Origin of the sequence: Streptomyces sp. Ru62 (assembly GCF_002920615.1) — a bacterium.
Taxonomy (GTDB): Bacteria; Actinomycetota; Actinomycetes; order Streptomycetales; family Streptomycetaceae; genus Streptomyces.
Genome location: NZ_PQSU01000018.1, coordinates 56,356 through 111,827, shown reverse-complemented (window position 1 = coordinate 111,827; position 55,472 = coordinate 56,356). Strand labels below are relative to the sequence as shown.

The 55,472-nt window shown below is 71.8% G+C and carries 54 protein-coding genes, 2 tRNA genes and 5 pseudogenes (2 of these 61 only partly in view); 27 read left to right on the top strand and 34 right to left on the bottom strand.

Going from position 1 to position 55,472, the window contains the following annotated elements; translation table 11 throughout:
* On the top strand, positions 1 to 694 hold the end of the coding sequence (locus C3492_RS24740) for a beta-galactosidase (protein ID WP_103814119.1). 1,325 nt of this gene lie to the left of the window's left edge; the window shows 694 of its 2,019 coding nt (coding positions 1,326-2,019); its start codon lies off the left edge, out of view; its stop codon occupies positions 692 to 694.
* Positions 695 to 700: 6 nt separating this feature from the next.
* Here the strand turns inward: C3492_RS24740 and C3492_RS24735 are convergent, their stop codons facing one another.
* Complete coding sequence (locus C3492_RS24735; protein WP_146075708.1) at positions 701 to 1,024, bottom strand: CU044_2847 family protein; 324 nt, start codon at positions 1,022 to 1,024, stop codon at positions 701 to 703.
* A 144-nt stretch (positions 1,025 to 1,168) separates the two neighbouring features.
* On the opposite strand from C3492_RS24735, the gene C3492_RS24730 reads away from it, so the two are divergent.
* Together C3492_RS24730 and C3492_RS24725 are read left to right on the top strand one after the other, a co-directional pair.
* Positions 1,169 to 1,876, top strand: a complete 708-nt coding sequence (locus tag C3492_RS24730) for a tetraspanin family protein (RefSeq protein ID WP_103814115.1) — start codon at positions 1,169 to 1,171, stop codon at positions 1,874 to 1,876.
* A gap of 24 nt (positions 1,877 to 1,900) precedes the next feature.
* Entirely contained in the window at positions 1,901 to 4,024 is a 2,124-nt protein-coding gene (locus C3492_RS24725; RefSeq protein WP_103814113.1) for a CHAT domain-containing protein, read from the top strand.
* 223 nt (positions 4,025 to 4,247) lie between these two features.
* On the opposite strand, the gene C3492_RS24720 is transcribed toward C3492_RS24725, so the two are convergent.
* From C3492_RS24720 to C3492_RS24705, 4 genes are read right to left on the bottom strand one after another with little or no spacing between them, the layout of a single operon-like run.
* On the bottom strand, positions 4,248 to 6,632 hold the full coding sequence (locus C3492_RS24720; RefSeq protein WP_103814111.1) for a glycoside hydrolase family 3 N-terminal domain-containing protein: 2,385 nt from the start codon (positions 6,630 to 6,632) through the stop codon (positions 4,248 to 4,250).
* The gene (locus C3492_RS24715; RefSeq protein WP_103814109.1) at positions 6,629 to 7,447 is read right to left on the bottom strand and encodes a carbohydrate ABC transporter permease; all 819 of its coding nucleotides are present in this window, start codon (positions 7,445 to 7,447) and stop codon (positions 6,629 to 6,631) included. Before C3492_RS24715 ends, C3492_RS24720 begins: the two co-directional genes overlap by 4 nt.
* Positions 7,444 to 8,400, bottom strand: coding sequence for a carbohydrate ABC transporter permease (locus C3492_RS24710; RefSeq protein WP_103814106.1), 957 nt, complete (start codon positions 8,398 to 8,400; stop codon positions 7,444 to 7,446). The genes C3492_RS24715 and C3492_RS24710 overlap by 4 nt, the downstream gene beginning before the upstream one ends.
* A 7-nt stretch (positions 8,401 to 8,407) precedes the next feature.
* A complete protein-coding gene (locus C3492_RS24705) occupies positions 8,408 to 9,712 on the bottom strand; it encodes an ABC transporter substrate-binding protein (RefSeq protein ID WP_103814104.1) in 1,305 nt (434 codons plus the stop codon).
* A gap of 133 nt (positions 9,713 to 9,845) precedes the next feature.
* Between C3492_RS24705 and C3492_RS24700 the strand changes: the two genes are divergently transcribed.
* On the top strand, positions 9,846 to 10,868 hold the full coding sequence (locus C3492_RS24700; protein ID WP_103814102.1) for a LacI family DNA-binding transcriptional regulator: 1,023 nt from the start codon (positions 9,846 to 9,848) through the stop codon (positions 10,866 to 10,868).
* A gap of 477 nt (positions 10,869 to 11,345) precedes the next feature.
* On the opposite strand, the gene C3492_RS24695 is transcribed toward C3492_RS24700, so the two are convergent.
* The 4 genes and pseudogenes from C3492_RS24695 to C3492_RS24680 all read right to left on the bottom strand — a co-directional run bounded on the left by C3492_RS24695 (position 11,346) and on the right by C3492_RS24680 (position 14,414).
* Positions 11,346 to 11,729 carry a hypothetical protein gene (locus C3492_RS24695; RefSeq protein WP_103814101.1) on the bottom strand — a complete coding sequence of 128 codons (384 nt, stop codon included), beginning with the start codon at positions 11,727 to 11,729 and terminating at the stop codon, positions 11,346 to 11,348.
* Positions 11,730 to 11,819: 90 nt separating this feature from the next.
* Positions 11,820 to 12,814: pseudogene (locus tag C3492_RS24690) on the bottom strand (IS481 family transposase).
* A complete protein-coding gene (locus C3492_RS24685; protein ID WP_103814099.1) occupies positions 12,811 to 13,320 on the bottom strand; it encodes a hypothetical protein in 510 nt (169 codons plus the stop codon). Before C3492_RS24685 ends, C3492_RS24690 begins: the two are co-directional and overlap by 4 nt.
* 20 nt (positions 13,321 to 13,340) lie before the next feature.
* Positions 13,341 to 14,414, bottom strand: a complete 1,074-nt coding sequence (locus tag C3492_RS24680; protein ID WP_103814097.1) for a MerR family transcriptional regulator — start codon at positions 14,412 to 14,414, stop codon at positions 13,341 to 13,343.
* 159 nt (positions 14,415 to 14,573) lie between these two features.
* On the opposite strand from C3492_RS24680, the gene C3492_RS24675 reads away from it, so the two are divergent.
* Positions 14,574 to 15,128: a hypothetical protein gene (locus C3492_RS24675; RefSeq protein ID WP_103814290.1), complete on the top strand. Its 555-nt coding sequence runs from the start codon at positions 14,574 to 14,576 to the stop codon at positions 15,126 to 15,128.
* Between the two features lie 455 nt (positions 15,129 to 15,583).
* On the opposite strand, the gene C3492_RS24670 is transcribed toward C3492_RS24675, so the two are convergent.
* Positions 15,584 to 16,669: an endo-1,4-beta-xylanase gene (locus tag C3492_RS24670; protein WP_103814095.1), complete on the bottom strand. Its 1,086-nt coding sequence runs from the start codon at positions 16,667 to 16,669 to the stop codon at positions 15,584 to 15,586.
* Positions 16,670 to 16,980: 311 nt separating this feature from the next.
* Between C3492_RS24670 and C3492_RS24665 the strand changes: the two genes are divergently transcribed.
* The 3 genes and pseudogenes from C3492_RS24665 (at position 16,981) to C3492_RS44735 (ending at position 18,804) form a co-directional block, all read left to right on the top strand.
* Complete coding sequence (locus tag C3492_RS24665) at positions 16,981 to 17,676, top strand: glycoside hydrolase family 11 protein (RefSeq protein WP_103814093.1); 696 nt, start codon at positions 16,981 to 16,983, stop codon at positions 17,674 to 17,676.
* A gap of 67 nt (positions 17,677 to 17,743) precedes the next feature.
* Positions 17,744 to 18,424 (top strand): annotated as a pseudogene (locus tag C3492_RS24660) (polysaccharide deacetylase family protein); the annotation flags it as partial.
* Between the two features lie 215 nt (positions 18,425 to 18,639).
* On the top strand, positions 18,640 to 18,804 hold the full coding sequence (locus C3492_RS44735) for a hypothetical protein (protein ID WP_181140532.1): 165 nt from the start codon (positions 18,640 to 18,642) through the stop codon (positions 18,802 to 18,804).
* Between the two features lie 174 nt (positions 18,805 to 18,978).
* Here the strand turns inward: C3492_RS44735 and C3492_RS46010 are convergent.
* The 3 genes and pseudogenes from C3492_RS46010 to C3492_RS24645 form a co-directional block, all read right to left on the bottom strand.
* Positions 18,979 to 19,176: pseudogene (locus C3492_RS46010) on the bottom strand (aldo/keto reductase); the annotation flags it as partial.
* A 54-nt stretch (positions 19,177 to 19,230) separates the two neighbouring features.
* Positions 19,231 to 19,401 carry a hypothetical protein gene (locus tag C3492_RS46005; RefSeq protein ID WP_258055865.1) on the bottom strand — a complete coding sequence of 57 codons (171 nt, stop codon included), beginning with the start codon at positions 19,399 to 19,401 and terminating at the stop codon, positions 19,231 to 19,233.
* 763 nt (positions 19,402 to 20,164) lie between these two features.
* Positions 20,165 to 21,181 (bottom strand): zinc-dependent alcohol dehydrogenase family protein, encoded by a 1,017-nt coding sequence (locus C3492_RS24645; RefSeq protein ID WP_103814089.1) that lies wholly within the window; start codon positions 21,179 to 21,181, stop codon positions 20,165 to 20,167.
* Positions 21,182 to 21,365: 184 nt separating this feature from the next.
* Between C3492_RS24645 and C3492_RS24640 the strand changes: the two are divergent.
* A pseudogene (locus C3492_RS24640) lies at positions 21,366 to 22,281 on the top strand (helix-turn-helix transcriptional regulator).
* Positions 22,282 to 22,291: 10 nt separating this feature from the next.
* Here C3492_RS24640 and C3492_RS24635 read toward each other — a convergent pair.
* A tRNA-Pro gene (locus tag C3492_RS24635) sits at positions 22,292 to 22,365 on the bottom strand.
* Between the two features lie 104 nt (positions 22,366 to 22,469).
* On the opposite strand from C3492_RS24635, the gene C3492_RS24630 reads away from it, so the two are divergent.
* From C3492_RS24630 to C3492_RS24620, 3 genes are all read left to right on the top strand, one after another.
* Positions 22,470 to 22,976 (top strand): DUF309 domain-containing protein, encoded by a 507-nt coding sequence (locus C3492_RS24630; RefSeq protein WP_103814087.1) that lies wholly within the window; start codon positions 22,470 to 22,472, stop codon positions 22,974 to 22,976.
* A 133-nt stretch (positions 22,977 to 23,109) separates the two neighbouring features.
* Positions 23,110 to 23,892, top strand: a complete 783-nt coding sequence (gene cobF / locus C3492_RS24625; RefSeq protein WP_181140531.1) for a precorrin-6A synthase (deacetylating) — start codon at positions 23,110 to 23,112, stop codon at positions 23,890 to 23,892.
* A 130-nt stretch (positions 23,893 to 24,022) separates the two neighbouring features.
* A complete protein-coding gene (locus tag C3492_RS24620) occupies positions 24,023 to 24,517 on the top strand; it encodes a hypothetical protein (protein WP_103814083.1) in 495 nt (164 codons plus the stop codon).
* On the opposite strand, the gene C3492_RS24615 is transcribed toward C3492_RS24620, so the two are convergent.
* Positions 24,504 to 25,250: a cobalt-precorrin-6A reductase gene (locus tag C3492_RS24615; protein WP_103814081.1), complete on the bottom strand. Its 747-nt coding sequence runs from the start codon at positions 25,248 to 25,250 to the stop codon at positions 24,504 to 24,506. The genes C3492_RS24620 and C3492_RS24615 overlap by 14 nt on opposite strands.
* A gap of 60 nt (positions 25,251 to 25,310) precedes the next feature.
* Between C3492_RS24615 and C3492_RS24610 the strand changes: the two genes are divergently transcribed.
* Entirely contained in the window at positions 25,311 to 26,099 is a 789-nt protein-coding gene (locus C3492_RS24610) for an HAD-IIA family hydrolase (RefSeq protein WP_374938368.1), read from the top strand.
* 51 nt (positions 26,100 to 26,150) lie between these two features.
* Here C3492_RS24610 and C3492_RS24605 read toward each other — a convergent pair whose 3' ends face one another.
* The 3 genes from C3492_RS24605 to C3492_RS24595 form a co-directional block, all read right to left on the bottom strand.
* Positions 26,151 to 26,924 (bottom strand): sulfite exporter TauE/SafE family protein, encoded by a 774-nt coding sequence (locus C3492_RS24605; protein ID WP_103814079.1) that lies wholly within the window; start codon positions 26,922 to 26,924, stop codon positions 26,151 to 26,153.
* A gap of 85 nt (positions 26,925 to 27,009) precedes the next feature.
* Positions 27,010 to 28,521 carry a long-chain fatty acid--CoA ligase gene (locus C3492_RS24600; RefSeq protein ID WP_103814077.1) on the bottom strand — a complete coding sequence of 504 codons (1,512 nt, stop codon included), beginning with the start codon at positions 28,519 to 28,521 and terminating at the stop codon, positions 27,010 to 27,012.
* Between the two features lie 74 nt (positions 28,522 to 28,595).
* On the bottom strand, positions 28,596 to 29,783 hold the full coding sequence (locus tag C3492_RS24595) for a thiolase family protein (RefSeq protein WP_103814075.1): 1,188 nt from the start codon (positions 29,781 to 29,783) through the stop codon (positions 28,596 to 28,598).
* A 164-nt stretch (positions 29,784 to 29,947) separates the two neighbouring features.
* Between C3492_RS24595 and C3492_RS24590 the strand changes: the two genes are divergently transcribed.
* From C3492_RS24590 to C3492_RS24570, 5 genes are all read left to right on the top strand, one after another.
* Positions 29,948 to 30,757, top strand: coding sequence for an alpha/beta hydrolase (locus C3492_RS24590; RefSeq protein WP_103814073.1), 810 nt, complete (start codon positions 29,948 to 29,950; stop codon positions 30,755 to 30,757).
* 83 nt (positions 30,758 to 30,840) lie between these two features.
* A complete protein-coding gene (locus C3492_RS24585) occupies positions 30,841 to 31,332 on the top strand; it encodes a Dps family protein (protein ID WP_103814070.1) in 492 nt (163 codons plus the stop codon).
* Positions 31,333 to 31,382: 50 nt separating this feature from the next.
* Positions 31,383 to 31,727, top strand: a complete 345-nt coding sequence (locus C3492_RS24580; protein ID WP_103814068.1) for a DUF3140 domain-containing protein — start codon at positions 31,383 to 31,385, stop codon at positions 31,725 to 31,727.
* A gap of 13 nt (positions 31,728 to 31,740) precedes the next feature.
* Positions 31,741 to 32,388 carry an endonuclease gene (locus C3492_RS24575; RefSeq protein WP_103814066.1) on the top strand — a complete coding sequence of 216 codons (648 nt, stop codon included), beginning with the start codon at positions 31,741 to 31,743 and terminating at the stop codon, positions 32,386 to 32,388.
* 67 nt (positions 32,389 to 32,455) lie between these two features.
* Entirely contained in the window at positions 32,456 to 33,253 is a 798-nt protein-coding gene (locus tag C3492_RS24570) for an SAM-dependent methyltransferase (RefSeq protein ID WP_103814286.1), read from the top strand.
* Here C3492_RS24570 and C3492_RS24565 read toward each other — a convergent pair.
* Entirely contained in the window at positions 33,243 to 34,118 is an 876-nt protein-coding gene (locus C3492_RS24565; protein WP_103814065.1) for a Cof-type HAD-IIB family hydrolase, read from the bottom strand. The two genes, C3492_RS24570 and C3492_RS24565, sit on opposite strands and share 11 nt — an antisense overlap.
* 185 nt (positions 34,119 to 34,303) lie before the next feature.
* Here C3492_RS24565 and C3492_RS24560 point away from each other — a divergent pair, with 185 nt between their 5' ends.
* The 5 genes from C3492_RS24560 (at position 34,304) to C3492_RS24540 (ending at position 39,161) form a co-directional block, all read left to right on the top strand.
* Positions 34,304 to 35,116: an SAM-dependent methyltransferase gene (locus C3492_RS24560; protein ID WP_103814064.1), complete on the top strand. Its 813-nt coding sequence runs from the start codon at positions 34,304 to 34,306 to the stop codon at positions 35,114 to 35,116.
* A gap of 39 nt (positions 35,117 to 35,155) precedes the next feature.
* A complete protein-coding gene (locus tag C3492_RS24555) occupies positions 35,156 to 36,559 on the top strand; it encodes a glutamine synthetase family protein (RefSeq protein WP_103814062.1) in 1,404 nt (467 codons plus the stop codon).
* 2 nt (positions 36,560 to 36,561) lie between these two features.
* Positions 36,562 to 37,737, top strand: coding sequence for an amidohydrolase family protein (locus C3492_RS24550; RefSeq protein ID WP_103814060.1), 1,176 nt, complete (start codon positions 36,562 to 36,564; stop codon positions 37,735 to 37,737).
* A gap of 7 nt (positions 37,738 to 37,744) precedes the next feature.
* On the top strand, positions 37,745 to 38,281 hold the full coding sequence (locus C3492_RS24545) for an NUDIX hydrolase family protein (RefSeq protein ID WP_086011601.1): 537 nt from the start codon (positions 37,745 to 37,747) through the stop codon (positions 38,279 to 38,281).
* Between the two features lie 151 nt (positions 38,282 to 38,432).
* The gene (locus C3492_RS24540; RefSeq protein WP_258055864.1) at positions 38,433 to 39,161 is read left to right on the top strand and encodes a hypothetical protein; all 729 of its coding nucleotides are present in this window, start codon (positions 38,433 to 38,435) and stop codon (positions 39,159 to 39,161) included.
* Between the two features lie 92 nt (positions 39,162 to 39,253).
* Here the strand turns inward: C3492_RS24540 and C3492_RS24535 are convergent.
* Positions 39,254 to 39,327 (bottom strand) — tRNA-Pro (locus tag C3492_RS24535).
* Between the two features lie 126 nt (positions 39,328 to 39,453).
* On the opposite strand from C3492_RS24535, the gene C3492_RS24530 reads away from it, so the two are divergent.
* The gene (locus C3492_RS24530) at positions 39,454 to 40,161 is read left to right on the top strand and encodes a transketolase (RefSeq protein ID WP_103814056.1); all 708 of its coding nucleotides are present in this window, start codon (positions 39,454 to 39,456) and stop codon (positions 40,159 to 40,161) included.
* A 22-nt stretch (positions 40,162 to 40,183) separates the two neighbouring features.
* Positions 40,184 to 41,110 carry a transketolase family protein gene (locus C3492_RS24525; protein ID WP_103814054.1) on the top strand — a complete coding sequence of 309 codons (927 nt, stop codon included), beginning with the start codon at positions 40,184 to 40,186 and terminating at the stop codon, positions 41,108 to 41,110.
* Positions 41,111 to 41,340: 230 nt separating this feature from the next.
* On the opposite strand, the gene C3492_RS24520 is transcribed toward C3492_RS24525, so the two are convergent.
* The 11 genes from C3492_RS24520 to C3492_RS24470 all read right to left on the bottom strand — a co-directional run bounded on the left by C3492_RS24520 (position 41,341) and on the right by C3492_RS24470 (position 49,820).
* The gene (locus tag C3492_RS24520) at positions 41,341 to 42,633 is read right to left on the bottom strand and encodes an MFS transporter (RefSeq protein WP_258055863.1); all 1,293 of its coding nucleotides are present in this window, start codon (positions 42,631 to 42,633) and stop codon (positions 41,341 to 41,343) included.
* Positions 42,634 to 42,771: 138 nt separating this feature from the next.
* A complete protein-coding gene (locus C3492_RS24515; protein WP_181140530.1) occupies positions 42,772 to 43,131 on the bottom strand; it encodes an MmcQ/YjbR family DNA-binding protein in 360 nt (119 codons plus the stop codon).
* Positions 43,132 to 43,219: 88 nt separating this feature from the next.
* A complete protein-coding gene (locus C3492_RS24510) occupies positions 43,220 to 43,789 on the bottom strand; it encodes a GNAT family N-acetyltransferase (RefSeq protein WP_374938367.1) in 570 nt (189 codons plus the stop codon).
* Positions 43,786 to 44,352 (bottom strand): helix-turn-helix domain-containing protein, encoded by a 567-nt coding sequence (locus C3492_RS24505; RefSeq protein ID WP_103814050.1) that lies wholly within the window; start codon positions 44,350 to 44,352, stop codon positions 43,786 to 43,788. Before C3492_RS24505 ends, C3492_RS24510 begins: the two co-directional genes overlap by 4 nt.
* Before the next feature lie 46 nt (positions 44,353 to 44,398).
* Positions 44,399 to 45,301 (bottom strand): LysR family transcriptional regulator, encoded by a 903-nt coding sequence (locus tag C3492_RS24500; RefSeq protein ID WP_103814048.1) that lies wholly within the window; start codon positions 45,299 to 45,301, stop codon positions 44,399 to 44,401.
* A gap of 30 nt (positions 45,302 to 45,331) precedes the next feature.
* The gene (locus tag C3492_RS24495) at positions 45,332 to 46,525 is read right to left on the bottom strand and encodes a glycine C-acetyltransferase (protein WP_103814046.1); all 1,194 of its coding nucleotides are present in this window, start codon (positions 46,523 to 46,525) and stop codon (positions 45,332 to 45,334) included.
* A 45-nt stretch (positions 46,526 to 46,570) separates the two neighbouring features.
* Positions 46,571 to 47,599, bottom strand: a complete 1,029-nt coding sequence (gene tdh, locus C3492_RS24490; RefSeq protein WP_103814044.1) for an L-threonine 3-dehydrogenase — start codon at positions 47,597 to 47,599, stop codon at positions 46,571 to 46,573.
* 198 nt (positions 47,600 to 47,797) lie between these two features.
* Positions 47,798 to 48,373, bottom strand: a complete 576-nt coding sequence (locus C3492_RS24485; protein WP_103814042.1) for a GAF domain-containing protein — start codon at positions 48,371 to 48,373, stop codon at positions 47,798 to 47,800.
* Positions 48,374 to 48,434: 61 nt separating this feature from the next.
* Entirely contained in the window at positions 48,435 to 49,034 is a 600-nt protein-coding gene (locus tag C3492_RS24480; RefSeq protein WP_030646846.1) for an ATP/GTP-binding protein, read from the bottom strand.
* Positions 49,012 to 49,383, bottom strand: a complete 372-nt coding sequence (locus C3492_RS24475) for a DUF742 domain-containing protein (RefSeq protein ID WP_030646844.1) — start codon at positions 49,381 to 49,383, stop codon at positions 49,012 to 49,014. Before C3492_RS24475 ends, C3492_RS24480 begins: the two co-directional genes overlap by 23 nt.
* 2 nt (positions 49,384 to 49,385) lie before the next feature.
* Positions 49,386 to 49,820, bottom strand: a complete 435-nt coding sequence (locus C3492_RS24470; RefSeq protein WP_103814280.1) for a roadblock/LC7 domain-containing protein — start codon at positions 49,818 to 49,820, stop codon at positions 49,386 to 49,388.
* Between the two features lie 345 nt (positions 49,821 to 50,165).
* On the opposite strand from C3492_RS24470, the gene C3492_RS44730 reads away from it, so the two are divergent.
* Positions 50,166 to 50,369 carry a hypothetical protein gene (locus tag C3492_RS44730; RefSeq protein WP_181140541.1) on the top strand — a complete coding sequence of 68 codons (204 nt, stop codon included), beginning with the start codon at positions 50,166 to 50,168 and terminating at the stop codon, positions 50,367 to 50,369.
* A gap of 270 nt (positions 50,370 to 50,639) precedes the next feature.
* Here C3492_RS44730 and C3492_RS24465 read toward each other — a convergent pair.
* The 3 genes and pseudogenes from C3492_RS24465 to C3492_RS24450 form a co-directional block, all read right to left on the bottom strand.
* Positions 50,640 to 52,551 (bottom strand): annotated as a pseudogene (locus C3492_RS24465) (ATP-binding protein); the annotation flags it as partial.
* 291 nt (positions 52,552 to 52,842) lie between these two features.
* Positions 52,843 to 53,514, bottom strand: a complete 672-nt coding sequence (locus C3492_RS44010) for a hypothetical protein (protein WP_107500675.1) — start codon at positions 53,512 to 53,514, stop codon at positions 52,843 to 52,845.
* Positions 53,515 to 53,732: 218 nt separating this feature from the next.
* Positions 53,733 to 54,908, bottom strand: a complete 1,176-nt coding sequence (locus C3492_RS24450) for an MBL fold metallo-hydrolase (RefSeq protein WP_181140529.1) — start codon at positions 54,906 to 54,908, stop codon at positions 53,733 to 53,735.
* Between the two features lie 195 nt (positions 54,909 to 55,103).
* Between C3492_RS24450 and C3492_RS24445 the strand changes: the two genes are divergently transcribed.
* A protein-coding gene (locus C3492_RS24445; RefSeq protein WP_103814276.1) for a Glu/Leu/Phe/Val dehydrogenase dimerization domain-containing protein crosses the window boundary here: on the top strand, positions 55,104 to 55,472 show its 5' end (the start). Its footprint extends 810 nt past the window's final position; only the first 369 of its 1,179 coding nucleotides appear in the window; its start codon is at positions 55,104 to 55,106; its stop codon lies off the right edge, out of view.

Below are 55,472 nucleotides of genomic sequence, written 5' to 3'. Positions count from 1 at the left end.
CTTCGTCCGGCCGGACGCGGACCTGACCGGCTACCGGCTGGTGCTGGCCCCGAACCTGTACCTGGTCGACGAGGCGGGCGCGGCGAACCTCACGGCGTACGCCGAGGCCGGCGGCACCCTGGCGGCCGGCTTCCACAGCGGCGCGGTGGACGAGAACTGCCATGCCCGGCTGGGTGGTTACCCCGGAGCGTTCCGGGAGGTGCTGGGCGTCCGCTCCGACGAGCCGTTCCCGCTGCTGCCCGGGGAGCCGGTCGCGCTGACCGGTGCCGTGCCGGACGGGGCCACGGGCTCCCTGTGGTCGGAGCGGCTGCGGCTCGCGGGTGCCGAGGCGGTCGCCTCCTACGCCGACGGCCCGCTGGCCGGGGTTCCGGCGGTGACCCGCCTCGCACACGGCACCGGCTCCGCCTGGTACCTGGCCACCCTGCCGGACCCCGTCACGCTGGCCACGCTGCTGGACCGCATCCGCGAGGAGGCGGGCGTGACGCCGGTGCGGACCGCTCCGCCCGGGGTGGAGGTGGTCCGCCGGCGCGGCCCGGAGGCGGACTACCTGTTCGTCATCGACCACACCGGCCAGGGCGCCGAAGTCCCGGTCGCCCCGGGCTCGTTCGAGCTGCTGACCGGCAAGGGGACGACCGGCACGGTCACCGTCGCACCCGGAGACGTGGCCGTCGTGCGGGAGCCGCGAAGTGCGTGACCCCGGTCAGGACTTGTTCCATGTCAGGCTGACTTTCAGTTGAGCCGAGGCACCAGCCGTCGTGATGACCGCTCCTGCTTGGGCGTTCAATTCGACACCGAATTCGACGAGGAGAACATCTGGGCGCTGCACGAGTCCTTCCATCTGAGCAGCCATGCCGTGGGCCACTGCGCGCACGGCGCGGCTGAGGGAATCGAAAGTGCCCTCGGCCTTTTCGATCATCACGGAGGCCGACCCTCCCCGAGTGATCACCGGGCTCTGCGCCTGCTCGTCGGAGACTCTTACGAGCACAACGCCACCGTCACGTAGCGGGAACTCCACAATCGCCATAAAATCAGAATTAGCACAAAATAGCGATGACTGCCAGGTAGTTGATGCTTCTCTAATTCCTGAGTGCGCGCGCCGAGGACAAGGACAGGGTCGGTGGGCTCTAGGCCGTAGGGGATGCGGCCACTCGGAGGAAGGAGCGGAGCCATGCCACTCGCCGTCGAGATCGTTCTCATAGCTATCGGCGTTCTCCTGCTGGCCGCCGCCCTGATCGGCAGCGGCATTTCCCGGCGCCTGATGACCATTCCCAAAATGCACCGGGCGCCCCGCATCGCACTTGCCATCTTGGGCGTACTCCTCCTGGCCGGTGGAATGTGGGGGGTAGCGACCGAGACCGAAAAGCGCGGCCCCTCGATGGCGGAACTCGAAACCCACGTTCCGTCCGACATCAAGGCTGCAATGGACTGCTCGGAAGCTGCTGAAGTCCCTAAGGGGGCGGCGGGAATAGAATGCACCAGCACTGACGAAAACACCACACCGGAAGCCGCGTGGATCACCATGTTCCCCGACGTCGACTCGATGCAACAATACTGGTTGCACAAGGCCGACCCCAGCGATCTACCGGGAGCCGAGTGCAGCTCCGTCGATGACGTCAAGAAGGGGAGTAAACAGGAGTGGATACTCGGTGACAACACCGTCACCATGGGCGATCAAGCCTGCTACATGGCCGGAAACACCGCGATTGCCATTTACACGGACCGTCGCTTCAACATAGTCGTATTTGCCCAGGACTCGAATCCTCGGCATCATGCCGACTTTCTCAAGTGGCTGAACGGCAACGGCTCCGTACCCGAAGGGGATGAGAACAAAGCCCCCGCCACACCTTCACACACCGTTGCCCGATCAGGGCAGTGACCGGCCGGAGAGAAGAAGGGCGCCATGGCGGCCGAGTTTGATTTCGTGCTTGAGGTGAGCGAGGCGCCCGGCGGCTACCGCATCGAAGTATCGTCGCCGTGCGGCGAGGATACCGCGATCGCCGGAATCGACGCGGACGCCCTGTTGAGCCGACTGCCCTCCCTGGAGGCGGCCGTACTGGGGTCCGCCGCGCGCTCACGGAGCGGAGGAACGGGCCTGGAGGCGCCCGCCCGGCAGGTCGGCGGCACGCTGTTCGACTCCGTGTTTCAGAGCGGCATCAAGGCGCTTTACCTGTCCAGCAGGCAGAAGGCTCAGGAACGCGGCCGCCGACTGCGCATGATTCTCCGGGTCCGCTCCCCGGAGCTCGCGGCCCTGCCCTGGGAGCTGCTGTACGACGCGAAGCTCGGCGGCTACCTGTGCCTGCACCACCCGATCATCCGCTACGTGGAGATGCTGGAGCCAGTCTCACCGCTGCGCGTGGAGCCGCCACTGCGAATCCTGGGCATGGTGGCCCTCCCCGGCTCGCTGGGCACTCTGGAGGCGGAGACGGAGCGGGAGGGCTTGAGCGCCGCGCTCAAGCCGCTCATGGACGAGGGGATGGTGCAGCTCGACTGGGTGGGTGGGCAGACCAAGCAGCATCTCTTCGACGCGTTGTTTCACGGCTGCCACATCTTCCACTTCATCGGGCACGGGAAGTTCGACGATCAACGTCGCCAGGGAATGATCGTCTTTGCCGATGAGCAGGGCCGGCAGGATTCGCTGCACGCCGATGCGCTCGGCTCGCTCATCAGCGTCGCCGAACCCGCACCACGTCTCGTCGTGCTCAACAGCTGCGAGACGGGAACCTCCCACGCGCGGGATCTGTTCTCCAGCACGGCAGCCAAGCTGGAGTACACGGTGCCGGCCGTGGTGGCCATGCAGTTTCCGGTGACCGACAAGGCTGCCGTGCTCTTCTCCCGGGCCTTCTACCAGGCCCTCGCGGCCAACCGACCGGTCGACGAGGCGGTACGCACGGGCCGTATCGCACTGCGGGCCGACAAGGACGACAGCCTCGAGTGCTTCACGCCCGTCCTGTACCAGCGCAGTGGTGACGCCCGGCTCTTCGACCTCACCTCTCCGCGACCGCCCACTCCCCCTCGGCAAGTGGCCGAGGACATCAAGAAGCTCGAACGTGAGACGCAGCGTGACGAAAGAACCGAGCCGTCCTTCCGGCAACTTTCGCCGCCGCCCGGTCGAAGGCCCCCGCCTCCATCGAGCACGACGTCCCTTGGCATCACACCCCTCACGGTGATCGACACCGGGCACTGGGTGGTCAGTCTGGCTCTCCACCCACAGGGGCGTCTGCTCGCCACCGGCTCCCGCAAACTCATCCGGGTTTGGGACGTGGTCGCCGGCCGATCGACGTGGGAGCGCCGGCTCGGCGGGTGGAGCACGATGGTCAACGCGATCGCCTTCAGTCCCGACGGCAGTAGACTCGCCACCGGCAGCACGGACAACTTCGCGCGCGTCTGGGACATGTCGACCGGATCCGTGGACGCCGAGCTGGCGCATCGCCACTTCGTCAACGCGGTCGACTTCGACGGCAGCGGGCGATACCTGGCCACCGGCAGCGCGGACGCGACAGTCTGCATATGGGACCTCAGCACCACGAGCCGTGTACTCGTCCTGCGCCATGCCCGCGCGGTCAAAGCTGTCAGGTTCAGCCCAGACGGGCGCCTGCTGCTTACGTCATCCGAGGACAAGAACGCATACGTCTGGGACCACACGGGTCGCCAGCAGACGCGGATCTCCCACCGCGACTTTGTGCTCGGGGTCGCCTTCTCCCCGGACGGTCGGAAGATCGCCACCTGCAGCCAGGACCGTTCCTGCGAGATCAGGGAAACGGAGACGTGGACTGCGCTCTTCCGTGTGGAGCACAACGCCGGCCTGCGGTCGGTGGCCTTCAGTCCTGACAGCACCATGCTCGCGACCGGCAGCGAGGACGGGAGCGTCTGCGTATGGTCGGCTGCCACGGGCGAGTCACTGCTCTTTGTCAGGTACGACCGCTCGGTGAACGCCGTGGCGTTCTACCCTGACGGCCGGTTCCTCGCCAGCGGGGGCGAAGACAAGGTGGTGCGCAGCCTCAGGCTTCCCGAGGACGACCGGTGACCCCATCCCACAACGTGCCGTGACATCCATCCCGTTGAGTCATATGCGTCATCATCCGTAGGTCACGGCCGACGGCGGCGCGACCGTCGTACGCCGTACGGCGGGCCGGGCCTGGGTGACGGCCGGTCCGGGCGGCCTGGTGACCGTCACCGTGGAGCGGGGCTGACCGCGCCGTGGCCCGTTCCCCGTCGGTTCGGGGAGCGGGCCACGGCGCGGGGGTGGGTCACACGGCAGGGTGCGCCGGCTCCTGCTCGAAGCGCGCGTGGAACCGGCGGGTGTGGTCCACCTGGCGTGCGGGCCCGGTCAGGGTCACCGTCGCCGTCAGCCGTGCGTCGCTGCTGGACGCCGCCAGCCGCAGCTCCAGCTCGCCCGGTTCGACCACCCGGCGCCCGTCGCGGCCGGTGAAGGAGGCCAGGTCGGCCGGCACGGTGACCCGCAGCCGGCGGGCCTCGCCCGGGGCGAGCGGGACCCGGGCGTAGCCGACGAGGCGCTGCACCGGCTGGACGACCGAGGCGACCGGGTCGTGCAGGTAGAGCTGAACGACTTCGGTGCCCTCCCGCTCCCCCGTGTTGCGCACGGTCAGGGCGAGGGCGAACGCGCCGCTCGTGTCCGCCTCCGGCCGGTCGACCGTCAGCTCGCCCCACTCGAAGGACGTGTACGACAGGCCGTGTCCGAACGCGAAGGCCGCCGTGGGATCGATGTTGGACACGTCGCTGGCCTGGGCGAGCCGGGCGCCGAGATAGCCGGCGGGCTGGCCGCCGGTACCGCGCGGCACGCTGACGGGCAGCCGTCCGGACGGGTTGGTCCGGCCGCTGAGCACGCCGGCGATGGCCGTGGTGCCCTCCACCCCGGGGAAGAAGGACTGCACGAGGGCGGCGGCCTCGTCCACGGCGCGGCCGAGGGCGTAGGGCCGGCCGGCCAGCAGGACCGTCACCACGGGTGTGCCGGTGTCGAGCAGTGCGTCGAGCAGACGCTGCTGGGCACCGGGCAGGGCCAGGGACTCGGCGTCGCAGCCCTCGCCACTGGTGCCCCGGCCGAAGAGGCCCGCGCGGTCGCCGAGCGCCGCGACGACGACGTCGGCCCGGCGCGCGGTGTCGACGGCCTCGGCGATGCCGCTGATGTCGCCGTCGTCCACGCCGGTGCCGCGTACGACGGTGAACTCCGCGTCGGGGAACTCGCGCCGGAGGGCGTCCTCCAGGGTGGGCAGGTCGATGCCGGGCGGGGTCTCCGGGTGGTGCACGCCGACGTGCTGGGGGAAGGAGTAGCAGCCCAGTACGGCCGTGGGTTCGGTCGCGTTGGGGCCGATCAGGGCGATGCGGCGCGGCCGGCCGAGGGGCAGGGTGCCGTCGTTGCGCAGCAGGACGACCGCTTCCTCGGCCACGGTGCGGGCCAGTTCGCGGTTCTCGGCGGTGTCCAGGTCGACCGTGCCGCGCAGGGCGTCGGGGTCGTCCAGGTCCGCTCCGCCGAGGGCGGCCGGGACCGGGTTCCAGTCCGCGTCGAGCAGGCCCAGCCGGGCCTTCTGGAGAAGCACCCGGCGCAGCGCGCGGTCGATCAGCGCCTCCGGCACCCGGCCGGCGGCGACGGCCTCGGCCAGGGGCGTACCGAACGTCTTGACGGTGGGCAGCTCCACGTCGACGCCCGCGCGCAGGGCCGTGCCCGCCGCGTCCGCCCAGTCGCCGGCGACACCGTGCAGGGTGCTGAGGAAGGCGATGCCGAAGTAGTCGGCGACGACCGTGCCCTCGAACCCCCAGGTGTCCCGGAGCAGACCGGTGAGCAGGTCCTCGTCGGCCGCCGAGGGCATCCCGTCGGTGTCGGTGTAGGCGTGCATGACGGAGTCGGCGGCGCCCTCGCGCACCGCCATCTCGAAGGGGGGCAGCAGGACGTCCGCCCGCTCGCGCGGGCCCATGCCGACGGGGGCGAGGTTGCGCCCGGCGCGGGAGGCGGAGTAGCCGGCGAAGTGCTTCAGGGTGGCGACGACACCGGCGGACTGCAGGCCCTGGACGTAGGCGGTGCCGATGCTGCCGACGAGGTAGGGGTCCTCTCCGATGGTCTCCTCGACGCGGCCCCAGCGGGCGTCCCGCACCACGTCCAGGACGGGCGCGAGGCCCTGGTGGACGCCGACGGACCGCATGTCGCGGCCGATGGCGGCGGCCATCCGGCGGATGAGGGCGGGGTCGAAGGTGGCGCCCCAGGACAGCGGGACGGGGTAGGCGGTGGCGCCCCAGGTGGCGAACCCGGCCAGGCACTCCTCGTGGGCCAGGGCGGGGATGCCGAAGCGGTTCGCGGCGGCGATCCGGGTCTGGGTGCGCAGCAGGGAGAGCGCGCCGAGCGCGGGGTCGACGGGCGCCGTGCCGAAGGGGCGGGTCAGCTGGCCGAGCCCGGCCGGCAGAAGCGCGTCGAGGTCGACGGCCTCCTCCATGTCGTGCTGGTGCGGGGCGACTTCGCCGCCCTCGTCGGACGCGCCGACCCACACGCCGTACAGCTGGGCGATCTTCTCCTCGACGGTCATCGCGTCGATCAGCGCGGACACGCGGGTGCCGATGTCCTGGGTCGGGTCGTTCCAGAGGGGGATCTCGGGGGTGGTCTCTACGGCCACGTTGGTGGTCACTTTCCTCCCATGCCCATCAGGCCCTGGACGAGGGCGCGGCGGGCGAACAGGTAGACGAGCAGGACGGGCACCATGGACAGCGTCACGGCTCCCAGCAGGCCGGGGATGTCGATCCCGTGCTCCGTCTGGAAGTTGTACAGACCCAGGGTGATGACCTTGGTCGAGTCGGACTGGGTCAGGACGAGCGGGAACAGGAAGCCGTTCCATGCCTGGAGCGCGGAGAACACCACGATCGTGGACAGGCCGCCGCGCGAGAGCGGCACGACGAGCTGGAAGAACATCCGCCGCGGGGTCGCTCCGTCCACCGTCATGGCCTCGAACAGCTCCGGGGAGATGTCGCGCATGGAGCCGCTGAGGATCAACGCGGACATCGGCAGGCAGAACGCGGCCGTGGGCAGGATGACACCGAGGAGGTTGTCGTAGAGACCGGCCTCGCTGATCAGGTAGAACATCGGCACGATGACGGCCTGGGCGGGGATCGCGAGGCCCAGCAGGAACAGCCGGAAGATCTGCGAGGTGACACGGCTGCGGCTGCGCACGATCGCGTAGGCCAGGGGCGGTACGAGCAGCAGCACCACGGCGACGACACAGACGGTGACGATGATGGTGTTGAGGAAGTACTGCCCGAAGCCCGAGTCGAACGCGCCGGTGTAGTTGTCGAGGGTGAAGTCGCCGGGGAAGGACAGCGGGCCCTTCTTCGCGTAGTCCTGCCGGGTGCGCAGGGTCGCGGCGAGCATCACGTACAGCGGCAGGCCCACCAGGACGAGCCAGACGATCGAGCCCGCTCCGGCGAGGTGGTTGGGGCGGCGCCTCATGACACCCCCTCCATGTCGCTGCGCATCTTGTCGTAGCCGGAGACGCGGACGACGATCAGCGAGACCACCGTGGCGGCGACGACGAGGCACAGGGCGATGGCCGAACCGGCGCCGAAGTCGAAGCCCTTGAACGCCTTCTGGTACATGTAGTAGGCGCTGATCGTGGTGTCGGTGCCCGGTCCGCCCTGGGTCAGGATGAGCACGGTCTCGAACGTGGTGAGCCCGCCGACGATCATCAGGATCATCGAGGTGACGATCGAGTTGCGCAGCTGCGGCAGGGTGATGTGGAAGAACTGGCGGTAGCGTCCCGCGCCGTCGATCTCCGCCGCCTGGTAAAGCACCGGCGGGATCGCCCGGGCGGCGCCCTGGTAGATCAGCGTGTGGAACGGCGTGAACTGCCAGGTGCTGACGAAGGCCAGCACCCCGATGGCCGAGGCCTGTTCACCGAACAGGTTGCCGTCCCCGAACAGCCAGGTCATGCGCGCGGGGATGCCGAAGTTCGGGTCGAGCAGCGCCCGCCAGAGCACCGACACCGCGGTGGAGGACAGCAGCAGCGGGATGAAGTAGATCGCCGAGAGGACGGCGCGGTTGCGCTGGTGTCCGGCGGCCCAGACGCCGAGCACGATGCTCAGCGGGGTCTGGATGACCACGCCCAGGGCGGTGAGCAGCAGGGTGAGCCAGATGCTCTTGATCATGACGGGGTCGTCGAGGATGCGCTCCCAGTTGTCCGTCCCGACGAACTGCGGTGACCCCAGGCCGTTCCAGCTCATGAAGGACAGCACCGCCACCATGATCAGCGGTGCGAGGGCGAAGAGGGCGAAGAACAGGGTGGCGGGCAGCGCCCAGCCGAAGCCGGGGCGCGTGCCGCGTGCGGTGTAGGAGTCCTCCGGCCGCCGCCGGGCCTTCTTGGAAGGCACGGCGGAGGGCGGAGCGCTCGTGAGCTGTGTGGTCATGAGCGGTTCATTCGGTCGGGAGGGCCTGCATGGCCTTGATGAAGCCGTCCGCGTCGAGCTGTCCGTTGAAGAACTGCTGGACGGCCTGGTGGATCGGCGTCATGGCCGCGGGCGGGAAGGCCTGGTCCCAGGAGAGCTGGAAGGACTTGGCCTTGGCGACGAGGTCGTACTGGAAGCGGGAGTACTCGGGGCTGGCGGAGGTGTCCAGGAACTTCTGGGTGTTGGTGGTGGTGGGCAGGTTGCCGATGGCCATCTGGGCCTTGACGAACTCGTCGGAGTACATGAGCTTCAGGAACTCGGCGACGGCCTCGGGGTGCTTGGTCTTCTTCAGCACCGAGTAGAAGTTGTTGGTGTTGCCGACGACGTCGGTCGGGTCGCCCTTGCCGCCGGGGATCGTCGGGAACGTGCTGTAGCCGAGCCCCTTGACGGCGAAGTCCTTCGCGTCCTGCTGCTGCTGCGCGTAGTACCAGGACCCCATGAGCTCGAAGCCGGCCTTGCCCTGGGCCACCAGTGCGGGCGAGGCGCCGTTGGTGTACTTCACCGAGTCGTAGTTCTTGCCGAAGGCGCCGGTGTCGACCAGCTCCTTGAGCATGCCGAGCGCCTTCTTGCTGTCCGCGCTGGCCCAGGCGTCCTTGTCGCCGCTCAGGGCCTTCTGGAACAGCTCCGGGCCGGCCACGCGGTCGTAGACGTACTCGAACCACATCAGCGTCGGCCACTGGTCGCCGCCGCCGAGGGCGATGGGGGTGACTCCCGCGGACTTGAGCTTCTTGACGGCGTCGAGCAGCTGGTCCCAGGTCTGGGGCTGCTTCACGCCCGCCTTGTCGAGGACGTTCTTGTTGCTGAACAGCAGCACCGGCTGCGTGCCGCGCATGGGGATGCCGTACGGCTTTCCGTCGACGACCGCACTGTTGTAGACGCTGGGCAGGAACTTGTCGTCGAGGTTCGGGTCCTTCTTGACGAAGTCGTCCAGCGGCATCAGCAGCCCGGCCTTGACGAACGGCTGGATGCTGCCGCCGCCCCAGTTGAAGAAGATGTCCGGCGCCTGGGGCGTGTTGATGATCGTCTGCAGCTTCTGCTGGTAGTCGGCGCCGGGGATGGTGTCGAGGACGGCCTTGACCTTCGACGTCTTGTTGAAGGTCTCGACGATCTGCTTCTCGACCTTGTTGCTGGCGTCCCCGTACACCAGCACATGGATCTTGCCGTCGTTCGAGGAACCCCCGCCGCTGCCGTTCCCGCAAGCGGCGAGACTCGCCGCCAGCGCGAGCGTCGCACCGCAGGCGAGCACCCGGGGCATCCGTGTACGCATGATCATCCGCCTTCCGAAAGTTTCGGCTCTAGACCCGAAAGTCATGCGCTGGACAGTAGGAGCGGAGGGAAGAAATGGTCAACGGTCGTGCACCTACGCGGCCAAACCGTTATCCGGCCGAGTGGCCTATGCTGCCGCCATGCCCGAAGAAGCCCAGGTCGGTCGGAGAGTCACCTTGGCAGCCGTGGCGCGAGAGGCCGGCGTCTCGCTGCCGACAGTTTCGAAGGTCCTCAACGGTCGTTCGGATGTGTCCCCCGCGACCCGCGCCAAGGTCGAACGGCTGCTGGAGGCCCACGGCTACCGCCGGCGGACCCCCGGACAGCCACAGGCCCCGCTCATCGAGATCGTCTTCCACGAGCTGGAGAGCGTCTGGGCGATGGAACTCATCCGCGGGGTGGAGAACGTCGCCAAGCAGAACGACGCGACCGTCGCGCTCACCGAGAGCGGCACCCGGCAGGCTCCCGGCCCCGAGTGGATCGGGGGCGTGCTGCGGCGTCGGCCCCTCGGCGTGCTGCTGGTCTTCTCCACCGTGCCGGAGGACGTGAAGCGGCAACTGCGGTCCCGGGCCATTCCGTTCGTCATCGTGGACCCGGCGGGCGACCCCGACCCCGACGTCCCGTCCGTGGGCTCGGCCAACTGGGCCGGTGGAGTCGCCGCCACCCGTCATCTCACCGACCAGGGGCACGAACGCGTCGCCATCATCACCGGCCCCGAGGACCTGATGTGCTCACTCGCCCGGCTCGACGGATACCGCTCCGCGATGGCGATGGCCGGTCACGAAGCGGACCCCGGGCTGATCCGGTTCGGCGACTTCCACGTCCAGGGCGGCTTCGAACACGCCATGGACCTGCTGCGGCGCCCCGACCGCCCTACGGCGATCTTCGCCGGGAGCGACCTCCAGGCGCTGGGCGTCCTGGAGGCGGCCCGGGTCCTCGGCCTGAGCGTCCCCGGGGACCTGTCAGTGGTCGGCTACGACGACGTACCACCGGCCCGCTGGTCGAGCCCCCCGCTGACCACCGTGCAACAGCCCCTCCAGCGCATGGCCGAGGAGGCGGCGCGGATGCTGCTGCGGCCGAAGCACACCAAGAAGGCGGCCCTGCGCATCGAACTGGCCACACACCTGGTGATCCGCCAGAGCACGGCACCGCCCGGGGGTGGCTGAGGGGGGCCGGGTACGGCGGGGCGCCGGTTCCGGGCACCATGACCGGAGGCGAATGGCAGATCCCGGGGGAACCCCGGGGGGAAGCCTGCCGCGCCGCTCCGGGGAGCGATGGCCGACTCGGCCCGGGTGCGGGTGGAGCCCCGGACAGCCCCGTGGCCTCATCGCCGTGTCCTTCGGCCCCTGCACGCTCACCTCGGCGGCTCGGTGCCGGCCAGTTGCCCCCGTGCTCGCCCGCGCGATGCGGAAGGCGCGCGAACACCGCCGGACGCTACGGGACTTGCGCCGCGTCCCGCACCGTGCCGGGCGGCCGGCGCCCACGCCCGGGTCCCGGGTCCCGGACGGATCGACGCCCGTGCCCGGTTCCGCGCGGTAGGCCAGGACACTCGCGGAGGGAGTGGGGTGGGCGGCGGCCGAACCCACGGCGAGACGGTCAGGCGGCGGGCTGCCGGCCCTGGTCGTCGAGGTGGCAGCGGGCGGTCAGGCGTCAGGGTCGACTTCGGGGTGGGCGAACCGCACAGGCTTGCCCAGCGACCGGGCGTAGGCGATCTCGGCTCGGGTGCTGTCTCCGATGTAGTCGCCGACTACGAGCACCTCATCAGCGAGCCGGATCTTCGCCCGGTGCAGATCGTCGAGTCGAACCTTCAGCGCCTCGGCCTGGACAGGATCGGACCAGAGTCCGTGCGGCGACTTCATGTCGCAGCCCGGTTTGACGACAATCTTTCCGGCTGCGGTCTCCCGCAGATCGGCCTCGTTCATCTCGGTCATGAAGCGGGTGGAGCCGCAGATCACGACGATGCGCGGGAGGCTCAACAGCTTCTTCGCGTCGGCGAGCCTCTCCTCGGGGCTGAGCGGGTACGACACTGGTTCCTCCTGGTGGTCCGGTCCAAGGAGTGTCTGCGGAGAACTACTTCGGCGGTGGTTCCGAACTCTTCGAGCCTTGGAATAGATCATCTAGTTGTAGGAGGCCATGACGTTGGTGACGCCGCCCGCTAGTCGTGCTGCCGGTGGTTGGTTCCCGAGCGCGGTGTGCGGTCGGTGGTAGTTGTAGTGGACGATCCAGCGGCCTAGAAGGTGGGCGCGTTGGGCTTCCGACGTCCACGTCCGGGCGTAGAGGAACTCTTCGGCCAGGATGCGGTTGTATCGCTCGACTTTGCCGTTGTGGCGTGGGGTGTAGGGCGCGATGCGCTGGTGTCTGGCACCGAGCATGGCTCGGGTGAAGCTCTCGGCGCGGTAGCAGGCGCCGTTGTCTGTCACGATCCGTTCGATGCGTGTGATCCCGTGTGCGGCCAGCCAGGTGCGTGCACGGTGGAGAAAGGCGACCGCGGTGGTGGCCTTCTCGTCAGGCAGTGCTTCGGTATAGGCGAGTCGGCTCTACCCGTCTATGGCTGAGTGCAGATAGATGTAGCCGCCGCGCTCGGTCTTCTTTCTCCGGTTGGCGGCTTCGGCTTGGTCGCTGCCGCGTCCGTGTGCGCGCCAGCCTCCGCAGTCAGGGATGCGGCCTACCTTTCACATCCACGTGGACCTTGTGGCCTGGCCGTCGGGCCTGGATTTTCCGCGGTTGTCGGTTGACCTCACCGTTCGGGTCGATGAATCGACGTCGGTTGATGCCGAGCTCAGCCAAGTGCCTGCTGACGGTCCGTCGGCTGATTGGCGTTCCGTCCTGGGCCAGCTCGAAGGCGATCCGGGACGCGGACCACTTGTGGGTCCGGCGCAGTTGTTCGATGAGTATGAGGACCTCGGACCGTGTCGCGGTCGGCTGGTGGTGCGCAGAAGAGCGGTCCTCCAGCCCGAGTTCGCCGTGGCTCCGATATCGATTGACCCACTTCGATGCGCACGCCCGGGACACCCCCATCTCGGCTGCGACGTGGGCAATCGGCCTTGTCCCGGCAACGCTCGACCAGTCGACGGCGTCCCTCAACGGTGAGGGGCGCGTTCCGGTGCGTCACGCAGTGGGACCGGGCGCGGAGGGCCGCTTGGCGGTGTCTCGCTGGGAAATGGCCCCTGCCACCTCGTCGAGGGCCGTGCGCAGGAGGGCACCGTATGCGTCCTGGGGGAGGTTGAGGGCGTGCTCTTTGGCCGCTTTGATGTGCTGGGCGGCCGCATCGAAGGAACCGAGTCGGCGGTAGTTGTCGGCCAGGTTGAGGTGGAGGGAAGGGTAGAACCCGGCGATGTGGAGGCTGGCGTGGTGCTCCTGGATGCGCTGGTCGGTCGCGGCGTCGGCAGCGTCCAGGGCACGGACATCCCAGGCGAGGGCCTGGGCGGGATCTTCGTAGAGGTCCGCCAGGTAGTGGGCGAGTGAGCAACGGTGCAGTGGGTCGCCGACGACGCCGATCGCCGACCACAGGTTCAGGAGCTTGTGGCGGGCGGAAACGATGTCGCCCGTCCGGCCTTCGACGACGGCTTGGCCGATGGCTTCCATGGTCGGGTCGGGGCTGGCAGGTGTGGTGGTCATGAGGTTCCTCTTTGTCGTTCTCAGGCTGAGTGGTCGAACTTGATGGGCATGGCCAGGGTGGTGAGATCGCCGCGGTCGGCGGAGCGGATTGTGACGGGCCGGTCGTATCCCCTCAGGTCGAGCATCACGTCGGGGCCGATCGCCGTGCTCACGGCGGGATAAAGCGTGGTCATCTCGAACCGGATCTGGAGGTCTTCGCCCGTCACAGTGGCGGGGAGTGGGATGCCGGGGTGCGCGTCGTCTCCTGACCGGACATTCACTCCGTGATCGCCTACATGCACTGCGATGCGTTCGCCGGGGTGTTCTTCCAGGGCGCGCAGCAGCGGATCCTTCGAGACCGTCGCGCGGGTAGTGGCCTCGCCAAGTGACGCGAGCATCAGCCGATGGTCGGGGAAACCCTCGGACAGCAACCGGCAGTGCCGGTCCTCCCGCTCGGGCATGCGCAGCCAGACCCCGTGTGGCACCGCTTCAATGCGAACCCGCGCACTGCGCCGGACCTCGGCGACCGCGGCCCGCAGATCGTCGCCGTTTACCGTGCCGGCCCACGTCTGGGCGGGTGGCTCTGGCGGCACCAGGGTCCGGGTGGAGAGCCGGTATCGGTCGGTCGCCGTAAGGGTGATCGCCTCATGACTCGCCTCGATGTGCAGGCCGGCGAGCACCGCCACCCCCGGCTCGTGCGCGGTCGCGGTCAGGACCTGCTCGACCGCATCCGCCAGGACGGGGCCCTTCAGCGTGGCGATCAGCAGGCTGGGCACGTTGGCACCGAGCGCGGACTTGATGACACCAGCCTTCTGCAGTGCCGCAGCCGCATCCCCCACGATCTTGGCGACATGCTCGTCGAGCAGCCGTGCCGCCTCCTCAGCCTCGGTGTCGAGGACCGCCTCGACCGCAGCGAGAGGCATGGCGATCTCGCGGAGCTGACGCAGTGTGGTTGCCCGCGCCAGCTGGTCGGCGGCGTAGTAGCGGTAGCCCGTGACCGGGTCTACTTCGGCAGGGGGCAGTAGCCCGGAGTCGGCGTAGAACCGCAACGCGCTGGAGGTCAGGCCACTGCGTTGGGCAAAGACCCCGATCGGCATCAGCTCGGAATTTGGCACCTCGCCATCATTGAGCTTCAACCAACTCGAAGGTCAACATCCACGTGGGGCGTCCACAACGTCATGGCCAGCAACATCTGGTACTCCAGCCGTAGATCGTGAACTTCAGGCGGCAACACCGGATCGCGTGAGGTGGTCGCCCGCTGGCACGCTGCCCCCATGGATCACTCAGAAGTACTGCTCATCGGAGGACGGGCCGGTGTCGGCAAGACGACGGTGGGGTGGGAGGTTTCGGCGCTGCTGCGCTCCGAGGCGGTCGCTCACGCGATCATCGATGGTGACTTCATGGGGCAGGTGCATCCGGCACCAGAGGGAGACCCTCACCGCGCGGAGATCACCGAGAGGAATCTGACTGCGGTGTGGACGAACTTCGCCCAGCTCGGCTACCGACGCCTGATCTATACGAACACCATGAGTGTGCTCCCGGAGGCGACGGGCATGTTCGAGCGTGCCATGGGGGATGGAGTGGGGATCGTACGAGTCCTGCTCACCGCCTCGGACGCCACCGCCCGCGAGCGACTGGTGGGACGAGAACTCGGCTCAGAGCTGGAGCAGGAGCTGGAAGGAAGCTTCCGCAAGGCGCGGCTCCTGGACCAGTTGGCCCCCGCGGAGACCGTGCGAGTGGCGACGGACGGACGGCTCGTCGTGGACATCGCGCGGGAGGTGGTGGCCGCCACCGGCTGGGCCGGGCCCCACTGTGCCCGCAGACCGTGATTGCGCTGGTGGGCCGGCCCAGGAACCGGCACGGCCACCGGTGATCATCAGCCAGTCCGGCAAGGGCACGCTGTTGTGCACCACGGGTACACCGGCTACATGCGCGCCTACGAGGTCATCGTCCACGCGACGGCTGATCCCCGTACCGGCATGGCGCCGCTCCACCTGCGGTAGCTCTTGTACCCGGGAGCCAGGGGCCTTCCGTGAATCCGAGGCCCGACCCGCCGCCACACAGTCCCGGGCCGTGGCCACCCGCTACGGCAGGCGCGGCTACCTCCACCTCGGCATCGCAACCGCCGCAGCCCACACCATCTGGCTCCGCACATGATCGCGGAGGGCTCCTGGTGCCGGGACCCGGACAGCCCGGCACACGGTGCCGGGCACCGGGCGCCGGACACGACCGGCAGCACGTCGTCCGCGTATCGGGCCGAAGCCGTACGGCAGAAGGGCGCGTGCTATTCGGCACCCCCGGTCCGCGCCCGGCCCGCCAGTTCGGACTGGAGCGTGCGGTACGCCGGCTTCGGGCGGTAGTCCTCGTCGTACAGGTTCGCGGCGCCCTCGCCGGGGAACGTGCCGGGGACCCAGGAGTACTTGTCGGTGAAGCCCCAGACGGTGAACGAGATGCAGTGGCGCGTGCGCAGGCAGGCGTCGAGCAGGAGGCGGTAGCCCTCGGCCTGCGTGGCGAGCTTGTCCGCGTCCGCCGGCAGCGGCATGCGCACGTCCGCCTCCGTCACGGCGGTGGCCAGTCCGAGCCTGTCGAAGCGGGCGAAGTTGGCCGCCATGCCGGTGGGCAGGCCGTACTGGATGCCGAGGTGTCCCTGGAAGCCGACCCCGTCGACGGGAACGCCCTCCGCGCGCAGGCGGCTGACCAGATCGTAGACGGCGTCGCTCTTCGGGCCCGTCCACTCGGTGTTGTAGTCGTTGTAGAACAGCAGGGCGTGCGGGTCGGCCTCGTGGGCCCAGCGGAAGGCGTCGGCGATGTAGCCGGGACCGAGCTCGCGCAGCCAGATGCTGTCGCGCAGGGTGCCGTCCTCGTTGAACGCCTCGTTCACCACGTCCCACTGCCAGACCCTGCCCTTGAAGTGCCGGACGGTGTCGGTGATGTGACGGTGCAGGATCTCGCGCAGCTGGTCGGCGCTGAAGTCGCCGGAGGTGAGCCAGGACGGCAACTGGTTGTGCCAGACCAGGACATGGCCGCGCACCTTCTGTCCGTGCTTGCGGGCGAAGTCGACCAGGCGGTCGGCGGCCGCGTAGTCGTACTCCCCCTGGCGGGGCTCGATCGCCTCCCACTTCATCACGTTCTCCGGGGTGAGGGTGGAGAACTCGGAGCCCGCGAGCCGGCGGTAGGCGGGGTCGTCGGTGAGCGCGGACGTGTCGACGGCGGTGCCGATCCGCAGGTGGTCGTCGGCGGCGAGCTGCCGCAGCGGACGGTCCGGTACGGCGCTGCGGCCGGAGGCGCTTGCGGGGCTCGCCGCGGCGAGGGGGAGCAGGGTCAGGCAGCAGGCCGAGGCGGCGGCCGCGAGGGAGCGGGGCAGGTTCACGGGCACTCCAGTGAGGAATCGAAAGTTTCGAATAACCTGACGAGCGTTGCGTCACGCTAAACAGACGCCAATTCCGCGTCAACCACCGTGTCGACAGCCATTTCGGCCACTACTCCGAGCGAGTTCGAAACTTTCGGCTGTACGCCGCCTAGTGGCCCTTCAAGTTTCGATGATGTTTCGGAAACAGACGCATTGACCGCCCTTTCGAACCCGCCCCATACTCTCCAGCAATCGAGCCCTCCCTCCCGCAGGGACGGCCCGGCCATGGCGTATGGCGCGAACATGACAACCCGCCTCATCCAGGAGGAACCATGGACATGGAACACGCCCTCACCCGCCCGATGAGCCGCAGGGGCTTCATCAACCGTGTCGGCGCGCTCGCGCTGGCCACGTCCGCGTCCGGGCTGCTGCTGCCCGAGACCGCCCACGCCGCCACGGTCATCACCACCAACCAGACCGGCACCAACAACGGGTTCTACTACTCGTTCTGGACCGACGGCGGCGGTTCGGTCTCGATGACCCTGAACTCCGGCGGCAACTACAGCACCTCGTGGACGAATTGCGGGAACTTCGTCGCCGGCAAGGGCTGGAGCAACGGCGGGCGCAGGAACGTGCAGTACTCGGGCAGCTTCAACCCCTCCGGCAACGGCTACCTGGCGCTGTACGGATGGACCTCGAACCCGCTCGTCGAGTACTACATCGTCGACAACTGGGGCACCTACCGTCCCACCGGAACGTACAAGGGCACGGTCACCAGCGACGGCGGCACGTACGACGTCTACCAGACGACGCGGTACAACGCCCCCTCCGTGGAAGGCACCAAGACCTTCAACCAGTACTGGAGCGTCCGGCAGTCCAAGAGGACCGGCGGCACCATCACCACCGGCAACCACTTCGACGCCTGGGCCCGCTACGGCATGCGGCTGGGCAGCTTCAGCTACTACATGATCCTCGCCACCGAGGGCTACCAGAGCAGCGGCTCCTCCAACCTCACGGTGAGCGGCTGACCCTTCCCCTCCGTCCCATCGACCCCCCACGGCGGTCACGCCGCCCATCCGAGGAGGACGCACCCGCATGCGTGCCGCACCCCGCTCCCTGCTGACCGGACTGGCCCTCGCGGCGACCGCCGCGGCCGGCACGGTCACCGCCGTCACCGACGCCGCCCCGGCGCACGCCGCCACCTGTTCCGGGTACGTCGGGCTCACCTTCGACGACGGCCCGTCCAACGACCACACCCCCGCCCTGCTCAACGCCCTCAGGCAGAACGGCCTGCGGGCCACGATGTTCAACGAGGGCCAGTTCGCGGCCGCCTACCCGGCCCAGGTCCGGGCCGAGGCCAACGCCGGGATGTGGATCGGCAACCACAGCTACACCCACCCCCATCTCACCCAGCAGAGCCAGGCGCAGATCGACTCCGAGATCTCCCGCACCCAGCAGGCCATCGCCGCGGCCGGCGGCGGGACGCCGCAACTGTTCCGCCCGCCCTACGGCGAGACCAACGCCACCGTCCAGGCGGTGGAGGCCAAGTACGGACTGCGGCAGATCATCTGGGACGTCGACTCACAGGACTGGAACGGCGCGAGCACCGACGCGATCGTGCAGGCGGTGTCCCGGCTGGCCAACGGCCAGATCATCCTCATGCACGAGTGGCCGGCCAACACCCTGGCGGCCATCCCGCGCATCGCCCAGACGCTGGCGAGCAAGGGCCTGTGCGCCGGCCGCATCTCCCCGCAGACCGGCCGCGCCGTGGCCCCCTGACCTCGGGCAGGAACGGGTGAGGGGCGGCTCCGGACACCGGCGGAGCCGCCCCGCCCCATGTGCTCGCGCAAGGACGCCCACGTCCGCGAGCCCGCGCCGGCGAAAAACCGCACGTCGTAGCCCCACGGCGGGACGACATGCGCGTTACGCCGTTCGGGCGCATCCTGAGAGCGGCCCAACCAGGTGCCACAGACCGACCTGCGGGAGGTGCTGTGATCCTGATTGCCCTGCTCGTGCCCGTCCTGATGATCGCGTTCCTCTTCATCACACCGGCACTCGAAGAGCTCCTCTTCCCGCTTCCCGACACCGACGACATCGCCGGGCCCCCGAGTCACCTCGCACACCAACTCGTCCACCCGAGGCACGAGGGAAAGTAGCGAACAGGTCTGCCGGCCCCCTGGGCGGGACTGCTCCGGGTGCGCCTCAGCGCACTCGGAGGTGATCCGGTCCATGGTGCCGGCGACGGCCTCCGTGACCGTCGCACCGCCGTTGACGGCGCTCTCGCCGCACCCCCGCCCACACCTACACCCGGGACCGGACCAGATGTCGTCCAGCCTGCGGAGCGTGTCCTCGGACAGGGTGACGTCCAGGGCGCGTCGGCTGGAGGCGAGCTGCCGCGCGGTGCGGGGGCCGACGATCGTGGTGGTGAGGACGGGGTTGTGCAGGAGCCAGGCCAGGGCCACGTCGGCGGGCTGTTCGCCGATCTGGTCGCACAGCGCCTCGTACGCCTCCAGCCGGGGCCGGTGACGCTCGACGGCCGCCCGCGTCCGCGGGCGCCATGCGGCGGCCGCCTTCGATCTTCTTCAGCACGCCGCCGAGCAGGCCCCGCCCAGGGGGCTCCACGGGATGGGGCCGATGCCGTAGTGGCGCAGGGCCGGACTCACTTCGAGTTCGATCAGCAGCGCGAGGACGACGGCCAGGGCCCGGCCGGCCGTCCGCTCGCGCGGCACGCTCGGGATCACGGGGGTGCTCACACGACTCCAATCGAACAGGGGTGGGGGGAGGGGGGTTCGCCGACGGCCTCTCGGCATCGCGGGAACGTGCCCGCTTCCCACACAACCGGCTTCCGCGACAGGCAGGGAGTTCCTGTGGAGGGGTGTACCGGCAGTGCATCCCTGACGCCGACACCGGGGCGCCGGTCCGCGGTCCGCGGGCGCGGGCACCGCATGGCCCGCAGGGTGCGGGGGCCCGTCCGGGCTGGACCCCGCCACGCGGCCCGTACCGTGCCGGGGCCGTCCCCGGACGTAATCCACCACTCCCCCGTCACGGCCGCTGGTCCACCGGGCGCGGTCTGCGGCGACGGCCGGGGACCCGCGCCTGCCTGTGTCTTCCGGGAACCCGTGCCTTCGGGGAGCGCCGGGGTCGGCCAGGAAGCCTCGCTGCGGGCGGACGACAGGCGGTCGCCGGGCGCACTCGTCCAGGGGTGGCCGACTCGGGTCGGCCGGCTCGGGTCGGGTGTCAGTCGGTGGCCGGGGCGGCAGCGTACGCCTCGTCGGTGACGGCAGTCAGCCGGTGCACGACGTCATGGTCGGCGTCGCTCGCGTGATGGCGAGGTGGGCCATCAGCCGGTTCGGCACGGCGCCGTGTCAGTGCTCCTCGTCGGCGGGTCCCATGACGGTACCGATGCTGCTTCTGGTGATCTTCAGGTCCGCGTCGTGGGCCGTGCGGCACGGCCGGGCCCCGCGCTCCCGGGAGCGCGGGGGCGACGGCGTGTCCCGGACGGGCCGTGGTGTGGGATCAGGGCTTGAGGAGTGCCTTGATGGCGCGGCGCTCGTCCATGGCCCGGTAGCCCTCGGCGACCTGCTCCAGGGGCAGGGTGAGGTCGAAGACCTTGCCCGGGTCGATCCGGCCCGACAGGACGCGGTCGATCAGGTCGGGCAGGTAGCGGCGTACGGGCGCGGGGCCGCCGCGCAGGCCGACGTGGGAGAAGAACAGCTCCTCGCCGTCGACCGCCACCTCGTGGGGAAGGCCGACGAAGCCGACGTTGCCGCCGGGCCGGGCCGAGTGCAGGGCCTGCCGCATGGCCTCGGCGGTGCCGACGCACTCCAGGACCGAGTCCGCGCCGATGCCGTCGGTCATCTCCTTGATCCGGGCGACGCCGTCCTCGCCGCGCTCGGTGACGATGTCGGTGGCGCCGAACTCCCGGGCCAGCTTCTGACGGGACTCGTGGCGGCTCATGGCGATGATCCGCTCGGCGCTCATCTCCTTCGCCGCGATCACCGCGCACAGCCCGACCGCGCCGTCACCGACGACCACGGCGGTGGAGCCGGGCCTGACCTCGGCGGCCTCCGCGGCGTACCAGCCGGTGCCCATCACGTCGGACACGGCCAGCAGGCCGGGCCAGAACTCCTCGCCCGGCACCCCGTCGGTGGCGACCAGGGTGCCCTGGGCGTTGGGGATGCGCACGTAATCGGCCTGGCAGGTGCTCATGAACTCGCGGTTCAGGCAGTTGGACTGCCATCCGTTGCGGCAGTTCGCGCAGGTGTTGTCCGAGGTCGCGAACGAGCCGACGACGAACTGGCCGGGCCTGACCGCGGTGACCTCGCTGCCGACCGCCTCGACGAAGCCGACGTACTCGTGCCCCATGGGGTGTGCCTCGCCGGTCTCGTCCAGGCCGCGCCAGGGCCACAGATCGGTGCCGCACACACAGGTTGCGGCCGTACGGATGACGGCATCCGTCGGCTCGACGATCTTCGGGTCGTCCAGGGTTTCGAAGCGCACGTCGCCAGGGGCGTGGATCACTGCTCCGCGCATGGGGGAAGTCCTTACGTTCGTTGGAGGGGCGGGGCCTGGGGCGGCCCGCGGGCCGCCGTAACCGTGTACGGGCACGAACCGGGGACGGGTACAGGCGTCGTCGTCCTCCGGCGCGCCGCCCGGCCGGATGTCCCTCGGGGCGGCGGCGCCGCCCGGGGAGTGCCTCTGCTCCAGGTAACCGCTTATCGCGGCGGCCAGCGAGTCACCAGCGAAGATCACACCGGAACAGGCCGGTCTGCCTGCCGGTTCCCGGCGGCGCGTGCCCGGACTGCGCAGGAGCGAGGTCGCCGCGCTGGCCGACATGAGCGTGGAGTACTACGCGAAACTCGAACGGGGCAAACTGGCCGGCGCCTCCCCGCCCGTCCTAAAGGCCGTCCCGCGCCCTGCGGCTGGACGACGCCGAACGCGCCCACCTGCTGCACCTGGCCGAGGCCGCCGACGGCTCCGACGCCCTCACCCGCCCCCGGCGCCGCACCACCTCCCGGCAGTGGACCCCGCACCGCAGCCTGCGGTGGACCCTCGACGCGATCACGGCGGGGCCCGCGATCGTCGGCAACGGCCGGATGGACATCCTGGGCGCCAACCCGCTGGCCCGTGCCTTCTACACCGACCTGTTCGCCAACCCCGACAACCAGGCGAACCTGGCCCGTTTCAACTTCCTCGACCCGGCCTCCCGCCGGTTCTACCCCGACTGGGACCGGTTCGCGGACATGGCCGTGGCCATCCTGCGCCGCGAGGCCGGCCGCGACCCCCACGACAAGGACCTGCACGACCTCGTCGGGGAGCTGTCCACCCGCAGCAAGGAGTTCCGCACCCGCTGGGGCGCCCACGACGTCCGCCGCCACGGCACCGGCACCAAGCGGTTCCGTCACCCGGCCGTCGGCGACCTCACCCTCGCCTACGAGTCCCTGGACCTCGCCGCCGAGCCCGGACTCAGCATGACCATCTACACGGCCGAGCCCGGCTCCCCCTCGGAGGAGGGGCTGCGCCTGCTCGCCTCCCTGGCGGCCACCGAAAGCGCCGGCCAGGCTCCCCGGCTGGTCCCCACACACAGGTCAGGGCCGGTTGCGGATGCCTCCGAAACCGGCCCTGACCTGTGACTCCCACAAGTCGGGACGACAGGATTTGAACCTGCGACCCCTTGACCCCCAGTCAAGTGCGCTACCAAGCTGCGCCACGTCCCGTCGCACTCACGCGCGGTGCCCCGCGTGATCGTGCGGACAGCACTTTACCCCACGCCCGCGGGTGCGCCGAAGAAGGCCCGGCGGTGCGAGGGACAATCGGCGGTATGACGAACGCGGGCGCATCGGATGCCAGGGACCGGGACGTGGCCGGGCGGGCGCGGAACGCGCGGCCCCGGGACGGGCTGGGACGCCCGCTCCCGTACGGCGCCGAGGGCGTCCCGCGGCAGCCGGAGGGCGTCCTGCGGACGCCTGAGGACACGGTCGCCGAGGCACGGGCGCTGCTGGCCTCGGGGCGGCCGTTCCACGCGCACGAGGTGTTCGAGGACGCCTGGAAGTCGGGCCCGCAGGAGGAGCGTGCGCTGTGGCGGGGGCTGGCCCAGCTGGCGGTGGGCCTCACCCACGCGGCCCGCGGGAACGCCGTCGGCGGGGCGCGGCTGCTGCGGCGGGGCGCCGGCGCGGTCGAGCAGTGGGCGGCCGAACGGGGCGAGGACCGCCCGTACGGACTGGACCTCCCCGGCCTCACCCGCTGGGCCCGTGAGCTGGCGGGACGGGTCGAGGACGGCTCGGCACCGATCGACGCGGAGACCGAGGCACCGCGTCTGGGGCCGTGACGGCCGCGCCCCCGGCCGCCCGCGCGGGGTCCCGCAGCCGCCCGACGCACCCTGTGCGCCCTGCCCTGACCGTCGTCGCAGGCTGTGCGGAGGCGGTGGACGGACGGTCAGTGGGATGCGGCAGACTCGGGGCGTGCGAAAGATTCATGTCATCGGTATCGGCGCGGGCGACCCGGACCAGCTGACCCTCCAGGCGGTCAAGGCGCTGCGGAGCACGGACGTGTTCTTCCTGCTCGACAAGGGTGAGGTGAAGAGCGATCTCACCCGGCTCCGCCGGGACATGCTGGACGCGCATCTGCCCGGGAGGTCGTACCGGGTGGTGGAGGCCCGGGATCCGGAGCGGGACCGCACGGCGGGTGGGTCGGCCTACTCCCCGGCCGTCGGGGACTGGCGCAGCGCCCGCGCCGGGATCTACGAGCGGCTGATCGCCGAGGAACTGGACGAGGAGGGCACGGGCGCCTTCCTGGTCTGGGGGGACCCGGCGTTGTACGACAGCACGCTGGGCATCCTGGAGGAGGTGCTGGAGCGGGGCGCGGTGGAGTTCGCGTACGACGTGGTGCCCGGCATCAGCAGTGTCTCCGCGCTGGTCGCCCGGCATCGCACGGGGCTGAACCGGGTCGCCCGGCCGGTGCAGATCACCACCGGGCGGCGGCTGTCCGAGGGCTTCCCGGAGGGGGTCGACGACGTGGTGGTGATGCTCGACGCGCACCAGGCCTTCCGGCGGTACACCGAGGAGGACATGGACATCTTCTGGGGTGCCTACATAGGCACGCCGGACGAGATCCTCGTCTCCGGACCGATCGCCGAGGCCGCTCCGCGCATCGAGCGGCTGCGGGCCGAGGCACGGGAGCGCAAGGGCTGGATCATGGACACGTACCTGCTGCGCCGGCATCCGTCGCGGGACGAGCAGCACTGACGTACCGGGCTCAGGGGGCGGGGCCGGCACCTCGGCCGGACGACGGATCCGGCCCCTCGGCCGCACGACGGAGCGGGGCAGCGGGCCGAAATCAGGTGCGGGCCGGGGCGGGTGTCGAGATAGTCGGGGCATGTCGGCAACGCCCCTCCGCTTCCGCGATCCGCGCAGCACCAGGTACGACTTCCTCGACTCGGTGCTGGTGCACTGCCCCCGCTGCGACCGGGTGGCCCATGTGCGGCGGCGGCCGGAGGCCGAGGAGCGGTGGATCTTCGCACCCCGGTGCCTGGTCTGCCGTTCCTGTGGTCTGTCCCGCACCTGGGCCGGCCGGTCCGCGGTCCTCGACTCGGGCTCGGCGGGGCCCGCGCGGGACCCGTACTTCCGTGCCCGGCTGTGGCTGCGGCGCGAGACCCGGCACGGCCGGGTGTGGGCGTACGACCTGCGCCATCTGGACCTCATCCGGCGCTATGTCGCGGCCGGTCCGCGGGAACGCGCCCCGTGGCACGACACCGGCCGGAAGATGACCCTGGTCGCCCGTCTCCCCTCCTGGATGAAGAGCGCCAAGAACCGGGACGAGGTGCTGCGCGCGATCGATGGGCTGAGGGCCGCCGCCGTCAGGCCGGACTGAAGCCCAGCCGTGCCAGGGCGTCCGGCACGCCGGGTACGGCGGTCACGCCGGCCGGCAGGGCGGGGCGGCGTACGACGACCACGGGCAGGCCCAGCTCGCGTGCCGCCGTGAGCTTCGCGGCCGTCGCCTCACCGCCGCTGTCCTTGGTGACCAGGACGTCGATCCGGTGGGCGCGCAGGAGCTCGGTCTCTGCGGTGACCGTGAACGGGCCCCGGGCCAGGACGATGCTGCTGTCCGGGGGCAGCGGGGGCTCGGGCGGGTCGACGGAGCGGACGAGGAAGCGCAGGTCCGTCAGATGGGCGAAGGCCGCGAGGCCGAGGCGGCCGGTGGTGAGGAACACCCGGCGGCCGAGGCCGGGCAGGGCCTCCGCGGCCGCGGCCAGGGACGGGACGTCGTACCAGCGGTCGCCGGGGCCCGGCCGCCAGCCGGGGCGGCGCAGGACGACGGCGGGGACGCCCGTGGCCAGCGCCGCACGGACCGCGTGGTCCGTGATCGACTCGGCGAAGGGGTGGGTGGCGTCCACCAGGGCGTCCACCCCGTGCGCGCGCAGCCAGTCGGCGAGGCCCTCGGGACCGCCGAAGCCACCGGTCCGCACCTCGCCGGGCAGCGCCCCGGGCCGGGCGACCCGGCCGGCGAGCGAGGTGGTGACGCGTACCCCGGGCCGGGCGGCGAGGTCGGCGGCGAGGCGACGGGCCTCGGTGGTGCCGCCGAGGATCAGGACGTGCGCGGGCATAGGGGTGAGCGTACGAGGTCGTACGGGCCGGTCCGCCGCCCGGGTCGCTACCGTCGGGCCATGGAGTCCCTGGCGTCCGTGCATGCCGTCCTGATCGACATCGACGGGGTCCTCACCGTGTCCTGGAAGCCGCTGCCCGGTGCGGTGGAGGCGCTGCGCGGCATCCGTGCGGCCGGGTTCGGCGTGGCCCTGGTGACGAACACGACCTCCCGGACCCGGGCGTCGATCGCCGGCACGCTGTCGGAGGCCGGTTTCGAGGTGGACGCGGACGACGTGCTGACCGCGCCCGCCGTCACCGCGGCCCATCTCGCCGAGCACCATCCGGGCGCCCGGTGCCTGCTGCTCAACAGCGGGGACATCGCCGCGGACCTGGGCGACGTCACGCTGGTCGAGGAGGGTGCCGACGTGGTCGTGGTCGGCGGCGCCGGGCCGGGGTTCGACTACGCGGCGCTCAACCGGGCGTTCGGCGAGTTGCAGCGGGGCGCGCGGCTGGTCGCCATGCACCGCAACCTGTACTGGCGCACCGACGCCGGGCTGCAACTGGACTCGGGCGCGTTCCTGCTGGGGCTGGAGCGGGCGGCACGCGTGGCGGCCGAGGTCACGGGCAAGCCGTCCCCGGCGTTCTTCGAGGCGGCGCTCGCCCGGCTGGGAGTGGACGCGGAGCGGGCGCTGATGGTCGGCGACGACATCGAGTCGGACGTGCTCGCGGCGCAGCGGGCCGGGCTGACCGGGGTGCTGGTGAAGACGGGCAAGTACCAGCCGGAGACGCACGAGAACGCCAGCGGCACCCCGGACCATGTCCTGGACTCCTTCGCGGACGTCCCGGCGCTGCTGGGGCGGGCGGAGTAGCCGTCGGCCGACGGAGCAACGGCCGGGCGGCGTGGCGGTCGGCCGCCGGGGTCAGCGGAGCAGCAGTTGCAGGCCGCCCAGGATCGTCGCCGCGATGACGAGTTGTTCGAAGAGCCGCTGGTTGATCCGGTTCACAGCCCACTTGCCGAACAGCGCGCCGGGCACCACGAAGACCACCAGCGCGGCGTCGAGGAGCAGCGAGTGCCCGTCGATCAGGCCCAGACCCGCGCTGAACGGCACCTTCGAGACGTTCACGATGAGGAAGAAGAACGCGGACGTGCCCAGGAAGCCGAGCTTGCGGAAGCCCGCGGACAGCAGGTACATCGACATCACGGGCCCGCCGGCGTTGGCGACCATCGTCGTGAACCCGCCGAGCACACCGTACGAGCGGGCCTTGACGCGGCCCGCCCGGGTGCCGACCTCGTCCGGGTCCTCCGGGGTGCCGGCCGTCCGCCGCCGCCACAGCGTCACCCCGGCCATCAGCAGCAGGATCGCGCCGATCGACGTCCGTACGATCCCGTCGTCGGCCCACACCAGGAAGAGCGTGCCGGCCACCACTCCCGCCGCCACGGCCGGGAACAGCCGCCACAGGGTGGGCCAGTGCGCGTGCCGCCGGTAGGTGAGGACGGCGAGCACGTCACCGGCGATCAGGACGGGCAGCAGTACGCCGGTGGAGGCGCGGGCGGGCAGGACCGCCGCGAAGACGGCGAGACTGACCGTGTTGGCCCCGCTGACGGCCGTCTTGGAGAAGCCGACCAGCAGGGCCGCGAAGGCGAGCGCCGCGAACCCCCAGCCGGATATGTGCCAGAGCGTCATCGTGTTCATGGAGGAACCGATGCTATGCACACGCATGGGTCCGGCGTAAGCAGCGTCTCGCCGGTCGGTCCCGGTGCGAGGGCCGGCGCGGCGCCTAACGGCCCGTGTACCGCGCCCGCAGCTCCCGCTTGAGCACCTTCATGCTCGGCCCGAGCGGCAGCGCGTCCGCGAGCTCCACCCGCCGCGGGTACTTGTGCCTGCCCAGGTGCTCCTTGGACCACTCGGTGAGCGCGGCGGCGTCCGGCGTGGCGCCCGGCGCGGGGACGACGACGGCGCACACCTCCTCGCCGTGCAGGTCGTCGGGCAGGCCGATGACGGCGACCTGGGCGATCTCGGGGTGGCGCATCAGGACCTCCTCGACCTCCCGCGGGTAGACGTTGTAGCCGCCGCGGATGATGACGTCCTTCTTCCGGTCGACGATCCGCAGGAAGCCCTCGTCGTCCTTGGTGCCGAGGTCGCCGGTGCGGAACCAGCCGTCCACCAGGGCCTCGGCGGTGGCCTCGGGGCGGCCGAGGTAGCCGGAGAAGACGTTGTGGCCGCGGATGACGACCTCACCCACCTCACCGGGCGGCAGCAGCTCGATCCGGCCCTCCACCTCGGCGCGGGCGATCTCCACGTCGATGCCCCACAGCGGGTGGCCGATGGTGCCGGCCTTCGTGCCGAACACCGGCTGGTTGACGGTGGCGGTCGGCGAGGTCTCCGACAGCCCGTACCCCTCGTAGATCTTCGCGCCGAACGCGGCCTCGAACCGCTCCAGCACGGCCACCGGGAGCGAGGCCCCGCCGGAGACGCACACGCGCAGCACCGGGAGCCGCTCCGCGTCCGCGGCGGCCGCCGCGAGGGCGATGAACATGGTGGGCACGCCGTGGAAGGTGTTCACGCCCTCGCGCACCATCAGGTCGATGGCGCGGGCCGCGTCGAAGCGGGGCAGGAGCACGAGCGTGGCGCCGGCCCGCCAGGTGGAGTTGAGCGAGACGGTCTGGCCGAAGGCGTGGAACAGCGGCAGCGCGCCGAGGGCGATGTCGTCGGCGCGGATGTCGTTGGCGTCGAAGGCGTTGACGGTCGCGTTCATCACCAGGTTGAAGTGGCTGAGGACGGCGCCCTTGGGGACACCGGTCGTGCCACTGGTGTAGAAGATCACCGCCGGGTCGTCGGCGGCCCGGGTGACGTACGACGCGAGGGGCTCGGCGTCGGCCGCGAGCTTCTCGAACTCCGTGCCGAGGGTGACCGCCCGGACGCCCGTGGCGCGTGCGGCGGCCGTCCCGGTCTCCGCCTGGGCCGGGTGGACCAGCAGCAGGGTGGCCCCGCTGTCGCGCAGCACGTGCTCGACCTCCCCGGCGGAGAGCAGCAGGTGCACGGGGACGACGACCCCGCCCGCCGCGGCGATCGCGTAGTACGCCACCGGGAACTCCGCGGTGTTGGGGGCCATGAGGGCGACCCGGTCGCCGGGCCGTACGCCGAGAGCGGTGAGCGCGCCCGCCTGGGCCAGCGCGCGCTGCCACGCGTCGGCGAAGGTGAGCCGCAGGTCGCCTTCGACCAGGGCGGTCTTGCCGGGGCGGCGCCGGGCGTTCTCGGCGAGGATGGCGGCGACGGACAGGGTGGCCATGGAGTGCTGCTCCGTTTCCTTGCTGCGGCTCGTGTTCCGGATCCCCTGTGCGGGGAGCTCCCGTCGGGGAAGCTCTAGTGCCTCTCGACCAGCACCGCGCTCCCCTGCCCCACCCCCACGCACATCGTCGCGAGCCCCCGCCGCGCGCCCGTGCGGCGCATCCGGTGCAGCAGGGTGGTCAGGATGCGGGCGCCGGAGCAGCCGAGGGGGTGGCCGAGGGCGATGGCGCCGCCGGAGGGGTTGACCAGGTCGGGGTCGATGCCGAGCTGGTCGACGCACGCGAGTGCCTGCGCGGCGAACGCCTCGTTGAACTCGGCCTCCTGGACGTCGCCGGTCTCCCAGCCGGCCCGGGCCAGCGCCTTGCGGGTGGCGGGGACCGGGCCGAGGCCCATCACGTCCGGGTGGACGCCGGCGGAGGCGCCCGCGATGTAGCGTCCCAGGGACTCCAGGCCCAGCTCGTTCAGGGCCTCCTCGCTGACCAGCAGCAGGCCGGCCGCGCCGTCGTTCATCGGGGAGGCGTTGCCGGCGGTGACGGTGCCGTCCGCGCGGAAGACCGGCTTCAGCCGGGAGAGCTTCTCCAGCGAGGTGTCCTCGCGGACGCACTCGTCCTGCTCGACCACGATGCCGTCGGGGCGCTCGACGGGCAGGAGTTCGTCGTCGAAGTGGCCGTTCTTGCGCGCGGTGGCGGCGAGGCGGTGGCTGCGCAGGGCGAACTCGTCCTGGCGCTCGCGCGGGATGCCGTACCGCTCGGCGACCTCCTCGGCGGTCTCGCCCATGGAGAGCAGGCCGTGCAGCTCCTTCATGGCGGGGTTGACCAGCCGCCAGCCGAGCCGGGTGTCGTAGGTCTCGATGCGCTGCGGCAGGGCCTCGTCGGGGCGGGGCAGGACGAAGGGGGCGCGGCTCATGGACTCGGAGCCACCGGCGATCACGATGTCGGCCTCGCCTGCGGCGATGGTCCGGGCGGCCGTGGTGACCGCTTCGAGTCCGGAGGCGCACAGCCGGTTGACGGTGGCGCCGGGCACGGAGTCGGGCAGTCCGGCGAGCAGGGCGGCCATGCGCGCGACGTTGCGGTTGTCCTCGCCGGCCTGGTTGGCGGCGCCCCAGTAGACGTCGTCGATGCGGGCGGGGTCGAGCGCGGGCACGTCGGCCACCAGATGGCGGATGACGGTCGCGGCCAGATCGTCGGGGCGGACCGGGGAGAGGGCTCCGCGCAGCTTGCCGATGGGGGTGCGGCGGGCGGCCGCGAAGTGGACGGGACGCACGGCTGGGACTCCTGACCTACGACGCTGTGGATCAGCACGGACCTCACGACAGCTCTTCCGCTGTCCGGCAGCAGTTAATTAGCACTGCTAGTTTTGGACTATAGACCGCCGACCGCTCCCCTGGGAAGATCCTCAGGACCTTCCCCGAGGCAGCTGGAGGAGAGATGCCCCACGTCCGCGAGCACGTCCTCGACGGCACGCACGGAGCCCTCGCCGTACGGGAGTGGCCGCACCCGGCCCCCCGCTGCCTGGCACTCCTGGTGCACGGGTACGGCGAGCACGCCGGCCGGTACGCGGAACTCGCCGCCCGGCTCACCGGGCACGGCGCCGCCGTGTACGCGCCGGACCACGCCGGCCACGGCCGGTCGGCCGGGGAGCGGGTGGTGATCGAGGACTTCGAGGACGTGGTCACGGACGTGCACACGGTGGCGGACTCGGCCCGCGCCGCGCGTCCCGGCCTGCCACTGGTCCTGGTGGGCCACTCCATGGGGGGACTGATCGCGGCCCGCTACGCCCAGCGGTACGGCGGCGAACTGAGCGCCCTGGTGCTGTCCGGCCCGGTGATCGGCGCCTGGGACCTGCCGGGACGGCTGCTGGCCCTGGAGGAGATCCCGGACGTCCCGATCAGCCCGTCCGCGCTCTCCCGGGACCCGGCCGTGGGTGCCGCGTACGCGGCCGATCCGCTGGTCTGGCACGGGCCCATGAAGCGGCCGACGCTGGAGGCGTTCGCCCGGACGCTGGAGACCGTCGCCCGGGACGGTGACATCGGGGGGCTGCCGCTGCTGTGGCTGCACGGCGACGACGACCGGCTGGTGCCGCTGCCCGGGAGCCGGACCGGCGTGGAGCGGTTGAGCGGCGGCCGGCTGACCGAGCGGATCTTCCCGGGGGCGCGGCACGAGGTGTTCCACGAGACCTGCAAGGAGGACGTCTTCGCGGAACTGATGGGCTTCCTGGACCAGGTACTGCCCCGCTGACCAGTCGGTTTGCTCCCTCACGCAGCGGGCACCCGCCCTGTCGGACATGACCGTGGAAGCTGCCGAAAGGGGATGGACGGACCATGACCGTGGTCAAGAGCACGCTGCCCGACGAGGCGCTCGGCGTCACCGGAACCGCCCTGCAGGAGACCCTGGTGGACCTGCTCGGGCTGTCGCTGATCGGCAAGCAGGCGCACTGGAACGTCGTGGGCCCGCGGTTCCGGTCGATCCACCTCCAGCTCGACGAGGTGGTCGCCACGGCCCGGAGCCACTCGGACACGGTGGCCGAGCGTGCCGCCGCGCTGGGCGTGCCGCCGGACGGCCGGCCGGAGACCATCGCCGCGACCTTCGCGCTGCCCGGCGCCAAGGACGGCTGGCTGCGCGACACCGAGGTCGTGGAGCTGATGGTGTCGGCGCTGGAGGCCGCCATCGGCCGGCTGCGCGAGCGGATCGAGACGACCGAGAAGGCCGACCCGGTCACCCAGGACCTGCTGATCTCCGTCACCGCCGACCTGGAGAAGCAGCGCTGGATGTTCGAGGCCGAGAACCAGCCGCGCGACGACGCCGCCGGCTAGTACACCCACTCCCGCCAGTACACCCACTCCCGCACGGAAGGGGGAGACCCATGGCCGACGCACTGGAGACCGAGGCGCTGTGGGAGGACTTCCACCGCGTGGTGAACATGACCTCCGCGGAACTCGCGGCCTGGCTGAAGGTCCGGGACGCCGACGAGGAGACGGAACCGCTTCCGGAGGAGGCGGGCACGCCCACCGGCCGGCACGTCCTCGCCATCCTGCAGAAGCGCCGTACCGACCTCACCGACGACGACGTCCGGGTCATGCACAAGGTCGTCGAAACGGTCGGTGACCTGGTCGACATGGAGAACGAACCCGAGCCGGAGAACACGCCGGAGGACACCCGGCGCCGGCACCGGCTGATGACGCTGGGCCACGACCCGCTCAAGCCCTAGCCGGAGCCCGACCGTGGACCGGGACGAACGGGTCGTGCGCGAGCTGGTGTCCGCGTACGGGCGGACGTACGCCGAGGAGGCGGGCATCCGCCTGAAGGACACCCCGCAGCCGCTGTACCGGCTGCTCGTGCTCTCCCTGCTGCTGAGCGCACGGATCCGGGCCTCCGTCGCGGTCGCCGCCGCCCGGGCCCTGCACGAGGAGCACCTGGACAGCCCCCGCCGGATGGCCGAGGCCGACTGGCAGCGGCGGGTGGACGCGCTCGGCCGGGGCGGCTACCGCCGGTACGACGAGCGCACCGCGACCCAGCTCGGCGACGGCGCCGAGCTGCTGACCGAGCGCTGGGGCGGCGACCTGCGCCGGCTGCACCGGGAGGCGGAGGGCGACGCCGGCCAGCTGAAGCGGCTGCTCCAGGAGGAGCCGGGCATCGGGCCGGCCGGCGCCGACATCTTCCTGCGCGAGGCGCAGCGGGTGTGGCCGGACGTCGCGCCCTACCTGGACGGCAAGGCGCTGTCCGGGGCCGGGCGGCTCGGCCTGCCGAAGGACCCCGAGAAGCTGACCGAGCTGGCCGGCGACACCCAACCGGCCGTCCTGGCCGCCGCGTTGGTCCGGGCAGCGCTAGACGAACAGGTGGCCGAAGACTGTCTGCGCCGGGCCGCTTGATCGTGTCAGACTGCTCCCCGCACGTCCCGGAGTGACCACCGGGGCCGGACGGGTGGAGGAGCAGCACGTGACGGGGACAGGGCCGCGGATCCAGGACGGCATCGACACGACCAGACCGCATCCGGCCCGGGTGTACGACTGGTTCCTCGGCGGCAAGGACAACTACCCGGTCGACGAGGAACTGGGCCGGCGGATCGCGGCGATCGACGGGGGCGCTCCCAAGGCCGCCCGCGCCAACCGGGCGTTCATGCGCCGCAGCACGCGCATGCTGGCCGCGGAGCGGGGGATCCGCCAGTTCCTGGACATCGGCACCGGCATACCGACCGAGCCGAACCTGCACCAGATCGCCCAGTCCGTGGCCCCCGACGCCCGCGTGGTGTACGTCGACAACGACCCCATCGTGCTGGCCCACGCGAACGCGCTGCTGCGCGGCACCCCGGAGGGCGTGACCGAGTACGTGCAGGCCGACGCCCGCGATCCGCGCGCGATTCTCGGCCAGGCGGCCCGCGTCCTGGACCTCGACCGCCCGGTGGCCCTCTCCCTCATCGCCCTGCTCCACTTCATCGCCGACGAGGACGGCGCCCACGACCTGGTGGACACCCTGGTCGGCGCGCTGGCGCCGGGCAGCTGCCTGGTGCTGTCGACCATGACCGCCGACTTCGAGCCGGAGAACGTCCAGCGGGGCATCGCGGCCTACGCGGCCGGCGGGGTCACCCTGGTGGCGCGTGCGCAGGCCGAGGTGGGCACCTTCTTCGAGGGACTCCGGCTGCTGGAGCCCGGGATCGTGTCGGTGGCCGAGTGGCGGCCCGAGGAAGCGCCCGACGGGCCGATCTCGCTGTACGGCGGGGTCGCGGTCAAGCCCTGACGCCGTCGTACGGCAGGTCCAGCACGAGGGCGACGGTCCGCAGTACACCGTCGTCGTTGTTGGACGGGGCCAGGTGGCGGGCCCGCCGGATCACCTCCGGGTGGGCGCCCGCCATGGCGAAGGACCACTCGGCGGCGTCGAGCATCTCCAGGTCGTTCAGGTAGTCGCCGAAGACCATGGTCTGGGCGGGCGTGATGCCGAGCGCCCGCTGGAGGCCGCGCAGGGCGGTGCCCTTGTCGGCCGTGCGGTTCATCACGTCCACCCAGTGTTCGCCGGAGACGACGACCTGGTGGGTCGCTGTGAACTCCGCGAGGGCCGGGGCGGTGGTGTGCTCGGCGGACCCGAAGTCGAACATCGCGACCTTGATCATCTCATCGTCCACGGCGGTGACGTCCTCGACGATCCGGTGCTCGACGTAGTACTTGCGCACCTCCGCCAGGAACGCCTCGTCGGTCCGCTCGACGTACGCCGCCCGCTTGCCGCAGACGACCGCGCCGACGTCCGTGCCGTCCGCGACCAGCCGCCGCGCCGTCCGGGCCACCCCTGCGGCGACGGACCGGTCCAGCGGGTCGGAACTCAGCTCCACGCCGTCGCGGACCACGTACGTGCCGTTCTCGGCGATGAACACCATGCCCTCGGCGACCTCCTCGAACTGCCGGAAGAGGGTGGCGTACTGGCGTCCGCTCGCCGGGCTGAACAGCACTCCCCGGCGGCGCAGTTCGGCGAGCATCGGCCACAGCCCGTCGGGAATCCGCTTGGCGTCGTCCAGCAGCGTGCCGTCCATGTCGGTGACGATCAGCCGGATGTCGGCGGGACCGGCGGGCAGGCCGGAGGCGTCGAGGAGGGGCGTGGGCGTGGCGGGCATGTCCTGCTTCCGGTCGGGGGCGGGGATACCGGTCCAGTGTTCCTCACGCGCCCTGAGGACCCGGAACCGCCCGGGGGGCCGGGGCGCGGCTGCCCGGAACCGCCCGCCGTGCCCGTTTCCCGGGACAGCGCGATCACCGGGAGGCACAATGACGGCGGAGAACCGCACGTGAGAAGGGCGGACAGGTGAGCGAGGTCGACTCCCCGGGGGCCGGATCGGCACGGCTGGACACCACCGTGGCGCACAACGCCCGGGTCTGGAACTACTGGATCGGCGGCAAGGACCACTACGAGGTCGACCAGCGCGTGGGCGAACAGATCGCCGGGATGTTCCCGGTGATCCGGGCGGTGGCGCGCGCGGACCGGGAGTTCCTGGGGCGGGCGGTGCGCTTCCTGGCCGCCGAGCGGGGCATCCGGCAGTTCCTCGACATCGGCACCGGTCTGCCGACGGCCGACAACACGCACGAGATAGCGCAGCGGATCGCCCCCGAGTCCCGGATCGTGTACGTCGACAACGACCCCATCGTGCTCGTGCACGCCCGCTCGCTGCTCACCAGTTCCCCGGAGGGCGTCACGGACTACGTCGACGCCGATGCGCACGACCCGGACGGCATCATGCGGCGGGCCGCCGAGACCCTGGACCTGACCCGGCCGGTGGCGGTCCTGATGCTGGGCATCCTCAACTTCGTGCTGGACACCGGCGAGGCCCGGGACATCGTGCGCCGGCTCATGGCGGCGGTGCCCGCCGGCAGCCACCTGGTCCTCACCCATCCGACGTACGACCGTGAGGTGGGCGGCGAGGGCAATGTGGCCGCCATGGAGTTCTGGAACGCCCACGCCACCCCGCCGATCACCGCACGCGGTCGTGCCGAGATCGCCGGGTTCCTGGAGGGTCTGGACCTGGTGGAGCCGGGACTGGTGCCGTGTTCGCAGTGGCGCGCCGAGTCGGCGTCCGCCGCCCCGGTGCCGCAGTTCGGCGCGGTGGCCGTGAAACCCTGACCCCGGCCGCGCGCGGGCCGGGCCCGCCGAGGAGGACGCATGACGACTTTCGCCGACCCCGTGCCCGGCGGCCGTCCCGGGGACCTGCGCCGGGTCGCCGGCCTCACCGCCGACCTGGCCGCCCAGGGCGTGCGCGGCATCGTGCTGGCGTACGTGGACACCGCGGGCGTCGGCCGGGTGAAGACGATCCCCACCGGGCGGCTGGAGGCGGCCGTGTCCTGGGGCGTCGGCATGTCCCCGGTGTTCGACACCTTCCTCGCCGACGACTCGATCGTCGGCACCGACGCGCTCGGCTCCCCCGACGGCGACCTCAGGCTCTACCCGGACCTGGACCGGCTGGTGCCGCTCGCCGGCCAGCCCGGCTGGGCGTGGGCGCCGGTGGACCGGATCACCCAGGAGGGCGCCCGGCACCCCGGCTGTGCCCGGACGTTCCTGCGCCGGACCGTCACGGACGCCGCCGAACGGCACGGCCTCGCCTTCAAGGCGGCGATCGAGATCGAGTGGTCCGTCGGGCTGGGCTCGGCGCCCGCCGGGGAGTTCGTACCGGCCGTCTCCGGCCCGGCGTACGGTGCGATCCGGCAGGTCGGGCTGAGCGACTACACCGCCGATCTGCTGGCCGCGTGCGCCGCGCAGGGCGTGGACGTCGACCAGTTGCACCCCGAGTACGCGCCCGGGCAGTTCGAGATCTCGGTGGGCGCCCGGGATCCGGTGGCGGCGGCCGACCTGAGTGTGCTGGTCCGGCAGACGATCCGGGCGGTGGCCCAGCGGCACGGTCTGCGGGTCTCGTTCGCGCCCGCGGTGTCCGCCGAGGGCGTCGGCAACGGCGGCCATCTGCACCTGTCCTGCTGGCGCGACGGCGTGAACCTGCACGCCGGCGGCGAGCGTCGGTACGGCATGACGGCCGAGGCGGAGTCCTTCGCGGCCGGGGTCCTCGCCCACCTCCCGGCCCTGACCGCGGTCACCGCCCCCAGCCCGGCCAGCTATCTGCGGCTGAAGCCCTCCCAGTGGGCCGGCGTCTTCACCGCCTGGGGCCGCGAGACCCGCGAGGCCGCCCTGCGGATGATCACGGGCACGGCGGGCCGCCACGACCAGGACGCCAACATGGAGGTCAAACCGGTCGACCTGGCCGCCAACCCGTATCTGGCCCTCGGCTGTGTGATCGCCGCCGGACTCGACGGCGTCACGGCGGCCCGGACCCTGCCCGACGAGATCACCGGCGATCCGGCCCGCTACGGCCCCGACGAGGCGGCGGCCCTGGGCGTACGGCGGCTGCCGCGGTCGCTGCCGGAGGCGGTGGAGGAGTTCCGCGCGGACCCGGTGCCGCGGGCCGCGCTGGGCCCGGTCCTCGCGGACGCGGTGATCGCCGTACGGCTCGGCGAGGCGGCGGCCGTCGACGGGCTCGGCCCCGACCAGGTGGCGGCGGCCTACCGCTGGACGTACTGACCATGGCCGCACCGGGACCGGTCCACGAGGCCCTCGCCGCGCTGCCGCTCGTCGACCACCACTGCCACGGCGCGGTCACGGTCGATCTCGGCGGCACGGAATTCGCGTCCCTGATCACCGAGGGCGCGGCCTGGCCGGACGTCTCCCCCTTCGACAGCCCGGTCGGCCTGGCCGTCCGCCGCCACTGCGCACCCCTGCTGGACCTCCCCCGCCACGCACCGCCCGCCGACTACGTGGCCCGGCGAGCCGAGCTGGGCTGGCGGGAGGTCAACCGCCGCTTCCTGACGGCGGCCGGAGCCGGGGTGTTCTGCGTGGACACCGGCTACGCCCCGCACCCTCTCACCACCCCCGCCGAACTGGCGGCGGCCGCCGGTGCCGCCGCCTGCGAGGTCGTACGGCTGGAGGGGATCGCGGAGTCGGTGGCGGCGCGGGGCGTGGAGGCGGGCGAGTACGCGGCCGTGTTCCGTACGGCCGCCGAGGAGGCCGTACGGCGGCCGGGCGTGGTCGCGGTGAAGTCCATCGCGGCCTACCGCACGGGATTCGCCCTGCACCCGGAGCGCCCGGCCGGGGCCGAGGTGACGGAGGCCGCCCGGCACTGGCTGGCGCGGGGCGGACGCCTCACGGACCCGGTCCTGGTCCGGCACCTGCTGTGGACCGCCGTCGACCTGGGGCTGCCGCTGCAACTGCACACCGGCTTCGGCGACGCGGACGTACGGCTGCACCGCGCGGACCCCGCCCTGCTCACCGACTGGCTGCACCGGACCGCCGGCACGATCCCGGTGCTGCTGCTGCACTGCTGGCCGTACCACCGCCAGGCCGCCTATCTGGCCGCGGTGTTCGAGCAGGTGTACCTGGACGTCGGGCTCGCCCTGCACTACACCGGGCCGGCCCGGTGCCGTGCGGTCCTGGAGGAGGCGCTGGAGATCACCCCGTTCCGCAAACTGCTGTACAGCTCCGACGCCTATGGTGTGTCCGAGTTCCACCACCTGGGTGCCCTGTGCTTCCGGCAGGGCCTCGCCGATCTGCTGCAAGAGCGCGTGGACGCCGACGAGTTGAGTCTCGCCGACGCCCTGCGGATCGCGGCCTGGACGGGCCGCGACAACGCCCGCCGACTGTACGGACCGACCGTATCCGAACCGGCCCGCGATTCCAGCGGGCGCCCCACCCGGAAAGTATGATCAAGCAATGTCTGACATGACCGAGACCACGCCCGGCTGGCTGACCACGGACGAACTGGAGATGGCCAGGGCCCGGATGCCGATCCTGTACGTCGAGGCCGTGCCCGTGCGCGTGGACGACAGCGGTGAAGTCACCAGTATCGGGCTGCTTCTGCGCATCGGCCCGGACGGCACGGTCAGCCGGACCCTGGTCTCCGGCCGGGTGCTGCACCACGAGCGGGTCCGCGACGCGCTGCTGCGCCACCTGGAGAAGGACCTCGGCCCGGTCGCCCTGCCGCGCGTCCCCGCCTCGCTCCAGCCGTTCACGGTCGCGGAGTACTTCCCGACGGCGGGCATCACGCCGTACCACGACCCGCGCCAGCACGCGGTGTCCCTGGCCTACATCGTGCCGGTGACCGGCGACTGCCGGCCCCGGCAGGACGCGCTGGACCTCGTCTGGTTCAGCCCCCAGGAGGCCGCCTCACCGGCGGTGCAGAACGAGATGCCGGGCGGCCACGGGGTGCTGCTGAAGCAAGCGCTGGCGCACGTGGGGCTGGCGTTCTGACCGGTCGTCACCAGCGCCACGGTCCGTTCAGGAAGAGGAAGCGACTATTCCATAATTCCCGGGAAACCGGACTTCCACGGCGGCCGTGACAGACGGAAGAGCGGTCGCCCAGGAAATGCAGCAGATTTCCCGGGAAGGGTTTTGCATGTCTGTGAGCCGCACCTTAGCCGCGTCCGTGATCTGTGCGACCGCCGCCATGGGCGCCGCGGGATGCTCGGACGAGGGATCGTCGGACCAGCCGTTCGAAGGGCAGAGCGCGGACCAGGTGGCCGCCAAGGCGGTGACCGCCACCCGGAACGCCGCATCGCTGCGCATGGCCGGCAAGGTCTCCGCGGAAGGGCAGCCCCTGACGGTCGACTTCCACGTCGACACCCAGAAGAACTGCAAGGGCCGGATGTCCATGGAACGAGGCTCGGCCGACGTCATCCACGCAGGTCAGGCGACGTACATCAAGGGTGACGAGGAGTTCTGGGGCAACGCCGCCAAGGGCTCGGCCGGCCGCCAGAAGGAGGTCCGGGCACTGAGCGGCCGCTGGGTGAAGGTACCGGTCGGCGACGCGCGTACGACGGGGCTGTGTGACAAACAGGGATTCCTGGCCGACATGGACAGCGACAAGTCCGAGCGCAAGGGAATGACGAAGGGCGACGTCACCACGGTCAACGGCCGGAAGGCCATCGCCTTGAAGAAAAAGAAGGGCGGCGAAAGCATCACCATGTACGTCGCCACGGAGGGAAAGCCGTACATTCTCAAGCTCGACCAGTCCGGCGGCGAGAATCCCGGCACGGTCGTCTTCTCGGACTACGAGAAGCCGGTCAAGGCCGCACCCCCGCCGGCGGGACAGGTGATCGACGCCACCAAGGGCGACAAGGCGGCTTCCTGACCCGTCGAGAGAACCGTTCACGTACGCCGTCGAACGTTCGAGGGCCGGTTCCGGATGTCTCGGAACCGGCCCTCACCGGTGACTCTCACAAGTCGGGACGACAGGATTTGAACCTGCGACCCCTTGACCCCCAGTCAAGTGCGCTACCAAGCTGCGCCACGTCCCGGTGCCGTTTGACCTGGGCTTTCCCCCGGCCGAACGCGCAGGGAAACAATACCGCACTCGACTCGGTGGTCGCGCGCCCCTTTTCCCGGTTGACCTCAAGTTTGATTGAGGTTGCACGATCATCGGCATGACGACCGCAACGGACCAGAGCCGTACGTACGGCTACGACGACCTGCCCCGGCTGATGGGGCTGATGACCGGCGACGAGAAGCACGGACCGGCGGCCACGTCCACGCTCGACGTGCTGTGGGTGCTCTACGACCGGGTGCTCCGCGTCGCTCCGGACCGACGGGACGACCCGGCCCGGGACCGCTTCCTGCTGAGCAAGGGGCACGGGCCCATGGCGTACTACGCCGTGCTGGCCGCCAAGGGGTTCCTGCCCGTCGAATGGCTGCCGGGCTTCGGGTCCTACGACTCCCCGCTCGGGCACCACCCGGACCGGGTGCTGGTGCCGGGGGCCGAGATCGGCAGCGGCTCCCTCGGGCACGGGCTGCCGATCGCCGTGGGCACCGCGCTGGGTCTGCGGGCGCAGGGCCGGCCCGATCCGGCGGTCTGGGTGCTGATCGGGGACGCCGAGCTCGACGAGGGCAGCAATCACGAGGCGATCGCCTTCGCGGGGCCCGCCGGGCTGGACCGGCTGCACACCGTCGTGATCGACAACTCCTCCGCCAGCCACGCGCTGCCCGGCGGGATCGCCGCCCGGTTCGAGGCCGCGGGCTGGTCCGCGGTGACCGTCGACGGGCGCGACCACGAGGCGCTGTACGCCGCGTTCACCGCGCCCCATCCCGGCCGGCCGCATGTCGTCGTGGCCCGCGTCGAGCCGAAGAACGCCTGACTTCCCGGAAAGGGTCTCTTCCATGGACACCATGCGTGACCGTTTCGCCCCCGTCGTCTCCCGGATGCTGGACGAGGACCCCCGGGTCGCGGTCGTCCTCGCCGAGATCGGCCGGGACGGGTTCCGCGAGGCCGAGCGCCGACATCCCGACCGGGTGATCAACGTCGGCATCCGTGAACAGCTGCTGGTCGGCGCGGCGGCGGGGCTGGCGCTCACCGGGCTGCGGCCGATCGTGCACACCTTCGCCAGCTTCCTCGTGGAGCGGCCGTTCGAGCAGGTCAAGCTGGATCTGGGTCATCAGGACACGGGTGCGGTGCTGGTGAGTGCCGCCGCCTCCTTCGACTGGCCGGCCGGCGGCTTCACGCACATGGCCCCGGGGGACGTGGCCCTCCTCGACACGCTGGACGGCTGGACCGTACATGTGCCCGGGCACCCGGACGAGGCCGAGACGCTGCTGCACCACGCGGTCGCGGCGGGCGACGACCGGGTGTACGTCCGGCTGTCCCTGCAGTCCAACCGGCAGGGACGGGTCATCGACGGCCGGCACTTCGTCACCGTCCGCGAGGGCCGCTCCGGAGTGGTCGTCGCCGTGGGCCCGATGCTGGACGAGGTCCTCACGGCGACGGAGGGCCTGGACGTGACGGTGCTGTACGCGACGACCGTACGACCGTTCGACGCGGCCGGGCTGCGCCGGGCGACGGAGGCGGCGGGCACGGACGTCGTGCTGGTCGAGCCGTACCTGGCCGGGACATCGACGGCCGCGGTGAGCGAGGCACTGACGGATGTCCCGCACCGGGTGCTCGGCCTCGGCGTCGCCCGCCGCGAACTGCGCCGCTACGGCACGATCGAGGAACACGTGGCCGCCCACGGCCTCGACGCGGCGACCCTGCGGGAACGGATCGCCCACTTCGTGAGCGCGGGGCGGCCGGCCGAGGCGCGACGCGGCTGAACGCCGACACGCGGGGCGTAAGGGCGAGTCTCACGCCGGCCCCGGACCAGGGTGCCGGCGAGCCTCCCACTGAAGCTCCGGCGGGCGAGCGGTCCCACCACCACGGAGCAGACCGCAGGTGAAGCCTCACGCTCAGGCTCCGGCGAAGGCGCCCCCTCGCCGCAGGGCACGCGAGTCACCGCGGATGACGGTCGCATCGGCGCGGATCAGGGCGTGGCCGGTCCTCGTCCTCACGGTGCGGCGGGTGCGGTGGCGTCGGCCCGGGGCAGGTCGCGTATCGGGGGGATCGCCAGCAGGATGGCCGCCACCGCGAGGCTCACCGCCGCCGCGGCCAGCAGGACGTGGTCGGCGCCCAGGGATTCGGCCGCAGGGCCGGCGAGGGCCTGGCCGACCGGCATCATGGCGAGGGAGCCGGCCACGTCGTAGGCGTGGATGCGGTTGAGGACGTCGGCCGGGACCTGGGTCTGCACGGTGGTCGCCCACATCACGCCCCAGAACGACATCCCGGCGCCGGCGACCGCGGCCCCGGCCGCCATGGCCGGTACGCCGAGGCCCGCCCCGACGGTCGCGGGGAAGCCGAAGAAGGCGAAGAGGGAGAGCGCGCCCGCGCGGAGCATGCGGCGGGGGCGCAGCCGCAGGGCGAGCAGGCCGCCGACCACCGTGCCCGCCCCGAGGGCCGAGTTGACCAGGCCGTAGGCGCCGGGGCCATGGTGCCGGACGACCTCGGTGGCCACCAGCGGCACGGTCGGGCCCCATACGGCGATCATGTAGAGGCACCAGACGGCGATGACCCCCCACAGCCAGGCGCGGGAGCGGAACTCCCGCCAGCCGTCGACGAGATCGGCGCGGAAGGCGCGCAGGGCGGAGCCGGTGGCGGCGCGGGCCGCGACGGGGAGCGGGCGCAGCCGCAGGAGCAGCAGGCACAGCGCGCTGAGCGCATAGGTGGCGGCGTGCGCGGCGAAGACCCCACCGGGCGAGGCGAGGCCCACCAGGACGCCGGCGACGGCCGGACCGGCGAGCTGGGCGGCGGACTCGGCGATGCGGATCGCTCCGTTCGCGCCCTGGATGTCGGTGGCGAGGCGGGGCACGGTGCTGGCCACGCCCGGCTGGAAGACGGCGCCGGCCACGCCGTTGACGACGCCGATGGCGCAGATCTGCCACAGCACCACGTGCCCGGTGAAGAACAGGCCCGCGGCGAGGGACTGGGAGCCGAGCCGGACGAGGTCGGCGCCGATCATCAGCCTGCGGGTGCTGAACCGGTCCGCGATGACCCCGCCGAAGACGACCAGTCCCGCGAACGCGGCGGCCGTGGAGGCCATGGCGAGGCCGACCGCGCCCGCGCCGTACCCGTGTTCCAGCAGGCCGGCGGCGAGGGCGACGGGCAGCATGGTGTCGCCGAGGCGGGCGACGGCCCGGGCCACGAAGAAGAGTCCGAAGTCCCGCGACCAGACCGCCGAGGCACCGGCCGCCGCCTTCCGCACCCCCTGGGCGGCGACGTCCCGCCGCGCGTCCGTGCCGGTCATCCCGAGCGCTCCCCTCCCCGACCAGGCCGTTCCCCCGGCCGTGCCGATCCCGTCCGTACCACTTCCCGCCCCGCCACGGGCGCTCCCCATCCGCCGAGGCGGGATCATGCCACCCCCCGGCCGCGCCCGCCGGGCTTTTCAGCCCCCGGCCGGGAGCCCCAACTCCGGATGCGCGTCGAGGAGCCGGGGCGGTGCGGCCTGGCGCCAGGAGTCCGCCAGGATGTCCCGCAGCTCGTCCACGTCCTCCAGGGCGGCGAGTCTCGCTCTCACCCAGGCGAACTGCGCCTCGTGGTCGGCGATCCAGAACTTCTCCGGCTCGGCCAGCACCAGTTCGTCGCGCTCCTCCTTGGGGCAGCGCACGGCGATGGACGTCTCGTCCTCGGGGAGGGTCGCGAACATCTTCCCGGCGACCCTGAAGGTGGGCATGCTCCAGGCGATCTTCTCCGTGGTGTCCGGCAGGGACAGGGCGATTCGGCGTACGTCGTGTGCATCCGGCATGCCACGCACGGTAGCCCCTGCCACTGACAGTCACCCCTCCCGGCCGTCGCCCCCAGGCGCCACCCCTCCCGGCGCCGCCCGCCGGCCGTCACGCCCCGAGCCGCTTGTAGTACAGCGTCGTCGGCCGCAACACGCCCGCCGGGCTCGCCGCGTAGTCGGGGATGGTCCCGGCCCTGGTCCAGCCGGCCGAGCGGTACAGGTCCTCGGCGGGGCTGCCCGTCTCGGTGTCGAGATGGAGCAGGGTGCGGCCGTCGGCCGCGGCGGCCTGTTCGGCGGTGGTGAGGAGCCGGCGACCGAGGCCCTGTCCGCGCGCCGAGCGGTGCACCATCAGCTTGACCAGCTCGGCGCGGTGCCCGCTGTTCGGCTTGTCGGGGTAGGCCAGGCCGACCGTGCCGGTCACCCGGTCCAGGGGATCCAGGGCCGCCCAGACGGCGAGCCGTCCCGCCGCCGTGGCCTCGGCCCGCTCCCGCCACCACGCGACCGCCTCCGCGTGGCCGAGCGGCGCGAGGAAGCCGACGGAGGCGCCCGAGGCCACGGTGTCGGTCAGCAGCGCCGCCAAGTCGCCGGCGCGGTCGCGTACTCGGGTGCCGTCCCAGCGTTCCACCCTCGTCGCCGTGTCCCCGCCGAGGCCCACGGGCTCGTCACCGCGCTGCCTCATGGCCGTACCACCGCCAGCGCGTACCGCGCCTCGCCCGGACCGGCGCAGCGGAAGCGAGTCGCGCCGGTCACCCGCATACGCAGGCAGTCCCCCGCGCCGAGCCGGTGCACCTGGTCCCCCACGGTCACCTCCAGCCCTCCCTCCAGCAGCCACAGGTGCTGTTCCAGGCCGGGCACGGGCGGGCGGTCGTAGGCGATGTCCGCGCCCGGGGTGAGCCGGCCCTCGACCAGTTCGCCGCGCAGTCCGGTGTGCGCCGGGGACACGGACCGGCGGACGAAGCCGGAGGCGCGGTCCTCCCACACCTGCTGGTCGGCGGCCCGGACCAGCGGGGCCGGCGCCGCCTCGACCTCGCTGAGCAGCTGGGACATCGTGCGGCCGTAGACGTGACAGAGCCGGTTCAGCAGGGCGGCGGTGGGGCTGGTCTCCGCGCGCTCGGCGCGCGACAGGGTGGACCGGCTGACCCCGCTGCGCTCCGCCAGCTCGCCCAGGGACCAGCCGTGCTGGGCGCGCAGTTCGGCGAGCCGGGCGCCGATGAGGAGATCGACAGCGTCCTCGTTTCTCATATCCGGGACGCTATCCCTGATATGAGACGGCGTTGTTACGGAAGCCTCACGCCTGCGCCGCCTCGCCGAGCGCCTCCAGCACCGGGCGGATCAGCGGGTGCCCCTCGGCCCCCCGGCGGACGGCGGCGAACACCCGGCGGGTCGGGGCGACACCGTCGACGGGGCGGACGACCACGCCGGTGAGGTCCATGCCGCGCAGCGCGGAGCGCGGGACGAGGGCCACGCCCGCGTCGGCCGAGGCGAGGGCCACGACGGCCCGGAAGTCGTCGGAGGAGTGTTCCAGGCGGGGCTGGAAGCCGGCGCTCTCGCAGGCGAGGACGACCACGTCGTGGCAGGGGTTGCCGGGGTACGGCCCGATCCAGGCGTCCTTGGCCAGTTCGGCGAGGGGGACCTCGGGAGCGTCCACCAGGCGGTGCCCGAGAGGCACGACGGCGTCGAACGGCTCGGCGTAGAGCGGCACATGGGTCAGGCGGGGATCGTCGGCGGACGGCGCGCCCCGGTACTCGACGGCGACCGCGACGTCGACCTGCCGGTCCAGGACCATGGGCAGGCTGGCGTCGCCCTCCGCGTCCTGCACGCGGATCCTTATGCCGGGCGCGTGGTGGGCGAGGCGGGCCACGGCCGGGGCCACGACCTGGGCGATGCCGGTCGCGAAGGCGGCCACGGTGACCGTGCCCGCCTCACCCGAGCCGTAGGCGGCCAACTCTGCCTCCGCCCGCTCCAGCTGGGCGAGGACCGCGTTGGTGTGGCTGAGCAGGATCTCGCCCGCCGGCGTGAGCCGTACGCCCTTGGCGCCGCGCTCGACCAGGCGATGGCCGGTCTCCTGCTCCAGGGCCGTGAGCTGCTGGGAGACGGCGGACGGGGTGAGGTAGAGCGCGGCGGCCGCCGCCGTGACCGTGCGGTGGTCGGCCACCGCACGGAGGATGTGGAGCCGCCGTGCCTCGATCATGCCCCCATTATCCCAGGGCGTCCGCCCTGGTCAGGCCGCCAGCTCCGCGCGCGCCGCGACGAACGCGTCGACCGCGCGGTTGACGTCGTCCGTGGAGTGCGCGGCGGACAGCTGGACGCGGATGCGGGCCTGGCCCTGCGGCACGACCGGGTAGGAGAAGCCGATCACGTAGACCCCACGCTCCAGCAGCAGTTCGGCCATCCGGGCCGCCTCGGCCGCGTCACCGATCATGACGGGGGCGATGGCGTGGTCGCCGGGGAGGATGTCGAAGCCCTCCTCGGTCATCCGGCGGCGGAACAGCGCGGTGTTCTCGGCGAGCCGGACGCGCAGGTCGTCGGCGGACTCCAGCAGGTCGAGGACCTTCAGGGAGGCGGCGGCGATCACCGGGGCGAGCGTGTTGGAGAACAGGTAGGGGCGGGAGCGCTGGCGCAGCAGGGCGACGATCTCGGCACGGGCGGCGACGTAACCGCCGGAGGCGCCGCCGAGGGCCTTGCCGAGGGTGCCGGTGATGATGTCGACGCGGTCCATGACGCCGTGCAGCTCGGGGGTGCCGCGGCCGGTCGGGCCGACGAAGCCGACGGCGTGCGAGTCGTCGACCATGACCATCGCGTCGTAGCGGTCGGCGAGGTCGCAGATCTCCGCGAGGGGCGCCACGTAGCCGTCCATGGAGAAGACGCCGTCGGTGACGATCAGACGGCGCCGGGCGTCGGACGCCTCCTTCAGCTTGGCCTCCAGGTCCGCGAGGTCGCGGTTGGCGTAGCGGAAGCGGCGGGCCTTGGACAGCCGGATGCCGTCGATGATGGAGGCGTGGTTGAGGGCGTCGGAGATCACCGCGTCCTCCTCGCCGAGCAGGGTCTCGAAGACACCGCCGTTGGCGTCGAAGCAGGAGGAGTACAGGATCGTGTCCTCCTGGCCGAGGAACGCCGACAGCCGGGCCTCCAGCTCCTTGTGCACCTCCTGGGTGCCACAGATGAAGCGGACGGAGGCCATGCCGTAGCCCCAGCGGTCCAGGGCGGCGTGGGCGGCGGCGATCACGTCGGGGTGGTCGGCGAGGCCCAGGTAGTTGTTGGCGCAGAAGTTGAGGACCTCGCCGGGGCGGCCGCCGGCGGTGACGTTCACGGTCGCGGACTGCGGGGTGCCGATGACCCGCTCGGGCTTGTGCAGGCCGGCGGCGCGGATCTCGTCGAGGGTGGCGCGCAGGTCGTCGCGGACGGTGTCGAACATGAGGGTGCTCCTGAAATACCTGAAGGTGCTTGCGGGGGAAGGGGGTTACGCGGTCCAGTCCAGGATGACCTTGCCGCCCTTGCCGCTCGCGGCGTCGGCGAAGGCCGCCTCGAAGTCGCGGTAGTCGTACCGGCCGGTGATCACGGGGGCGAGGTCCAGGCCGCCCTCCAGCAGCACCGACATCGCGTACCAGGTCTCGAACATCTCGCGGCCGTAGATGCCCTTGATGGTGATCATCGAGGTGACGATCCGCGCCCAGTCCACCGGGAACTCCTGGGCGGGCAGGCCGAGCATGGCGATCCGGCCGCCGTGCGTCATGTTCGCGATCATGTCGCGCATGGCCTCGGGCCGGCCGGACATCTCCAGGCCGATGTCGAAGCCCTCGCGCAGCCCCAGTTCGCGCTGTCCGTCGGCGATGGTGGACTCGGCCACGTTCAGGGCCAGGCTCACCCCTATCTTGCGGGCGATCTCCAGGCGCTCCTCGCTGACGTCGGTGACGACGACGTTGCGGGCGCCGGCGTGACGTGCCACGGCGGCGGCCATCAGGCCGATCGGGCCCGCGCCGGTGATCAGCACGTCCTCGCCGACCAGCGGGAAGGAGAGCGCGGTGTGCACGGCGTTGCCGAACGGGTCGAAGATCGCGGCGACGTCGAGGTCGACGGGCACGCGGTGCACCCAGACGTTGGACGCGGGCAGGGCGACGTACTCGGCGAACGCGCCGTCGCGGCCGACACCGAGGCCGACGGTGGCCCGGCAGAGGTGACGCCGGCCGGCCAGGCAGTTGCGGCACTTGCCGCACACCAGGTGGCCCTCGCCGCTGACCCGGTCGCCGATGCGGATGTCGGTCACGTCCCGCCCGGTCTCGACGACCTGCCCGACGAACTCGTGCCCGAGCACGAGCGGGGTGCGGATCGCCTGCTGGGCCCAGCCGTCCCAGGACCGGATGTGCAGATCGGTGCCGCAGATACCGGTCCGCATGACCTTGATCAGTACGTCACCGGGGCCGATGGCGGGCTCCGGGACGTCCGTCAGCCGGAGTCCCGGCTCCGCCTTCTCCTTGACCAGCGCCTTCAACGCTACGGCTCCTGTGAGTGAGGCCCGGCCCACGGGCACGCCGAAGGAGCCCGCACCGGGTCAGAGGGGTGGAATCACCCTGCAATCTGCCGTACGCGGGAGCCGGGGTCCATCGAGCTTTTCTTAACCGGCGCCTCAGCTTTCCTACATGCCCCCCGAAAACGCCCGTCACGCCGCCCCCGCACGGTGTTCCGCGCGTCAGAGAGGCAGACCGTCCCCGGTACTCCGTTCGAGGCGTACGACGAGATCGGCGGCGAGCGCCTTGATGGTGTCCAGGCCGGCCCTGCCCCACGCGCGGGGCACTGTGTCGGCGGCGCACACGGTGCCGAGCGCCATGCCGGAGCTGTCGATGAGCGGGGCGCCGAGGTAGGAGCGGATCCCGTACCCGTCGACGACCGGATTGCACGCGAACCGTGGATAGTCGCCGACGTCCTCCAGGACGAGGGCCTTGCGGCGGACCACCACATGGGGGCAGAAACCATGGTCGCGCGGCAGCACCCGGCCGATCTCGGCCCTGGTTCCGTCGTCCCGCACGACCGGGGAGGTGGCCGGGGCGCTCAGGCCCGCGAAGAACTGGTGCTCCTCGCCGATGAAGTTGACCATCGCGTAGAGCGCGCCCGTGAGCTGCGCGAGGTGGCCGGCGAAGGCGTCGAGCGTGGGGTCGGGCCGGTCCGCCAGGCCGAGCCGGCGCAGTCGGTGGACGCGGGCGGGGGCCTCCTTGTCCTCGGGGGTGAGCAGCAGACCCCGGATCGGCCGGGGCGGCTCGTAGCTCATGGCCGGGCTCCGTCGCTGTGGGCGTACCTCATATAGGGACTCCGTGGGCGGTAGGGCGGGATCACATGTGGGCGCCGTGGCTGGGTGCGGTCGCCGGGGCGTGGGCGAGCAGATGGCGGACGAGGACGAGCAGGGTCTGGACGCCGGAGCTGGAGATCCGGGCGTCGCAGCGGACCACCGGGACCTCCGGGTCGAGGTCGATGGCGGCCCGCACCTCCTCGGGGTCGTAGCGGTGGGCGCCGTCGAACTCGTTGAGGGCGACGATGAAGGCGAGCCCGCGTTCCTCGAAGAAGTCCACGGCCGCGAAGCAGTCCTGAAGGCGCCGGGTGTCGGCGAGGATGACCGCGCCGAGGGCCCCCTCGGACAGCTCGTCCCACATGAACCAGAACCGCTCCTGCCCCGGCGTGCCGAACAGGTACAGCACATGGTGCGGATCGAGGGTGATCCGGCCGAAGTCCATGGCGACCGTGGTCTCCATCTTGTTCTCGACGCCGTCGAGGCTGTCCGTGCCGACGCTGACCGTGGTGAGCAGCTCCTCCGTGCTGAGCGGCGCGATCTCGCTGACCGCGCCCACAAAGGTGGTCTTGCCGACGCCGAACCCGCCCGCCACCAGGATCTTGAGCGCGGTCGGGAACGGGTCAGAGCTGTCGTCGTAGTCCATCGAGCACTGCCTCCAGCAGAGACCGGTCAGTGGGAGTGTGGTGGTACACGGGCGGCTTCGTGGTCAGCGCGCCGCAGTCGACCAGGTCCGAGAGCAGCACCTTGGTGACCACGGCGGGCAGTTTGAGCTGGGCGGCGACCTCGGCGACCGACACGGGCGCGCGGCACAGGTCGAGCGCCTGCGCGTGCTCGGGGCCGAGGTAGCCGAGCGGGGTGACGCCGGTGGCCATCACCTGCGACATCAGGTCGAGGGCGATGCTGGGTTCGGTGCGGCCGTTGCTGACCGTGAACGGCCGCACGAGCCGTCCGGCCGCGTCGTCCAGCCAGGGCCCGTCGCCGGCTGCGGCCACGCTCAGGGCCTCGTCGCCGTGGATTCGACGGCGTGCTGCCGGGGCGCGGTGACCAGGTAGGGGCGGACGCTCTTGACCAGCATCGCCATCTCGTAGCCGAGCACCGCCGCGTCGGCCTCACGGCCCGCCAGCACGGCGAGGCAGGTGCCGGAGCCGGCAGTGGTGACGAACAGCAGGGTCGCGTCGAGTTCGACGACGACCTGGCGGACGTCCCCGCCGTCGCCGAACCGGACGCCCGCGCTGCGGCCGAGGGAGTACAGCCCGGAGGCCAGGGCCGCCATGTGGTCGGCGCTGTCGGCGTCCAGGCCGTGCACGGACTTCACCAGTCCGTCGCAGGACAGGAGCACCGCGCTGGTGGTGTGCGGTACGCGCTGCACGAGGCCGCTCAGCAGCCAGTCGAGGTCGGATGCGTGGGCGGTCGGCGCATCGCTCGCCATGGTGGATCGACTCCTTGGGGTACGAAGATCAGCGGGAGCGCTGGGGGTGGGGGTGGGGGTACGACGTACGGGCGTGGGTGCGGGTGCGGCTGAGGGGGCGGGGGCGGTCATCCGGCCGGGGCGCTCCCCGTCGGTGCGACCGGTGCCACGAACGCCGTCGACTGCGGGCGCGTGGGCGTGCGCCTGGGGTATGGGGGCCGGGGAGAGGGGGTCCGGCGCCGGGTGGTGGGGGGTGGCGGGTTCCGAGGTGATGGCGCCCTGGGTGGTGGGTTCCGGGGTGGTGGGGCCCAGGGTGGTGGAGGGCTGGGCTGTGTGGCCTGCGGATGTATGGTCCGACCCCATGTGGTGCGCACCCGTGTAGCCCTCGGCCGGGTGGTCCGGCCCCGTCTGGTCCGAACCCGTGTAGTCCTGGGCCGGGTGGTCCGCGCCCATGTGATCCGCACCCGTGTGGCCCGGCCCCATGGCCTCCTGACCCAAGGGCGCATGGCCCACGTGCTGGTGGTGGCCCATGTGCTCGTGGCCCACGTGCTCGTGGCCCATGTGTGGTGACCCCATGTGGTCCGGATCGCCGTGCTCGGGACGCGCGCGCGTCGGCTCGGCCGGTCCCGGCGCGGACGCCGGCACGTGCGGGCCTGCCCTGTGCTCGGCATCCATGTGGGCCGAACCCATGTGCCCGTACGCCGTCTTCTCGTACGCCGTCTTCTCGTACGCCGGCTCACCGAACCCCGACTCACCGAACCCCGACTCATCGAACCCCGGCTCACGGAGCCCAGGCTCACCGACCTCGGGCCCCCGGGGCCCCGGCGCCCGGAACTCCGACTCCTGTTGCTCGGACTCCAGGCTCTGCTGGGCCTCGGCGAGTCCGATGCCGCGCTGGAACGCGGCCATCAGGCCGGGGTCGTGGCCGACGACGGTGTCGCTCTCCTGGCGGGGCAACGGGCCGCCGCGCAGCTGGGGCACGATGTGCTCCTGGGCGCGTCGGCGGGGCAGCCGGGGCTTGTCCATGGTGCCGCGGACCGGGCCGACGCGCGGGGCGGGCAGGACGCCCGTGTGCGCCTCCACCGCCGCCCGGTCCTCTGCGCTGATGCCGGGCACGGCCTCGGCGGGTGTGGGCCGTGCCTCTTGGGCACCGCGCACCGGGGAGCGGGGCCGGGGCACCTCCGTGCCGTCCGCGCGCGCCGCTCTCGGTCCCGCGCCGCCCGGGTCCTCGCTGGGCGTGCCTCCGCCGCCCGGTGGCCGCGGACTGCCCGCTGTCCGTCGCAGCCTCGACCGCCTCGCCGGCCCGGTCCCCGCCGCCCGGAGCGGATCCGCGCCCTCCGCCCGGAGCGGATCCGCGCCCGCCGTCGGCGGCACTGGCCGCTCCGGCACCGTTCCCGGCACCTGGCGCGAGTCCGGGCGGGGGCACGGGTGTCGTCGCCCGCATGTCCTGCGACGCCCCGGCCTCCCCCGACGGGTGCGACTGCGGTGCACCCGGCGGGTGCGGCTGCGGCACGGCGGTCGCGGCGCCCGCGCCCGGCACGCCCGGCGCGTTGCCGAGCAGGGCCTGTGGCACGACGAGGACGGCCTGCACCCCGCCGTAGATGTTGGTCTGCAGCCGCACGTGGATGCTGTGCCGGCGGGCGAGCTGGGAGACGACGTAGAGCCCGATACGGCCGTCGGCCAGCAGGCTGGCGACGTTGACCTGGTCGGGGTCGGCGAGCACGGCGTTCATCCGCTCCTGCTCGGCGACGGGCATGCCCAGCCCGCGGTCCTCGACCTCCACGGCGAGCCCGGAGGTGACGAGGTTGGCGCGGAGCAGCACCTGGGTGTGCGGGGCGGAGAACACCGTGGCGTTCTCGATGAGTTCGGCGAGCAGGTGGATGACGTCGGCGACGGCGTGGCCGCGCAGTTCGCCGTCGATGGGCGGGACCAGTCTGACCCGGGAGTACTGCTCGACCTCGGCGATGGCGGAGCGCAGCACCTCGGTCATGCTGACAGGGTTGCTCCACTGCCGCCGGGAGACCGCGCCGCCCAGCACGGCGAGGTTCTCGGCGTGCCGGCGGATGCGGGTGGCCAGATGGTCGACGTGGAAGAGCCCCTTGAGCAGATCGGGGTCCTCGATCTCGTTCTCCAGGTCGTCGAGGATCGAGATCTCCCGGTGCACCAGGGACTGGAGCCGCCGCGCGAGGTTGACGAACACCTCCAGTTTCTGCTGGCTGCCGGTCTGGCTGGAGAGCTGGGCGGCCCGTACGACGGCGGTGACGGCGCCGTCGTACGCGCGCGCCAGGTCGGCGGCGAGCAGCTCGAAGTCGTCGGCGTCGGCGGGCGGCCGGCGGCGCGGGCCGTGCTGGGGCGGGGCCTCGCCCTGCCGCAGCGCGTCGACCAGGGCGTGCAGGTCGGCCTCGCCCCGCGCGGCGGTGCGGCGCAGCGCGTCGACGCGGTCGGCGACCGAGCGGGCGGTGCGGTCGGCGGCCACGGCGGCGATCAGGATGCCGGCGACCGCCACGGTGACCGATCCGGCGAGCACGGCCCACAGGAGGGGGCCGGTGCGTGCGCCGGTGGAGCGGATGCTGAACAGCACCGCGGCGGTGGCGCTGAGGGCGACCGCGAGGGGCGGCAGGACGGCGAGCCGCATCAGCTGGGGCCGTATGTGTGTTTCGGGCAGTGCGGGAGCGGGTCGGGCGACCGGTCGCCCGTGCCGGCCGCCTTCGCGGCGATCGGCGCGGGCGGCCGGTGCTCGGAGGTGAGACATCTGCGTCCTCGTACTGGTCCGTCGGGCCTGTGTCCTCGTGCGGTGCGCGGTGCGGGCATGGGTCGATGCGGGCATGCGTCATCGCTGCCGGCCGACGGACCGGTGTACCCGGCCGCGCGTCGCCCGGCGGACACTCACAGTAGTTGCCTGAGCATCATGTGCGGTGGGCAGTTGACAAAGTCACCCGAGCAGCGTCCCGCTCTGGTATGAGGCGTCGCACGAAGATCCGATGACCGTTGCCCTACATCGGGAAGAATCAAGCCAGGAACGATCTGACCTGGTCACCAGTGGTCAGGAACGGAACGATCGGCCGATCCCCCACACCACCAGTCCCTTCCTCCGCGCGGCGCACGCGCGCGTGAAGAACGCTCCCGGAGCCTCCGCCACGCCGACCTCCGGGCCCCCGTCCAGGCGGACCCGCCCCCGGCCATCACTCAAAGTGTTCGCTTTGGCCTTGACCGGCGAGGGGCCGAGCGGACTGGTGTACCTGGGTTCGTGTTCTCCGCAGGCGCCCGTACCGCTCTCAGGTGAGTGCCGTGAGACAGAACCGGACGAGTCCGGCGTCGACGTCCAGGATGATCCGCTCCATCTCGGTCCACGGCGGGTGGAAGCCGCCGGTCGCGTCGCCCGCTCGATGGTGAAGCCGAGGATCTTGCCCTTCCGCTCGTCGACGATGTGCCGGGAGTAGGCGTAGTCGTCACTGGTTCCGCAGGTCGGGTAGAGGTGGTAGCCGGACATCGGACGGTAGGTGCGGCCGCGTACGCCGTGCAGGGCCGCGCAGAACTGTTCGGCGAGCACGACGGCGTCGTCGGCGTCGGACTTCGGGAGGTATTCCGCATAGGTGTCCGCGCCGAGGCCGCGCTGATGGCCGTGGACGGCGTTGAGGAAGTTCTGGGACGAGTCGTGGGACTGGTTCTCGTCGTCGCCCCAGACGGTCAGCATGTCCTCGGAGTAGCTGTGCACGTCGACGAACCAGCGGGTGCGCGGGTAGGGGCGAGCGAGCCCGCCGATAGTCGCCGGCGGGCAGCCGGTGCAGGCCGAGGCGCAGCACGGGGTCCGGTTCCTCGGGGTTGTCCACGGCCTGGCGCTTGTCCACGAGGAGGCAGGCGAGGGTCCAGGAGACGAAGGTGCGGTAGATGGTCAGCGCGGTGGGGTCGCTCGGCGCGGTCGGCCGAGTCGGCTCAGCCGCCGGTGCCGCGCGCGGGCGGCTCCGCGACGAACGCTCCGACCGAGCGCCAGGTGCGCCGCACGTCCCCCGACGCGCTGCGCCACCACGCCTCGGCCGGCAGCTTGCCGGCGGGTTCGAAGGGCTCGCCCGGCCGGGGCAGGGCCACCGCCTGGCCGGCCTCCTCGGCGGCCTCCTTCGTCCACTCCCCCGGTTCGGCCCACGGGTGCGGGGCGAGGTTGAAGGTGCCCCAGTGGATGGGCAGCAGGACGCCGTGCGGCGCGCCGCCCTGGAGGTCGAGGTGGGCGCGCAGGCCCTCCTCGGGGGTCATGTGGATGTCGGGCCAGAACTCGCTGTACGCCCCGATCTGGATCATCGTGGCGTCGAACGGGCCGTGCGCGGCGCCGATGTCCTTGAAGCCGTCGAAGTAGCCGGTGTCGCCGCTGTGGTAGATCCGGTGTTCCTCGCCGGCGACGGCCCAGGACGCCCAGAGGGTGTGCTGGGTGTTGCGCAGGCCCCGGCCGCAGAAGTGGCGGGCCGGGGTGGCGGTGAGGGTGAGGCCGCCGACCCGGGTGGACTCGTGCCAGTCCAGTTCGCGCAGCCGGTCCGGGGAGACGCCCCAGTGTTCGAGGTGGGCACCGACGCCGAGCGGCACGGCGAACAGGGTGTCCGTGTCGGCCAGCGCCTTGATGCTGGGCAGGTCCAGGTGGTCGTAGTGGTCGTGCGAGATGACGACGACGTCGACCGGGCCGAGTGCGGCCAGCGGCAGCGGCACCGGGTGGAGCCGCTTGGGCCCGGCGAAGGGGAACGGGGAGCAGCGCTCGCCCCAGACCGGGTCGAACAGGACCCGGTGGCCGTCGATCTCGGCGAGCACGCTGGAGTGGCCCATCCAGGTCAGCCGCAGTCCGGTGGCGGGCGGCTTGGCCAGGTCGGCGAAGGTCGTGGGGTGCACCGGGACGGTGCCCTTGGGGGCGCGCAGCGGCCGGGTGTCCTTGTCCAGGAACACCTTGGCGAGGTCCAGCGAGGATCCGGAGGGCCGGGTGCGGGCGGGGCCGCCGGGGTTCTGGAAGACGCCGTCCTTGAAGTGCGGCGAGCGGCGGATGCGTGCCATGCGCTCACCCCCCGGGTCCGCTCCGAACGCAGCGGGCCGCAGCGCGCGGAGCCCGGAGCTCGCGGAACGCAGACCGGTCACGGTACCTCCCGGTGGAGTGGATGAGGTCCCCCATTATGGTCGGCCCGGCCGGTGGCGGGGCCACGGAGGGGCGCGCCCGCCCGCTACTGAACATCCGTTCAGCGCGTTGACAGGGTCCGGACCGGCTCCGGATACTGACTCGCCGTTCAGGTGATCACCTCATCGCTCTCCCGAGGAAACCCCATGACCACCCCGATGACCACCCCCCTGCTGTCGCTCGTCTGGACCGACCACGTCACCGGCCGCCAGGGCTTCCTGGTCGTGGACCGGCTGGTGCGGGGCGTGGCGAGCGGCGGGCTGCGGATGCGGCCCGGCTGCACGCTGGAGGAGGTGGCGGGGCTCGCCCGCGGCATGACGATGAAGGAGGCCCTGCACTACGACCCCGAGGGCCGCTACATCCCGCTCGGCGGCGCCAAGGGCGGCATCGACTGCGACCCCCGGGACCCGGAGGCGTACGGGCTCCTCGTCCGCTATCTGCGCGCGATGCGGCCGTACGTGGAGAGCTGCTGGACCACCGGCGAGGACCTGGGTCTCACCCAGGAGCTGGTGGACCGCGCGGCGGCC

Coding starts and splice junctions, on each gene's coding strand:
- C3492_RS24735 (WP_146075708.1), bottom strand. CDS start 1,024: ATGGCGATTGTGGAGTTCCCGCTACGTGACGGTGGCGTTGTGCTCGTA.
- C3492_RS24730 (WP_103814115.1), top strand. CDS start 1,169: ATGCCACTCGCCGTCGAGATCGTTCTCATAGCTATCGGCGTTCTCCTG.
- C3492_RS24725 (WP_103814113.1), top strand. CDS start 1,901: ATGGCGGCCGAGTTTGATTTCGTGCTTGAGGTGAGCGAGGCGCCCGGC.
- C3492_RS24715 (WP_103814109.1), bottom strand. CDS start 7,447: ATGAGGCGCCGCCCCAACCACCTCGCCGGAGCGGGCTCGATCGTCTGG.
- C3492_RS24710 (WP_103814106.1), bottom strand. CDS start 8,400: ATGACCACACAGCTCACGAGCGCTCCGCCCTCCGCCGTGCCTTCCAAG.
- C3492_RS24705 (WP_103814104.1), bottom strand. CDS start 9,712: ATGATCATGCGTACACGGATGCCCCGGGTGCTCGCCTGCGGTGCGACG.
- C3492_RS24700 (WP_103814102.1), top strand. CDS start 9,846: ATGCCCGAAGAAGCCCAGGTCGGTCGGAGAGTCACCTTGGCAGCCGTG.
- C3492_RS24685 (WP_103814099.1), bottom strand. CDS start 13,320: ATGACCACCACACCTGCCAGCCCCGACCCGACCATGGAAGCCATCGGC.
- C3492_RS24675 (WP_103814290.1), top strand. CDS start 14,574: ATGGATCACTCAGAAGTACTGCTCATCGGAGGACGGGCCGGTGTCGGC.
- C3492_RS24665 (WP_103814093.1), top strand. CDS start 16,981: ATGGACATGGAACACGCCCTCACCCGCCCGATGAGCCGCAGGGGCTTC.
- C3492_RS24645 (WP_103814089.1), bottom strand. CDS start 21,181: ATGCGCGGAGCAGTGATCCACGCCCCTGGCGACGTGCGCTTCGAAACC.
- C3492_RS24630 (WP_103814087.1), top strand. CDS start 22,470: ATGACGAACGCGGGCGCATCGGATGCCAGGGACCGGGACGTGGCCGGG.
- C3492_RS24620 (WP_103814083.1), top strand. CDS start 24,023: ATGTCGGCAACGCCCCTCCGCTTCCGCGATCCGCGCAGCACCAGGTAC.
- C3492_RS24615 (WP_103814081.1), bottom strand. CDS start 25,250: ATGCCCGCGCACGTCCTGATCCTCGGCGGCACCACCGAGGCCCGTCGC.
- C3492_RS24610 (WP_374938368.1), top strand. CDS start 25,311: ATGGAGTCCCTGGCGTCCGTGCATGCCGTCCTGATCGACATCGACGGG.
- C3492_RS24605 (WP_103814079.1), bottom strand. CDS start 26,924: ATGAACACGATGACGCTCTGGCACATATCCGGCTGGGGGTTCGCGGCG.
- C3492_RS24600 (WP_103814077.1), bottom strand. CDS start 28,521: ATGGCCACCCTGTCCGTCGCCGCCATCCTCGCCGAGAACGCCCGGCGC.
- C3492_RS24590 (WP_103814073.1), top strand. CDS start 29,948: ATGCCCCACGTCCGCGAGCACGTCCTCGACGGCACGCACGGAGCCCTC.
- C3492_RS24585 (WP_103814070.1), top strand. CDS start 30,841: ATGACCGTGGTCAAGAGCACGCTGCCCGACGAGGCGCTCGGCGTCACC.
- C3492_RS24580 (WP_103814068.1), top strand. CDS start 31,383: ATGGCCGACGCACTGGAGACCGAGGCGCTGTGGGAGGACTTCCACCGC.
- C3492_RS24565 (WP_103814065.1), bottom strand. CDS start 34,118: ATGCCCGCCACGCCCACGCCCCTCCTCGACGCCTCCGGCCTGCCCGCC.
- C3492_RS24555 (WP_103814062.1), top strand. CDS start 35,156: ATGACGACTTTCGCCGACCCCGTGCCCGGCGGCCGTCCCGGGGACCTG.
- C3492_RS24550 (WP_103814060.1), top strand. CDS start 36,562: ATGGCCGCACCGGGACCGGTCCACGAGGCCCTCGCCGCGCTGCCGCTC.
- C3492_RS24545 (WP_086011601.1), top strand. CDS start 37,745: ATGTCTGACATGACCGAGACCACGCCCGGCTGGCTGACCACGGACGAA.
- C3492_RS24530 (WP_103814056.1), top strand. CDS start 39,454: ATGACGACCGCAACGGACCAGAGCCGTACGTACGGCTACGACGACCTG.
- C3492_RS24525 (WP_103814054.1), top strand. CDS start 40,184: ATGGACACCATGCGTGACCGTTTCGCCCCCGTCGTCTCCCGGATGCTG.
- C3492_RS24520 (WP_258055863.1), bottom strand. CDS start 42,633: ATGACCGGCACGGACGCGCGGCGGGACGTCGCCGCCCAGGGGGTGCGG.
- C3492_RS24515 (WP_181140530.1), bottom strand. CDS start 43,131: ATGCCGGATGCACACGACGTACGCCGAATCGCCCTGTCCCTGCCGGAC.
- C3492_RS24510 (WP_374938367.1), bottom strand. CDS start 43,789: ATGAGGCAGCGCGGTGACGAGCCCGTGGGCCTCGGCGGGGACACGGCG.
- C3492_RS24505 (WP_103814050.1), bottom strand. CDS start 44,352: ATGAGAAACGAGGACGCTGTCGATCTCCTCATCGGCGCCCGGCTCGCC.
- C3492_RS24500 (WP_103814048.1), bottom strand. CDS start 45,301: ATGATCGAGGCACGGCGGCTCCACATCCTCCGTGCGGTGGCCGACCAC.
- C3492_RS24495 (WP_103814046.1), bottom strand. CDS start 46,525: ATGTTCGACACCGTCCGCGACGACCTGCGCGCCACCCTCGACGAGATC.
- C3492_RS24485 (WP_103814042.1), bottom strand. CDS start 48,373: ATGAGCTACGAGCCGCCCCGGCCGATCCGGGGTCTGCTGCTCACCCCC.
- C3492_RS24480 (WP_030646846.1), bottom strand. CDS start 49,034: ATGGACTACGACGACAGCTCTGACCCGTTCCCGACCGCGCTCAAGATC.
- C3492_RS24470 (WP_103814280.1), bottom strand. CDS start 49,820: ATGGCGAGCGATGCGCCGACCGCCCACGCATCCGACCTCGACTGGCTG.